Genomic DNA, 57,671 nt, shown 5'->3' with positions numbered 1-57,671 from the left:
CCACTTGTTGCTGTTGTACTGTCACTGCTTGAACTTGTACTTTCATCAGTGGCGGTTGTTAGGTTTTGCTCATCACTGCCACATGCAACAAGAGAAGAAATTGCTGCGCTTAATAACGAAATGTTTAATAGTTTAACTTTATTACATAGAGAGTGATTCATCATACACAGCCAATTAAGTACTAATTGACGCTATTTTTGATCTTAAATGTGCAAGCAATGTGCAAAAATAAATCAACATTGAGTATGTTTGTTAATCAGGTGATTTTACTTAAGCTGCATGTATTATAAAATCAGTGCATTAACAGCCTAAAGTAAAGAATGGTGTAATGGCAAAATCAAAACCTGAGGTGTCGATTCAAAGTTGTGGGATTTATTCTACATGGGATAGCAAAAGTAAAGCATTGCCACAAATTGAGCAATTTACTACCAATGTAATTGCTAAGCTTGATGTTGAATTTGGTTTAATAATTAATATTAAAAAAGCAAAAGGCGAAAAACTTCACTTTTGTATTTATCACCCCGATATACCAGGCAGTAATGGCGAAATAATGCCGCCCTTTGAAGGCGTTGAATACATTAAAGAGAACGACTGGCAGTTTTATTTAGGTGATACGCTGTGGGAGCCTATTGAAAATAAATTAGGTGATTGGCGAATGACACTCACCCTAAATAATAAAATTATTGCCGATAAAACATTTAACGTAGCACTTGAAGAGCAAGGCTCTGTTAATGATTTTTGGCGTAAACGAGGTTACTAAGTCCTAAAATTGCAGAGCTAAAAAAAGCCAATATACATTGGCTTTAAAAATATAACTTAACCTGAACTCTGGTTAAGAGATATACCAACATAATTTATCATGATGATCTTTAAGCTTAATTCTCTAGGCAGCGGTTTTCGGTGAAAACAAGGCGAATTTACGCGTCAATAGCTAGCCTATTGCAAGTAAATTCAACGCTGTTAGCGCTGAAAATAGCTGCTAGAGATAGATTTATTATCCAGAGTTGAGGTTAACTTAGTTACCCCACGGGTTAGTTGCATTTGAGCGTTGTTTTCGCGCCCTGGCGCGTTGTTTAGTGGCCTTTTTTTCCATAATTCGCTTTGCATCACTAAAACTTAATTCGCACGGCTCCCCCGGTTTATGATCCGCAGGAATAACTCTATCTCGTGGCGGTAATTCGTATTGCACATCGTCGGGTTTAGGTAAGTTTTTAAGGCGGTATAGGTAAAAGTTATCTACCTTTTCTTGTGCCCATTGTGTTTTACGTAAAAACTTAACCGCCGATTTTACATCTGGGTTGTTTTTAAAACAGTTTAATTGCAAATAAGCGTGTAGTAGCTCCCACCCATATTGCTCAACCAGTTCTTCAACCACTTGCTCTAATTTTACGCCTTGCAGTGGGTTATTACTGTAAAGATCTTGGTTGCTCATAGGTGTTGCCTCATTAATAAAAATACAAATGCCATTATAAATTTAATAACGAGGCTTTAATAGATAAAATTGCTTAACTTTGGCAATTAACAACTACGCGGCCGCGAATTTTACCTTCCATAAGTTGCTCGGCATTTTCGATTACTTGCTCAAGTGTAATTTCGGTTGAAATTTTATCAAGGTAATCGGCTTTAACTAAGCTTGCTAGTCTGTCCCATGCTTCTACTCTGTCTTTTTTAGGGCGCATAACGCTGTCTATACCAATTAAAGACACACCACGTAAAATAAAGGGTGCTACTGATGCGGGTAAATCCATGCCTTGGGCTAACCCACACGCAGTAACCACACCACCGTATTTAAGCGATGCACAAATATTAGCAAGGGTGTGGCTGCCTACCGAATCTATAGCGCCAGCAAAGCGCTCTCTTTGAAGTGGCTTACCTGGGTTTGAAAGCTCATCGCGGCTAATGATTTGTGACGCACCTAGCTCTTTTAAGTAATCGCTTTGCTCCATTCTTCCTGTGGCAGCGGTTACTTTATAGCCCAGCTGATTTAATAAATAAATGGCAAAGCTGCCAACACCGCCGTTTGCACCGGTCACTAATATTTCGCCATCACTTGGAGTGATGCCTTGTTTTTCGAGGGCTATAACACTCAGCATTGCAGTGTAGCCCGCGGTACCAATTTGCATTGCTTGTTTTGGCGAAAGCGCTGCAGGGAGGGGGATTAACCAATCACTATTAAGCGATGCCTTTTGTGCAAGGCCCCCCCAGTGTTTTTCGCCCACACCAAAGCCATTTAAAATTACATTATCGCCAACAGTAAATTCATCCGTACTCGTTTCACTTACTGTGCCCACTAAATCGATGCCTGGCACCATAGGAAAACTGCGCACAACAGGGCCTTTTCCAGTAATGGCTAGCCCATCTTTGTAATTGAGCGTGCTGTAAAGTACATCAAGTTGCACGTTTTGATCTGGTAGGTCACTTTGCTGCACTTCACTAAGCGCCGCAGCGTAGTTTTCGTCTTTAGTAATTACAATAGCTTTAACTGAGTTACTCATAACATATCCTTTTAGACCGATCGGTTTTTAATGGCTAAATAAAATGCGCATTAGGTAAGTAATGCGCGTAAAAACATTTCTGTATACAACGTAAGGGGTTTACTTGATTGGGTAAGTTTAGCGCGCATAACGGCGCCTTCCCAGCCAATCCAAAAATATTCACTCATAAGCTGCGTATCAACAGTTTTAGCAAGCGTGCCTTGTTGCTGTGCTTCATTTAAACACAGCTCAACTTGCTGCTGCCATGCTACGTAGCTTTGTAGTAGGCGGATTTTAAATTCATCACTTAAATGATTGAGCTCTTGATTTAAATTGCCGACCAAACAACCGCGCTTGTACTGGTATTTTTGCATGCCCATAATAGCACTTTGCGTAAAGTGAATTAAGCGCTCAAGGGGTGGGGTATTGCTATCGGTTAAATATTTTTTGAGCTTAGTGATAAAGTAGTCATCGTAGGCATTTACTAAAGCAATACCAAACGCTTCTTTACTTTTAAAGTAATGATAAAACGAGCCTTTAGGTACGCCGGCTTTTTTTAAAATGGTATCAAGGCCAGTTGCGCTAAAACCAAATTCAGTTAAGGTTTCTAGTCCAACCCTAATAAGGTGCGCTTTGGTATCGGCGTTTTCGCGAGGTATTTTAGGGGGTCTTCCGCGCCGTGCAGGTGCTTGAGCAGTATTCATTTTAAGTAACCCCTAATAGCCTTATTTAATTTAACCCATATTAGACCGATCGACTTTAATTAATCAAGCATAAATACCAATTGTTTAAAAATAAATCGTTAAAGCTGTTTTTTAAACAAAAGGGCAAATTGCAATAAAATCGTCATGATTACATTTTTGTTTGGAACTTAGCCAAAAAAGGTGTGTCGGATAAATAGGTCGTGTTGATTTTTGCTGGTTAAATTTGCAGTGGAGTTTGGAATTTAGACAAGGCGATAATGCACCATAAATACCAACTATATGCTGCCCATTAGGTGCTTTCATTAAGCAGTTATTTAATCGCTTCAATGGAGATATTTAAATCAGCAAAGTAGAACACGCCTTAGCACATAAGTGCATTTAAGCGGTTAGATAGCCGTATTGTAAATTAAAGAAGCAGTAAGAAATGAGTGGTACGACCACTGTGTTTTTATTAATGTTAAATTATTTTTGCATCAGCATGTTAGTTAATGTCAAACAAATTAATTAATTTTGCTATTTGAATTTAACATTTTTATTAACTATTCATTAAATGTAGATTTCACTAATGCTACAAAATTTATAATTAAAAAAGGTGAGGATATTACCGATGAAGAGACAAAAAAGAGATCGTTTAGAAAGAGCTCATTCTCAAGGTTTTAAAGCAGGTTTAGCCGGGCGCTCAAAAGAGCTATGCCCTTATCAGCAAATCGATCCTAAGTCAGAATGGTTAGGCGGTTGGCGTGAAGCAATTGAAAACCGAAACATGTATAAAACCTAATTCATCAGATAAGAATTAACGTAAAAAGGCCTCCAATTGGAGGCTTTTTTGCATACATTCATTACTAATTTAGAATGCGCTTGTGTCTTGAAATAAGCCCACTTTTAAATCTTTTGCTTCGTAAATTACGCGGCCATCTACTTCAACTGTGCCATCAGCCATGCCCATAAATAATTTACGCTTAATTACACGTTTCATATCAAGGCGGTATGTTACTTTTTTAGCTGTAGGTAAAATTTGACCGGTAAATTTAACTTCACCCACGCCTAAAGCACGGCCTAAACCAGGGCCACCAGACCAGCCTAAGAAAAAGCCAACGAGTTGCCACATAGCATCTAGGCCTAAACAACCGGGCATAACTGGGTCGCCTTTAAAATGGCAATCGAAAAACCATAGGCTTGGGTCAATATCAAGCTCAGCTACAATTTGCCCTTTACCGTGCTCGCCGCCATCAGCAGTGATTGAAGTAATACGGTCCATCATTAACATGTTGTCGCTTGGTAAACGGCAGTTACCTTCACCAAACATTTCACCTTGACCACATAGGATCAAATCTTCTTTTGTATAGCTATTTTTAGGTTCCATAACACTTATCTTCGCTTAGAAATTGCCAAGTACTTTAGCGTACACTTGTACGCTAAACAACTCGGAGCAGTTGAAAAAAACACTTTTTTGCGTGATTTATCGCCAATCAGTAGTGGCGATTGCTTTTTGCACTATAAAACCGCGCAATTACAATCAGAAATCATTATAATTACCCCTGACTTATAACCAGTTTAAAGGAAGTTTATGATCCTTTTTGTTAACTCACTAACAGTGATTGATTTTTCTTACTTATGTAACAAACGCGGCGCCGTTGGCGAGAGCTGGATTGTTGACTTAACGTTGCATGGCAAGCTAAATGAAGAGTCTATGGTGTTAGACTTTGGCTTAGTTAAAAAGCAAATTAAAGGCATAATTGACGACTGTTTAGACCACAAACTAGCAATTGCTAGAGGTTTAAATGGCACAGTACAAGAATTTGATTCGCACAAAACGCTCGATTGCACATTTGGTGATAACCACCATTTAGCCATGAGTGCTCCGCATCAAGCTTATTGCATGATAGATGCACCAGAAATTAGCGTTGAAACAGTGACTGAATTTTTAATCGACACTATTTTACCAAAACTGCCAGGAAACATTGAAAAAATTGAGTTGTCGCTTAAACCAGAGCACAGCCAAAGTTTTTATTATCATTACAGCCATGGCCTTAAAAAGCACGATGGTAACTGTCAGCGTATTATTCATGGCCATCGCTCGCAAATTGGTATTAGTTTAGATGGTATGTCTATGCCACGCTTACAAAAGCAATGGGCTGAAAAATGGCAAGATATTTATTTAGCCACACGTGAAGACCAAATCGCTGCAAGCGAATTAAAACACATAAGCGCTAAAAACGATGATGTGTGTTTTGCTTACACTGCTGCACAAGGTTACTTTGAAATGGCGATTAGCGAGTCACGCTGTGACATTTTACCTGTTGATACAACGGTAGAATGTATTGCTCAACACCTTGCTGAGCAAGTTAAGGCCGAATACCCAGACAAAGACGTAAAAATTACCGCATATGAAGGCGTAGGAAAGGGATCGATTAGTTATGCTTAAAACTCTTTTAGCCACAGCGCTTGTAACCACAACTAGCTTTAGTGCATTAGCGCTTGAGCTAAAAGGGCACCTAACGCAGGGCGGCTTAGTGACAGGCAAGCTTGAAAATGTAAAGTCGGTATCGCTAGATGGTAAAACATTAAAGTTATCAGACTCTGGCGATTTTGTGTTTGGCTTTGGTCGCGACGCGAAAGCAAAACACGCCCTTACGTGGGTAGATACTAACGGTAAAACACACACGCAAGATTTAATGATCACTAAACGTGATTATAAAATTGATAAAATTACCGGTGTGGCTAAAAAGTATGTGTCGCCCCCTAAAGAAGTAAGCGCACGTATTAGCCGTGAGGCGCAAGCAATACGTAAAGCACGCGCGGTTAACTCTGATTTACAGTACTTTTTAGAGCCGGTATTAAAGCCTGCACAAGGGCGTATATCGGGTGTTTATGGTAGCCAACGTTATTTTAACGGCGAACCGCGACGCCCACATTTTGGTTTAGATATAGCCAATAAAACCGGCTCGCCTGTATATGCTCCGATTAGTGGCACCGTGGTGTTTGCTGACCCCGATTTATACTACTCGGGCGGTACGCTTATTATTGACCACGGCCATGGCGTTACCTCTACATATATTCATTTAAGCAAATTAGATGTAAAAGTAGGCGATACAATAACCCAAGGCGACAAAGTTGCCGAAATAGGTGCAACAGGGCGTGTAACAGGCCCACACCTTGATTGGCGTTTTAACTGGGAAGGCGAGCGCCTAGACCCAGCATTATTGATGCAAGATAAGCTTGCTAATAAAAAGTAGATACTATGACAGACATTAACCGCGATGCAATTATTGCAAAGCGTATTGAAGACTCAACGACCTCGGTTACTAAAACGGTGTTTCCTGGGCGCACTAATCATCACAACACATTATTTGGTGGCGATGCGTTAGCATGGATGGACGAGGTTGCTTTTATTGCCGCCACTCGCTTTTGCCGAAAGCCGTTAGTGACTATTTCATCTGATAGAGTTGATTTTAAAGAGGCTATTCCAGCGGGTACTTTTGCTGAGCTAATTGCTAAAGTTGTGCATGTGGGCAATACATCACTTAAAGTGGATGTGGATATTTGTTTAGAAACCATGCATAAAGATGATAAGCACTCGGCTATTTCAGGCAGCTTTACCTTTGTAGCCGTAGATGATGACCACAGACCGACACCGGTGGTATGCGATAAAATGATTTACGGTTTTGATAAGTAAATATTAAGGCAAGCGGCCTTTAAATAAGCACCTTTATTAGGTGCTTATTTAATTACATTAAAAGAACACATCATACTAATTAGTTGTAAAAGCTATCTTAGCAACTATAAAAATATATAGATTAGATCAGCAAAGAGGTAGGTATAAAAAAGGCATGGAATTCATGCCTTAAAAATAATGAATTATACACACTATAAGTAAAGAGGTGTTAAAGCACCATAGCCGCAATCCAACCAAATATAAGTAATGGAATATTAAAATGAATAAAGGTGGGGATCACCGAATCTCGTATATGGTCATGTTGACCATCGGCATTTAAACCCGAGGTTGGCCCAAGTGTAGAGTCTGAGGCAGGAGAGCCCGCATCACCTAATGCACCCGCTGTACCCACTAAAGCCGCAGTTGCCATAACCGAGAAACCTAAATCTAAACATAAAGGAACAAATAAGGTAGCTATAATTGGCACTGTAGAAAACGAACTACCAATACCCATTGTTATCAATAATCCCACCAATAAAATAGAGGCCGCAGCGATAGGCTTATTGCCATCAAATAACGCCGCGCCACTGTGAACTAAACTTGCTACATCACCGGTTGCTTTCATTACTGAGGCAAATCCTTGAGCCGAAATCATAATAAAACCAATCATTGCCATCATGGCGACGCCTTTACTAAATACGTCGCCGTTTTCTTCCCACTTAACAACACCAAATACACTAAATATCATTACGCCTACAAGGCCGCCTAATATCATAGAGCCACTTAGGTTTTGAGCAACCAAGGATGAAAGCACAGCAAACAAACCTACTATCATTACTTTTTTAGGTTTCTCAATGTCGGTAGCTTTGCTTTGTGTTGTTAACGGTTGCGCTTTGTAGTCACGGCGCTTTGCGTAACTTATAAACACCGCAATAATTAACCCAACCAGCATACCGCAGGCAGGAATAATCATTGCCATAGGCACTTGGGTGTTAACTATGTCTAGACCGTTATCAACTAAGTTTTTATGCAAAATAGAGTATAAGTAAATGCCACCAAATCCATAAGGCAATACCATGTAAGAGGTAGCTAAACCAAACGTTAATATACAAGCAATAGCGCGGCGGTCTAAACGTAGTTGATTAAACACAACGAGCAAAGGGGGGATTAAAATAGGTATAAAGGCTATGTGCACAGGCACTAAATTTTGAGATGAAATAGCGCAGCCTAATATAATTAATAAAATAAAATAGCTTAAAAAGGTTTCGCTGCCTGCACCTTGTGCATTCACTTTGTTTAATAGCTTTTCGGCGAGGATACGAGTTAATCCCGATTTTGAAATAGCCACTGCAAAGGCACCTAACATTGCGTAACTTAGTGCAATTTCAGCGCCGGCCGACAAGCCAGAATTAAATGCATCAACACTTTCTTTTATCCCTAAACCCGCTGTTAAACCAGCTACAAGTGCACTAATTATCATAGCTACAATGACATTTACACGGGCTAAGGAGAGCCCAAGCATTAAAATAACGCCTATAACAACCGCATTCATAGTTTTCTCTATTTTGAAGATTTAATTAATTTTATCAGATCTTTAGCCTGATTTTTACGTTCTTTAGTAAAAGGTTTTTTAGCGTAGCGCACTTGGTTAAATAAATAGCTAAATTCGCTTAAAGGTTCCGCAGCATTAGGGCTTTGCTCAGCAAAGTGTATTAACTGCTGATTAGGTGAATAGTGACTAGGCGCCGCTATGTGGTTTTTATCTGCCCAGTGCTTAATTACCTCAAATTCTGAAACTAACGGCGGGCATTTACTTTTATTGCGTGGCCAATTTAAATAAATAAAGTAAGCAGCAAAGCTAAAAGCAAGTCCTAAAACAACCGCTAAAGGTACCAACCAAAGATGTTTACTACCAAAAAGTGATTTTAAAAAATTGCTTTGCTTTTCTTCGTCAAAGCCAAGTACCCAGCTGGTCCATTGGTAATCAAGGGTTTCTAGTTTGAGCCTTAACCAATTAACGGCTGCAAAGTTACTTAAACTCACTAAGCCAAAATCGAGATTACTTTTAAATTCATCATTGAGTTCTTCGTTTTGCGAAAGTGAACCATTTAAACGCTCGGGGGCGACCACCGCAGTGGCATCAAAAATCTGCCACTGATTATTAATATACACTTCAACCCAAGCGTGGGCATCGTATTGACGAATCGATAAATAATTATTTGTTTGGTTTTTTTCACCACCTAAATAACCGCTGGCCAAGCGCGCGGGAATACCGGCGCTTCTAAAAATATACGCTGCTGCACTGGCGTAATGGCCGCAAAAGCCGCGCTTTTTATCAAATAAAAATTGATCAATAGTGCTGTCACCGGTCATAGGCTCGGGGGTTAACGTGTAACTAAATTCTTGTTTAGCAAAGTAGCTAAGCAATGCATTATAAAAGTCGCTTTGCGAGGTTGTTGATTGTTTAAGTCTGGCAGCAAGCTTGGCTGCTTGTTGGTTTGTTTGGTTATTTAAACGTGTGTAATAAGCGGTTTGCCAATTTGAAAGTTGCTCAGTACTCAGTGATGCACTTGATACCTGATACTGCAAGCTTTTAGCTTGATATTGTTTTTTTCGTAATAGCCCTAGCGCATTACTTTCAACATTTTTATTGTTACTGATTGCGTAATCAAGCCCATATAACCATTTTTGATTAGCAGGCTCGGCAATAATAGTGTAGGTATTTTGTACTGCAATTTGTTTATTGGGATCAGCACTTTGATTATTATATTTTAATAAATCAGATGTTTTCCACGCTTTACCATCAAAGGTATCGTGTACAAGTGCTCGCCAATAATAAGGTGAGGCGGGCGTGTCGTTATCAAAACGCGCTCTAAAAACCAGTTCATCAGAATTAGACAGCTTTGCAATATCAAACGGGTCTACCTGTTCAGAGAGCCCTGTTTTAGCAAGCTTTGGCCCAGGTAACTGCCAAAAAGCGGGCATTTTAGGTAAAAACAACAGCAAAAATATAGCTAAGGGCAAAGCAATAAATAACAACTTAGCACTTTGCTTAGAGGCTAATTTTAAACTATGAGAAGATTCAATTAAACTCAATACAGCAAAGTTGAGTAAAAATAGGGCGCTCATGGTTAAGGTGGTTATTATGCTTTGGTTAAACAAATACGCCGATGAAATAGAAAAAAACGTGAGTGTGACAATAATATGGTAATGTTTTTTTGTTTTAGCCTGCAGTAATTTAAAAATACTAGAGAGCAATAACATAGCAACAAACAATATGACTGTATCGCCTATACCTATGGTGTAAATCATTAATATTAAAGCTAACCCAGCCAAAATATTTGCAAGCCACGCGTTAGGTTTAGGGTTGTTAGTCAGTGTTAAGTACACGTTCCAAAGGCATAAAAGCGATAAAACCCCAATAAACAGTATGGGCATATGCGATAAATAAAACGCAAATAAGCAGGCGTATATAAAGCTCATTGCTAAATTAATTGCCCGGTAATTTAATAGCTCAGCCATTAGTTTCTCCGCCGTATTCGCTCAGAAGTGCTAAACACTGTGATTTATCGTGCGTGTCGTTAGTTGTTTTGTAACTTGCTGAGGGCAAAATCAGTGTAAACGGTGTGTTGTTTTCGCATGCATTACACACTAAAAAGCAAAGCTGACTCAAGCGTTGCTCGGTGTTACCCGTTAGCAGGTTAAAATCAAAAACAATATCGGACTTTTTATAATCTATAAATTCTTTTACGAGTAACTGCTGTGATTTAGCGTAATGTTTCCATGAAATTCGCTGCAATCCCATTTCTGGAAAATGCGTAATTAGTTCATCAAACTCTTCGCTGCCGGGCTCTTTAATACTGCCTGTTTGCGTTGTGTGTTCAAACGTACTGTTGTAAGTGTCGTTTAATACATGCTCTGGCGCAGGGTAAACGTAAACAGAGTCATTAGGTTGTATATAACTCCACACGCTTACCAGCCCAAATGGGTAATTACTGTGTATTTTAAAACGTTCAAGGGTATATTTACCGCGAGTATTGTAAGGTAGGTTAATAATTAAAGCGCTGTCTTTGGGCGTAACTTGCGCTAAGTGCTTTGCATATTCTGGGTCACTCGAGTAGCTAAGCGATACTGATTGAGTAAGTGTAGGGGCTTTTAAAATAAATTTAACCGAGCCTTTATTTGGTGAGAAGCTGGCAAAACTTTTTATATATTCAACTTTTAGCCCTTTGGCATTTGTATAACCAAGCAGTACGGCAATAATCATCACGACAAACATTAAATAAGCCATCACCAAAATTAAGTTATTTTGATAATTAATGCCCATAACAAAATTTAAAATAGCCACAATAATAAAGTAAAAGCCGAGTTGCGAGGGCACTACATAAATATTGTTATGAGCCAGCGTAATGGATTGCTTTGAATGCTTGTTTTTAAGTAGTTTATTAAGTAAACGCTTTTTTAATACGCCTAATATACCGACCTTTTTGGCTTTTTTTTTAAATAACACGTTAAACTGGCACAGCAACGGTTTTTAAGATTTCATTTACTTGCGCTTCGCCCGACTCGTTATGCAGTCCTAAGCGGTGCTGGCACACATTTGCAAATACAGCTTGTACATCGTCAGGGGTTACAAACTCACGCCCTTCAATAAATGCCCACGACTTAGCCGCTTTGGCAAGCGCCATACTTGCCCGAGGAGACAGCGAGCCTGCAAATGCTGCGCTTTGACGAGTGTGCGTTACTAATTCAATAATATAATCGATTACAGGGCTACTTATCACAATTTGGTTAATCAAGGTTTGAATTTGTTGTAGCTGCTTAGCGTCTATTCTTTGTGGTAATTGGCTGTAGTCTCGCGGTTTAATGTTTAAAATAAGTTGTTTTTCAGCCTCTTTAGGAGGAAAACCTAAACTTATGCGCATTAAAAATCGATCTAACTGCGATTCTGGAAGTGGGTAAGTACCCGACTGATAAAGCGGGTTTTGCGTGGCAATTACAAAAAATGGATTTGGTAACGTGTACTTAGTACCATCTACTGTAACTTGCTGCTCTTCCATCGCCTCAAGCAATGCACTTTGCGTTTTAGGGCCCGCGCGGTTTATTTCATCTGCTAATACAACTTGGCTAAAAATCGGTCCTTTATGAAATGTAAACGTGTGCTCATTAGCGTTAAATACATTGGTTCCTAAAATATCGGCAGGTAAAAGATCGCTTGTAAATTGTATACGCTGATACGACAGCCCAAGCACAGCAGCAAGTGCATGTGAGAGCGTAGTTTTGCCCATACCGGGTAAATCTTCTATCAGTAAATGTCCTTCACTGAATAAGCAGGTGAGTGCTAGTTTTATTTGTTGTTTTTTTCCAAAAATAACACTCGATAAATCGTCGATAATTGCCGTAACAGTGCTTTGCATACTGACCTTATTTTATTCGCTTAGTTCGAGGCGCTTCATAACAGAATTAACTTTTTTAGCGTTAAAAGGTTTTTCTATAAAGCCTTTAGCGCCTAATTCCCATGTATTTTGCACGTTTTCAAGGGTGTTATGACCCGAGCACATAACAACGTGAGCGTGAGGGTAGCTATCATTAATATGTTCTAGAATATCAGAGCTTTCAGAATCAGGTAAGTCCACATCCAAAAATATGACATTGGGTGATTTTTTATCAAGAAGGGGTTTTGCAGAAAGGTAATCGTTGCTTTCTAAAATATCTTCAAAGCCTAGCTCTGTTAATATTTGGTTTAGGTAGTCACGTATTTCCTTAACGTCATCAATAATAAGTATAGGCTCAAGCGGGCGCACAAATTCCATATGTTAATTACTTCTATTTTTTATACATCTAAAGTAATTTAATTTTATGCTAAGCACTGTATAAGCTCAAGAAAGTAAATCAAAAAACAACCAATTAGCGCTTTTACGCGCCTAAACCTGCCGTATTAATTAAACGCCCATACCATTTAATTGGTTAATAAATGTTAAATAACGCTCTTCAAAAGTTCTCTACAGAACATTTTAAATAAGACTTTAGTCATAACTGGCAATTTTATTTTGGAATTCAAAACTATTAAACCTTTGTTTATAAATATAAATTTTTATAAACACGATTTCATGTAAATGTTTTGTAATAAAAGATGTTGACGTTACATTATTCATTTGTGATTATGCTCACTAGCTGAGCCAATGCCCATTAAGAAGTTTAAAAACACATTAAAGTAAAATGCTCATTCGCTTTAGCTGCACACTGAAAATACACAACACACTAAATAGAGAGTTCATTATGTTAAATAATAAGAAAGCTAAATTTGCGCTAACTTTAGTAGCAGCAGCGTTGGCGGCGCCTGTACAAGCAAAAATGTCAGATTACTTTGACCGCCTTGACGTTAACTTTCTAGCAATGCAAAACTTTCAGTCTATTCAAGCTAAAGACGGTGCATTTCGTCCTGGAGATGAAGAGCAATCATCAGGTTTTGGGCGTATTAGAGCTAACTTAATGCTTAAGTTTCATATAAATGAATACATTACTGCCGACATTGATATAGCCGAAGAGCCAAACGATTTTGGCGGCGGCGACCGTGATTTTTCGTTCCATAACGACTTTGCAGGTATTGAATTTGATTTACTTGGCTTATACGGGACACCAAACGAAAACGAAAATTTAACGCTTCGTTTAGGTAATATTGGCGCGTCTCCATTTCAGTTTAAAGGTTTTCAAGACGGCGCTGATAACCAAGGTAATGCCTTAATTGGTAACGGCATTAACGACTACGCAACCGCAGAAAACGGTGCACAATTAAGCTACACAGAAACTTTTGACAGTGGTGTGCTTCGTTCTTATAACGTAGTGGGTCATATTACTACATCAAGCTTTGGCGAAGCATTTCAGGAAGATAGAGGCTTTAACTACCGCTTACAAGGTACATTAGAGTTTGAAGGTGGCTTTAAAGTTGGCTTAAATTACTTACAAGCTAACCAAGGCGACCAACTTCGTTTTGAAAATGGCGTAGCGAGCTTAGATGGACTCACAACAACAAATTACCGTTTTGGTGATGGCGAAAACTATAACTTTTCGGCTTCTCCTTCAAGCGAACGTGATACTCACGTAGGTGTTATGCCAGGGCTTGATCAGTCTATCATTCAATTAAATTTAGCGTATCAGCCATCAGATCAAACCAGCATCATTTTAATGTTGGGTAAATCGTCTGACGATTACACCTTTGCAGACTCTGCAGGTAACGCAGTGGCAGGTATTACCTACTTTGGTACAGATGGTGTGGCAGACGAAAACGGTACTACGTTTGATTCTAACAGTGTAATTAAAGGCGAAAGCTCAGTAGAATATTACGCCGTTGAAGCACAGCAATATATCATTCCTGAAAAACTTTACGTAGCCGCGCGCTATGCAGAGTCAGAAAACACTTCCGATTTAATCAGCCAAAACGATAACACCGTTGAGCGCTTACAAGTAGCCGCAGGTTACTGGTTTACAGATTCTACACTTTTAAAAGTTGAGTATGTAAACCAAGAAGAAGGCGCAAACTCAGGCGGCCAAATTGGTCGTGGTTTTGACGGTTTCACCTCAGAAATCTCAGTTAAATTTTAAATAGCTTACTAACTTACTGTTTGGTTTAAAGGTAATTTCAGCGCTGTAAATACGTTGAAATTGCTCACCGCTTTATTTACTAAGGCGCTTTACAGTTATTTTTTAAGCGTCATTTAACATATTTATGAGGGTTAACCCGATGAAAACTAAATTATTAATGCTCGCGTGTTCAGTTATGGCTATTAACGTAGCCGCTAAAGAAACCATAACCATTGCCACAGTTAATAATGGTGACATGATCACCATGAAAGAGCTTAGCAATCATTTTGAAGAACAAAACCCAGATATTTCATTAAAATGGGTAACACTAGAAGAAAATATTTTACGTCAACGTGTAACAACTGATGTTGCCACAAAAGGCGGCCAATACGATGTAATGACAATTGGCACATATGAAGTGCCAATTTGGGGTAAACAAAACTGGCTAACTGAGCTTGATAACCTAGGTGAAAATTACGACGTTGATGACTTACTACCGGCTATTCGCAGTGGCTTAACGATAGATAACAAATTATACGCGGCCCCATTTTATGGCGAAAGCTCTATGGTTATGTACCGTACCGACCTAATGGAAAAAGCCGGCCTAGAAATGCCAAACGCGCCTACGTGGAGCTTTATTCAAAAAGCTGCAAAAGCGATGACCAATAAAGACGAAGGTGTTTATGGCCTTTGCTTACGTGGTAAAGCAGGTTGGGGCGAAAATGTTGCTTTAATTACTTCAATGGCAAATTCGTTTGGCGCTCGCTGGTTTGATGAAAATTGGAAACCACAATTTAACACCCCTGAGTGGAAAGCCACACTCCAGTACTATGTAGATGTTATGAAAGAGTCTGGACCTGCGGGTTCGTCAGCGAATGGGTTTAACGAAAACCTAGCGTTATTTCAAACGGGTAAATGTGGTATTTGGATTGATGCAACGGTTGCTGGCGCATTTGTAACCAATAAAAAAGATTCTGAAGTCGCTGATAAAGTAGGCTTTGCACTTGCACCAGATAATGGCCTAGGTAAACGTGGTAATTGGCTATGGTCATGGACACTTGCAATTCCTTCTAGTAGTAAAAAATCTGATGCTGCAATGAAATTTATTAGCTGGGCTACATCAAAAGAGTACAGCCAATTAGTTGCCGATAACAAAGGCTGGGCAAAAGTACCGCCGGGTACTCGCGCATCACTTTATGAAAACGAGCAATATATGAATGCAGCACCGTTTGCACAAATAACGCTTGATTCTATTAATTCGGCCGACCCGAAAAACCCTACTGTTAAACCCGTGCCTTATGTTGGCATTCAGTTTGTAGCTATTCCAGAATTTCAAGGAATTGGTACTGCTGTTGGGCAGCAGTTTTCCGCTGCACTTACTGGGCAAATGACTGTTGAGCAAGCACTTAACACATCACAACGCCTAGTTGAGCGCACAATGCGTAAAGCGCGCTACCCAAAATAAATAAGTAGGCGGGTAAGTTTAACGCTTACCTCGTATTTTTCGTCAGCATTAGCATGTTATCTAGTAGCCGTTTGTCGCTGTTGCTAAGGTTAATGCTGACTTTTTGAAGGTCACTGATATGGCAACTACACAGTCTCGTACGCTTGCACGCATAATGCTATTTCCTAGTGTAATTTTATTACTAGGATGGATGATAGTGCCGCTGTGCATGACACTCTATTTCTCGTTTGTAGATTACAACTTACTTATTCCTGGTGAACGCGAATTTGTAGGCTTTTTAAACTACGAGTTTTTTTTAACAGATCCCGCATTTGTTGAATCCTTTTTTAATACCCTTTATTTAGTAACGGGTGTATTAGCTATCACAATTTGTGGTGGTATCGGTTTAGCTGTTCTCCTCGACCAAGCAATATGGGGGCGAAACTATGTTCGTATTATGGTTCTCGCCCCATTTTTTGTTATGCCAACCGTATCGGCTTTGGTGTGGAAAAACATGTTTATGAACCCTGTAAACGGATTATTTGCACACTTTGCAATTTGGCTCGGGTTTGAACCTATCGACTTTTTTGCGCAAATGCCTTTGTTTTCAATCATTATTATTGTTTCTTGGCAGTGGTTACCGTTTGCTGCGTTGATATTACTCACGGCAATTCAATCCCTTGACCGCGAACAACTCGAAGCTGCTGATTTAGATGGTGCAGGGCCTTTTAGTAAGTTTTTTTACATAGTGCTGCCGCATTTATCACGCGCTGTTACCGCTGTTATTTTAATTGAAACTATATTTTTACTGTCTATTTTTGCAGAAATTTTAGTGACCACCAGTGGCGGGCCTGGGTATGCATCAACCAATATTACTTACTTAATTTACACCCAATCGTTATTACAATTTGATGTAGGCGGGGGCTCAGCAGGGGGCATAGTTGCAGTAATTATTGCCAATATTGTAGCCATATTTTTAATGCGCCTTATTGGTAAAAACTTAGAGGGTTAATCATGGCTAGTGCAGCAAATAAAAAATCAAAACTAATTTATACCCTGGCAGCATGGACCATCAGTGGGATGATATTTTTCCCAATTTTATGGACATTAATCACCAGTTTTAAAACCGAAGCAGAAGCAATATCAGCCACACCAGCGTTATTTGCTTTTGATTGGACACTGGAAAACTATCAAGATGTGTTAGCCCGCTCGCCGTATTTTGATCACTTTTGGAACTCGGTGGTTATATCACTAGGCTCAAGTTTATTGGGCTTATTAATAGCCGTACCAGCCGCGTGGTCAATGGCGTTTGTGCAAACGAAAAAAACTAAAAACCTACTTATGTGGATGCTTTCTACAAAAATGCTCCCGCCGGTAGGGGTGTTAATTCCTATTTATTTACTCTTTAGAGACTTTGCTTTATTAGATACAAAACTGGGCTTAGTTATTGTTATGACCTTAATAAACTTACCGATTATGGTATGGATGTTATACACCTACTTTAGAGAAATTCCGGGTGAAATTTTAGAGGCGTCACGAATGGATGGTGCAACTATTGGCGAGGAAATATTTCATGTATTACTGCCAATCGCATTACCCGGCATAGCCTCAACATTACTGTTAAACGTAATTTTGGCATGGAACGAAGCATTTTGGACACTCATTTTAACCGCTGCGAATGCCGCACCACTAACGGCATTTATTGCCAGTTACTCAAGCCCAGAAGGGTTATTTTACGCCAAGTTGTCGGCAGCATCTGCCATGGCCATTGTGCCAATATTAATTCTTGGTTGGTTTAGTCAAAAACAATTAGTGCGCGGCTTAAGCTTTGGCGCAGTAAAGTAGGAGAACACACATGGGCAGCATCACACTAAAAAAAGTAACTAAAAGTTTTGATGAAGTTAACGTAATTAAACCGCTTGATTTAGAGATAAAAGACGGCGAATTTATTGTATTTGTAGGGCCATCGGGCTGTGGTAAATCAACATTACTACGTATGATTGCCGGATTGGAAGACACAACCAGCGGCACAATTGAGATTGATGGCCAAGATGCCACACAGACGCCACCGGCAAAACGTGGTTTAGCTATGGTATTTCAGTCGTACGCTTTGTACCCGCACATGAGTGTACGCAATAACATTGCGTTTCCACTAAAACGTGCAAAAGTAAGCCCTGCTGAAATTGAAAGTAAAATAGCAAATGCCGCTAAAATACTTAATTTAACTGATTACCTAGACCGTAAACCAGGGCAATTATCGGGCGGGCAACGCCAACGTGTAGCAATAGGGCGCGCAATTGTTAGGCAACCGTCGGCTTTTTTGTTTGACGAACCGCTTTCAAATTTAGATGCATCACTTCGTGTAAATATGCGCTTAGAAATTTCTGAGCTACACAAAAGCTTAGCTACAACAATGATTTATGTAACACATGATCAAGTTGAAGCGATGACTATGGCAGACAGAATTGCGGTATTTAATGGGGGGATTATTGAGCAAGTCGGTACGCCACTTGAGCTGTATCAGCACCCAGTAAATAAATTTGTGGCAGGCTTTATTGGTTCACCAAAAATGAACTTTATTGAAGTAGATAACGATAGCCATGCACAAACGCACAGTTTGGGTGTGCGTCCTGAGCACTTTGAAACTTCAACTGAGTCAGGAACTTGGCAAGGTACTGTAGGTGTAATCGAGCATTTAGGTTCTGAAAGCTTTTTACATGTAACTATTAACGATGGCAGCACGGTTACGGTGAAAGCAGATGGCGATTGCCCACTACAATATGGCGATACAATTTATTTAAGTGCACCTGAGCACAAGGTACATAGATTTGATAAAAATGGTTTAACGATTAAAAACCCAACAGTTTAATCCGCCGTTTTAGGCCAATACTTTAGGAATAGCAAATTTACTTAAAGTATTGGTTATTAAATTAATGTGACACTTCGGCATTTTATAAATGAATGATATATTTGCAAATATTATAAAATGATTTATCGCTAAAACTAAGCGGCTTATCAAAATAAGAGGTTTATGTGGCAAAGCTATCAAATACAGAAATACGTAAGCTCGATGATGCAGCTAGAGCAGGGTGGCTCTATTATGTTGCGGGTAAAACACAAGACGAAATTGCCAAAAAACTCAATGTATCTCGTCAATCGGCTCAACGTATGGTGGCATTATCTGTAAGCCAAGGGCTTATTAAAGTAAGGCTCGATCATCCTATTGCTAAATGTATGGATTTAGCAGAAAAAATTAAAAGCCGTTTTGGCTTAGACTCTTGTGAAGTAGTGCCTAGCGATGGCTCAGATCCAAACTCTACAGTGGGTTTAGCGCAAGCCGGTGCTGCTGAAATACAACGCCATTTAAAATCAGAAACACCGAAAATTTTAGCTATGGGTACTGGGCGCGTATTACGTGCATGCGTTGATGAACTGCCAACGCTAGATTGTAGCCAACACAAAGTAGTGGCTATGCTTGGTAACATGGCACTTGATGGGTCGGCTTCACCTTATGATGTCGTTGTTAGAATGGCCGAGCATATAAATGCAAAGCATTACCCAATGCCGCTTCCTGTATTACCAAGAAGTGTTGAAGAGAAACAGCAATTGCATTCACAACATAATATTACCAGTAACTTAAAATTGGCCACTCAAGCCGACGTAACATTTGTGGGTGTAGGTAGCCTAGGCGAAAAATCGCCATTACATATTGATGGCTTTGTTGATGAGCAAGAGCTAAAAGAGCTACAAAATTTAGGGGCTGTGGGCGAAATGATCAGCTGGGTTTACGACAAACGCGGCCAATTAATTGACTGCACTGTAAACCAACGCGTGGCCAGTACGCCATTAAAAATTGAAGGTAATAAACAAATTTACGCTATAGCCGCCGGTGAAGATAAAGTACTTGCGATACTTGGTGCAGTTAGATCAAATATGATCAGCGGTTTAATTACTAACGAATACACAGCAGAACGTATTTTAAGTATGGATTAGCCAAGGTTGTTTTAGGTAGCTTTTAAAGCTTACGGTAATAACTGACTGAATGAGCCTTTATTTCTCAAAAAGGAAAACTAACAGGCTCATTTTAAAATACCAATAAAGCTTTTATAAATGTAGGCTTTTTATAAAACGTTTTGAATAGCGCTGTGATAAAAGAACGTTAATGAAAATAGCAAAGCAAAAACTGCTATGGTTAAAATTTTGAAGTAGCCAATGCTTAAATTTATTTGTAAGTAATATAGTTAGTAAAGTTTTGAGTGTAATGGATAATAAAAACGTAATGACCAGGAATAAACTAAAAGCACATAGCAAAGTAAGGCTTGGAATAGCTTGGTAAAAATAACCTTAATGTCCGATACCGTCTAGTATTGGACATAGCAGGAGTGTAATACGCACTCCTTATTATAATATACATAACCACCTATAATTTATATTATGTTAAATAAGTTGAGTTAATACATAATCAGAGTAACTATAAACCCCTATTTCTGGTGTTTTGTAATAGTCTTTTAAAGTTGGTCTTTCAGTTAACCGTTCAAATTGTTATGTACAGTAACTTTCACAACAACTTACGGACTACATTATTTTACACCGATATTTTCGCAAATATTTATGTAGTCTTTCAATTTTATAAAGCCTAACAATTACAAATTCCATATAGCAGCCTCTATACTCCCGTCATAAAAATTAATTACCTTTTTTAAACAGGCTCAAATTTTGTAATCGTCGTTTCTATCATTTTATTTAAAGCTAACTTATTGCTACAAGAATTTATTACGCCTCATATCAGGTATAATTTATAGCCTTAGATTTTTCTTCAAAACCTAAGGCTTTAATCAAAAATAATATGGCTTAGTTACAACCTAGTTCAGACCTTAAACCATACACTGATGATTCAATTGTTTGTGCACTGTTATACGATAAGTTTGGCATTACATTTATACCAGAGCGCGATTCAACTTCATCAATACTTACTTCGGTATTACAAAAGTTATCACTACGACTCGCTGTTTGCTCCATAATAAATGCCGATGCTTTAATTGTGCTACCAGTTTGCTGCATAACTATTTTAAAATAGCCACTTGGAATCGTATGGGCTTCGTTAGCTTGTGGTAACTCTGCAAAATAATATTCGTATAATGGACCTGTTACTACATATAAATCATTTCCATTTCCTACGTGATTTCGCACTGCAGATTCAAGCCTAACCCATGGGCCTTGATTTAATGCGGATGATTGCGGCGTAATATTAGAAAGTAAGTTTGTTAGTTTCCAATCATCCGTATTGCTAAAAGATGCTAATGGAACTTGATGGCCTCTATCGGTATTTATTGTTGCATATGCATCGGTGTAATCACTAGGCTCTAACGTGTAATGTGAGTATAAATCTGGATCGGCTTTCCAACTTCTGCTTCTCGATGGTCCACTCATAGTGCTAGTTGTAACATGGTAAGCCACCCAATCTGCAAACTTTGTATAACGATTATTTTTTAAAGTATAAATACTTCGCTCAATTGTATTGCCATTATCTAAACCTGTTGGGCAACCTTGTAAACAATTGTCTGCACTTACACTGTGAGCAAAACATAAGCCTGTAAGTACTATTGATGCCTTTATTATTGTCTTCATTATTTTATCCTCAATTAAATGAGGGTAAAAATTAGCAGTACATTATTACAGCAATATGTATCTAACTAATTGTTTATAAATACAATAATATCGTCTTAGGCTTTTGGTATTACTAATAAAAGTCGCGAGTATACAGTTACCCTCGCCTTATATTCAACGTAGTAACGTCACTTGTAGACCTAGCGAATAAAGGGGTTTTTATATACCTACATGCATTATGTTAAATTAGCTTATTTATAGTTTCCCATGCGTAATCACCCTAATATAAAGCGTATGCGCACAATTTTAATGTATGAATATTGAGCTATTAATAGCGATTTATACTTAAATGGTTTAATACTAAAAAATAGATGAAAACAAAAAGCCGTTTGAGTAACTAATTATGCAAAAATTAATACAGCTCAAACGGCATGGTTTTATGTACATGTTGTCAAAGTGGCTAACTAGGCCTTTAAAATTAAGGTATTTTAAAACTTTTTATCTGCCAAAAATTCACCCATTAACGAAGTTACTCGTTTTGGTTTTTCATCTATAACCCAGTGCCCTGCTTTTTCTATCCACGTTAGTGTTGCATTTGGTAAGGTTTGAGCTAACTGAGGTGCATATTTAGGTTTTTGAAAGTTATCTTCATCACCCCATAAAATGAGGGTTTCATGCTTTAAGCCTTTAAGCTCACCGGCAATTGCTTGTGTGTACTCTTTATTAAGTCGGCGCATATTATTGAATAACGCTGCTTTACCTTGCTCATTACTCCATTGCTTTAAATACTGTTTTTTCAGCTCATCGGTCATTATGCTTTTATCGTATACACCTTTTGGCATAAAATCATTTAGCGTATCAACAAACTCATCAACCGATGTTTCTTGCTCTACACCAGGCTCAAGCAAAGGTTCAAACTCGGGTATTGGCCAAGAATCAAAGCAAACACTATCAATTAATATTAAGCTGTTTACTTTTTCTGGGTAATTTACCGCCATGAGTTGTGCTATTCCGCCACCTATATCATGAGAGGCAATGTTTGCTTTAGCAATACCTAGCTCATCCATAAATTGACTGATTATTTTGCACTGGGCATTAATTGATACATCGGTATTTTCTGGCATATCAGATTCGCCGTAATTGAGTAAATCAGGTGCAATAACACGATGTTGCTCACTCAGTGTTGGCATAACATTTCGCCATAGCGATTTGTTAGTCGGAATACCATGTAATAATAGTAGCGGTGTGCCCTCGCCCATTTCTTGATACGCAATTTTGTGGCCTTCAACGGTAATGGTTTGTGTTTTACTCATACTTACTATCCTCATCAATATTTTAAATTTAGTCTAAACCTGTGTATGTATAGTGATGAGCAATTATCATCCCAGCTTGTTTTTAAAATATTTTTTTTGATGTTTTAATAATTACAAAAACCTGAGAGCGTTTTAAAATGCGGTCTGCGGCTATTAATAGTAAGTAGGATTTATTTTGAGTTAAGCGAAAAGAGTAAAAAATAAAGAGTTATAAAATAATCTTCATTTTTAAAATTATGAAATAAAGTAGCAGCTACATGAAATAATTACTGCCAGTTTGGGCCTATTAAAAATAATAGGCCCTGCGTATTTTAAGTTTTATATTGTTTAATTTGGCCTAGCTTAGCAAATGCTTAATTTTATTAATTAATACTTGCTGCTTTACTGGTTTTTCAAGCATGTCGTCAAACCCAAGCTCAACATACTTAGCATTACTATTTGTTTCAGAATCTGAAGTGTGGGCAATAATTTTGGTTTGCTTGTCTGCGTTATGTTTTTTTATTTTAAGCATCGCGTCTGTGCCCGAGAGTTCTGGCATAACAATATCCATTAAAATAATATCGTAATTATTTTGCGACACCATCAACATAGCTTCTATTGCATTGCTTGCATAATCTATTGCTACGTTTTCATCTTTCAGCATGGCTTTAATAACCATTTCTACGAGCGGTTCATCATCAACTAATAGCAACGATTTGGTGTTGTTAAATTCTGTATGCGTTGTAGTTTCAGTAATAGACTCTTGCTTGTTTGCACTTACGGGTAACAATTCTACCGTGTTAACTAATAACGATAAATTAATAGATGTTGTTTTACCGCGTTCGTGCACAGTAATATTTTTACCGCCGAGCATTTTAAAAATTGACATAAAAAACCGCAGCTCTAATGTAGCATCAAAATTAATATCACTTTCAAAAGACCGTTGTTTGCATACCATTTGTAACTGACTATAAAAGCTGCCCTGATTTGCTAAGTTATTTATAGAAAAACCAAGCGACAAATAATGTTTACCTTGCTCGTTAATCAGCTCAGAATTTAACGACAATTTGCCTTGACGTGTGCTTTCTATAAGCTCACTAGCCAGCTGAATAATTAATTGCATAATCAGTTTTTCATCACTGCTTATGCCTTTATCTATGGGCATATTGTTATTAATGATTATATTTTTATCATCAGAGTCTTTATTAAGAATATCGGCCGTATTTTTAAGTAAGTCAGCTAAATTAATAGCGCTCATTTTAAGCTTTAATTTACCGGTATCGGTTTTATTTATATTAACCAACTGCTGCACAACACAACTTAACTGTGTGCATGCATTTTCTAACTCATTGTTAAAATTGCCTTTACTGTTTTTATAATTAAGCTCTACTATAGATTGCAGTGAACTAAGTGGTGCTTTTAATTGCATTGCTAAGCGTGCTACAAATTTATCTTTTAGCTGGTTAGCTTGCTTAGACTTTTCTACTACTTGGGCAAGTAATAACTCTTTTTGATGCGCTTGTGTTTCATCTCTAAAGTAACAAACAAAGCCACCAAAGTCGGTATACCTTTGCACAACGGTGATCCAGCGGCCATCACTAAATCCTATATCTATTAATTGGCTATGTTCATTAGCTAATTTATTATGCTCTTGATAATGCGTAATAATATTATTTTGTTGAGATATACTCATTATTTGGCTGTAACTTAATTGCTTATTGTTTTGAATAACATGAGAAAACAATTCGTTAAATGCCTGATTAGTTATTACCGGAAATTCGTTACTATTAAAAATGGCAAAGCCATGCGGCAGCGCATCAAGCGAGCTTGAAAACAGCGATTCTCTATTAAGTATAAGGGTATTTTTTTGTTTAATTTCGTCATGTAATCGCCTTGGTAAACGTAAAAAGTAATAAACAAATGCAAATATAGCTAAGCTAATTAATGCCAGTTTAAATAAGTCGAACCTAGATACATTAGCAGGCGTTATCGGTTTGATGGGTTGCACATGCAAGCGCCACGTAGCAGGAAAACGACTACTTGCTGCGCTTATGCTGTTAGGGATAGCTTTAACATTTAGCTCCCCCCTACTTCCTAATATAAACTGAGGGGTTGATATAAATAAATTATAATTTTGCGTATTTAGCTTACCTATTATGGCATTTAAAAACTTACTTAAATCAAAGGCTGTGAGTGTATAAATAGCGCTATTACCCATGTTTATTTCTGAAATTAAAAACGCTGTATCGGCAACAGTAAATACCTCTACTGATTGTTTATTTGCGCGCATTGAAAATGCGTTTAGCCAATTAGTAAAGCCATAAGCTGCTAAATCAAAGTTGTTTTTAGACCATATGGCAAGTTGTTTATAGTCATTATCAAATACAACAAAACCTTTATACGTCAAACTGCTTGATACCTGTGTTTTTACTAAATCACTTAATTGTTGCTGAGTATAACTTTGTTGGCTTTTTAAAAAGCCTGCGACAATTTTATCTTTTTGAGTAATGTAAAGTGCTTGGTTGTCAAAGCGCTCTAATGCATCAAACAGCGTTTGCCTTAACTGTTGAGTTTGTATGGCATAGGCACTTTTTTTGTCTTTTTTATCTAACGTATATATAAGCAAAGCCGAGAACGAGCAAATAACCAGCGCAATTAAAAAGGCCACCGGTGCTAAGCTAAATAAGTGAACAAATCGATTTAGTGATTTTGTCTCGCTCGGTTTAATTGTCTTAGTTGGGGAAAAATGTTTGTTAAGCTGGGTTTGCAGTAATTGCGCAAAAGATACAAATTGCTCTTTTTGAGAGCCAATAAGTGTTTTAGGTGAAATATCGGCAATGATCAGTACGCCAATTAAGCTGTTATCTAAATTATAAATGGGATATTGAGAGTAAAAGCGTACCTGTTGGCAGCGCCCTTTTGTTAGTGGGTCAAATAAGGTGTCTTCAATTATGTAGAGTTTTTCTTGTGTGCACGTTTGTGCCAAGCTATTTAATTCACTGTCGGCTTTGTATGGGTCATCGCAGCTAATAATTTGTTGCGTATACAAGGCATTATAATCAACGAATTTAACAATAGAAACATCGTAAAACTGCTTCATTAGGGTCAGCGTTTCGGTTATTTCTTGTTTTATTTCATCTATTTGTGTGTTGTTAAACTCATTTATATTATTTGCATATGAACTGTTCATGGGCGCACTCCTTCACCTTTCGGCGGTGTAGAAATCCAACGCGTGCTGTTAGCACTTGTATGTGATGGAAGTTTTACTCTAAATGGCGGAAGTAAGTTATTTAAAGCAGGTTCGCCTTGTGCATTTAACACCGGCTCTGCCGAGGTTAAATTGAGCGAAGCCTCGCAGTAAGTTACGCCAGGCTCTATGCCAATAAGGGCCAGCGTTTGAATAATTATGTCGTTATTTATTAAATCGATACCTAGCAGCTCAAAAGTTGTTTCTAAAATAGTAAATACCAGTGTTTCTACTATATTTTCATCTTCTTCTAGTTGCGTACCTTGTGGGCAGCAAATACTGCCTAGCTCTACATCTACACTGCTTGCTACACCTATGAGCGACAGTGCATCAAGCGCGGTTCCTAATAACACTTCAACTTGTGGCAAATATAAATCAAGAATATCGCCTTGCGGCTCATACCCTGTTTGGCAACTATTGCACGACTGCGATAATTGCTGACTGTCTATGCCTAATAACGGATTACCAAGTGCAGTTACACCAACCAAACAACTACTATCGGCTTGTTGTTTGGCAATTGCAAAGCTTTCGCACGGGTTACCAGTAACTACCTTTTGAGACATATAGCGCGATACAATTTCGTCACCTGTTGCGGGGCACGCTAATGCTGTACTTTTTAGTAATTTCCCCATTACGGAGTTACTTAATTGCCCAATGGCATAATTAGGGCCTTGCTGTAGCGCATTGATATAACTTACATTGCCACTATTAGCGGTGTTACTAACTCCTAAACTATCTGAAAACTCATCACTTAAACTTTTTATACACGGGTTGCCTTGGCAATTAGGCGCATCGTAATAAATGGCTTCTCGTGAGGTGAACCTGTCATCGCGTATCCCAATTAAAGCGCGATATGTTGCATTTGCTTGGCGGTCTGTGTAAAAAATTAAAGGCGCTTGGTGCTCATCAAACCCAATGGCGATACCTAAGGGGGTGTTATTAGCATCAACAACTGTTATTTGGTTATCTACCTTTGTGTGATAGCGCTTAATAAGTGCATCGCGCACTAAAATAACACCACCAATTGAGCCAATAATTAAAATGGTAATAATTAAAATCAGCTCAATAGTGAGTATGTAGCCCTGTTGGTATTGTTTATTCATAGAGCGCTCCTATAGCACTTCAACCAGCATTTTTAGTACATTCATTACCTGCAGCGCCGCAGGAAAAAACACCAGTACTAAAAACATAGGAAAACAAATTAAGATGATGGGAAAGGTGGTATGCAGTGCTTTTTTATTTACTTTTTTAGCTAATAAAATATTTTTTTTAAGCGCAAAGCTTTCTAATTGTGACTCAACCGCTTGTATTAACGGAGTGCCAAGTTTAGAGCCTATAAGCATTAAATTAGCTAATTTTTTTAAACCCGAGACCCCTGTTCTGTCATATAACGAATTAAAGGCTGTTTCGCGGTCTTTACCGGCACTGAGCTCAAACAAAAATAGTTTAAGCTCTTTATATAAAGGGTGTTTTTTACTTAGCCCATGATCAACTGCTAGAGCAAATGCGCGCTCTAGCGAAAAGCCTGCGCGCATATACACTAACAGCACACTTAAAAAAAACTCTAAGCTATTGTTTATTCGTACTTTACGCTGGCCTTTTTTAAATAAAAACCACATATCAGGCGCAAAAAAGCTAATAAAACAGATAATGGCTACAAGCGGTGTACTTAATACATAACCAGTGATCTCTATGGCAGTATAAGTACAAAATGTGGCGGCCATTTTAAAGCAGTACATGCTCAATAAAATTTTATTTAACTGATACCCTGCTTGTCTAAATTGGCTTTTTGAAATAACAATTAATGGATACCAATTTATATTGGTTTTAATAGGTTGCTGAACCTCAGCCTTTAATGACTGCTTTTGAATATGGATAAATGCACCCATACTCACCAATAAGCCAATAAATAAAAATAGGTCTATCATAGCGTTACCCTCAAGCTTAGGCGAAGCCATAAAAAGCCAAATAACTGGCAAAGCACAGCAACGGTAATAAACGCCATGCCATTGGGGTTATTTAACAGCGGATCGAACCAGGTTGGATCGGTGTAATTAAATAAAGGCACTAAAGCGTAGGGTAAAACGCCACTAAACAGCGCAGCGTATTTAGTACCAGAAAGCTTAGCTTTGAGCTGCTGGCGATCTAGTGTTCTTAATGACATCATTTTGCATACACTTTTAAGCATGTCAGTTAAATCGCACTGGCTTTGTGTATGAGTAATTATGCTATGTGCAAATAACCGCACGGTTTCGCAGTTGTAGCGTTTAATCAAAGGGGCAAACGAGCCTTGTATATCACTGCCCATATTTAAGCGCTGCAGTAATAAATGACTTTGCGGTTTAATGTATTTATCGGCGTGTTCGTCGGCAAATTGCATAGCCTGAACAAGTGAAAGGCCAGTAGTTAAACACGATTGTACGGTTTCTATGTACTCTAAAAATAAGTGCTCAAACTTGGCTAATTTATAGTGTGCTAAATCAATAATCACTATAAAGCAGGTTATAAATACAACCAAAGAAACAATTAATGCACTTGTAGTTGCTTGAGGATAAAAGTACTGTGCAACATACCAAGTACTGGTGGCAAGCGAGCAAGCAGCGCTTATAAATAAAGCATTACTGATGTTAATCCCAAGTACCCGCAGTGATACTGTGATAATGTCTTTTTCTTCGAGTACATCGACCTCGTGCTTAGTATTTGCAGCGTGTGTTTTTACTTTAAGGGTTATAAAAACACTCAGTGCTAAGGTAAATGACATAACACTTGCTATGGCCAGTAAGTAATCAAGTTTATTCATAATTACGCTCCCTGGCCGGTTGCAGTAATGCACTTATTTCGTTTGCATTGGCACCTTGGCTTTGCATAAAGCTCACCACGCTTGAGGTACTAATTGCCTTATCATTTACTTGTTCGGTATCACTTACGCTATACAGCGCAGAGTATTGCGCACGTGCGTCTACACGCTTTATTTCGCCAATACTTTTTAGGGTTCTTACACCGTTTGTATTTCTAGAAACGTGCACAATTAACTGAATGCTTGATGCGATTAATGCGCTGGTGTGGGTGTCGCTTAGCTGCGCGTTATGTAATTGCACTAGTGTTGATAATCGGGTTACCGCATCGCTTGCACTATTAGCATGTACGGTGGTCATTGAGCCTTGGTGGCCGCAGTTCATGGCTTGCAGCATGTCTATTACTTCACCTGCGCGTACTTCGCCTACAAGTATTCTATCGGCGCGCATTCTTAGTGCCGCTTTTACTAAATCACGCAGGGTAACGGCGCCTTTGCCATCGCTGTTGGTGTCATGCGCCTCTAATTGCACCACATGATTATGGTGCAAATTTAGCTCTGCACTTTCTTCTATAGTTACTACCCGCTCGTTAGTATTTATTGAATTAGCCAGTACATTTAATAAGGTGGTTTTGCCTGCGCCGGCATTTCCACACACTAAAATATTAACCCCTAAGGCCACCGCGGTTTTTAAAAAAGTGAGGCAGTTTTTGCTTAAAAACTTATTGTCGATTAAAAAATAATCGTTAATTTTTTTGTGGTTAAATTTTCTAATCGAAACAATAGCAGCAGTGGTGCATGCCGGTGGCACTACAATATGTACCCTGCTGCCATCTTTTAGTTTGCCATCTACAATGGGATTCAGAGCGTTAACTTGTCGAGCGCAACTATCAAGTAATCTATCAACAAAACGACGTAAGTGACGTTCATCGTCAAACTTACTGGCTGTACATAGCAATTTACCTTGCTTATCTATCCAAATATTTTGCGTATCGTTAATTAAAATATCGCTTACTTGGTCATCCAGCATAAATTGCGCTATTGGTCCTAAACCTTGTATTTCGTCGTAAACGGCTTGTACTACTTGAGCTTGTTGATGGCTGTTAAATGATGATTGTGCAAATTCGTCAATATCACTGCAAAGGGCGGATATTTTTTCAAGCAGCGCATCATTCAGTAAAGCACTTGGGTCTTGCTCGTATTCTTCAATTACTGCATCGTGGAGAATTTTTTTAAGTGATTCAAAGGTATTTAAATTGGTTTGTATAGACTCTGGTTTACTTGATAAATTAAACATAGCGCCTCACTTAGCTACATATACAGCTTGGTTTTTAACGCCTTTAACCACTTGAATTGTTCGGCTAGTTTGTAATTGGGAGAAATTTTGTAAGCGACCTTGTTCAATGTCATAAGCGCTGTGCACAATTATCGATACCTTATCTTGGGTATCAATTGCGGCTAACGAATACACATCTTTAGGGAGTACACCCAACACTAATGACACACCCGCGCTGGTTGCCGGCTCTTTTTTTGCTAGGCTGTCCATCACGCCATTTTTTTGCGCTTTACTGCCAGGACCCTTTGAAATACCAATAAGCTGCACATCGCGCGCAACGGTTCTTACAAGTCGGTTTGTTTTAGCAACAATATCTAAGCGGTCGCCTTTGTGCACCCTCGATAATGGAATATCTAAAGTGGTTAATTTTAATGTATAAAGCACTCTGCCTGCGGGGATCGCCTCTGATAAATTTTGGCTTTTAACCTGCATAAAATCTGTTTCAAATAATGGTTGTTCACCCATTTTATTAGTGGCTAATTGCTTACCAATAAAGGCGCGGGGATTTTGTATACTTAGCGCCATATTTGCATAGTTACTAGGGTTTACATCTTTTTGGGCAATGTCGTGCACACTCACTACTTGCCCCGCCGACATATTTTTATTTACCACCCAGGCAGTAACTAAGTCTTGTTCGTTTACTTGTCTGATGCCAAGCGCTGAGGCCAACATGCCAGAGGTGATAAGTAAGGTGAGTGCAGCGGTAGTCGCCCCTTTATTATTTTTACTTTTCATAATTTCCTCCTGACAAATTTCACTGCCACACGGTTGTGGCAGTGTGATTTAGGTAGTTATAATTTTAATTACCTTGTGAACCACCTGCTGCTGTACGTGTTGCAGCGTCGCCACTTGGCGTTGCATTAATAAGTGCAGCACTTTCACTAAAGTCAGAGGCAACAAAAGTAAACGAGCTACCATCGCCTGCGTAAACATCTACTGCATCAACATAGCCAGAGCCTGAAATTTCTGCAGTGCCTTCGGCGTTGATCATGCCATCAAATACATAGCTTTGATCTAACGAGCCAATTGCTTCTGCTACATCTTCAAGCTCGCTGGTTACAGAGTCTCGTAAGGTTGATAAACCAATTACCAGTGCTGCCACCATAGAAGTTGAAAGAATAATTAGCTCAGAAGTAAGTACAAAGCCTTGTTGTTTTTTACCGTTTAAGTTGCTTTTCATAGTTTTCATAATGATCACCTTAAATGTGTTAGAGCTTATGCCCACTTTACATATAGCGAGGACCGTGCCATTAATTAAATCATTAAAAATCAACAGCTTATTTTTATCATTTAAAATGTGCTTTGCTTATCCTTGTTATGATTCGCATTTTGCAAATCATTATTAAAGTGCGTTACAAGGCAAGCAGAGATTAATTAAAAGGCAGCTGTTAACTCATTTATGGCAAGCTTTTAAAAGTAAGAGTGGCGAGCAATTAGATGGGCGTTATTCACAAAGCGAGATAGGCTTAAACAACGACGAGTAAGGCTATTTTAATTGTTTAGGTAGGCACGTTGCTTTTACTTTTTATGAGCGGGTTTAACTAAGGAGTGCGCAGTTTTATAAAATAAAAAGGCCTTGCGGCCTTAACTTTTACAATTACCAAGTACCGAAAGTTTCGCGTAGCGCGCTGTGGCTTGGTTGTGCTGCGCATCAAAACCTATTGCCTCATTATAATAATGACACGCCAATGCGTTATCAGGTGTCGCCTCAGCTATTAGCCCTTTGTGATAGTAATAATGGCTTTTATGCGTGCCAAATTTATAGGCAAGCTCTAAATAATTAGCTGCGATAACATAATGCCCTTGCGCATAATAAATAGACGCCATTTGTAAATACGGTGAAGCCTCAGTACCAAATTCATCAATAGCGTATTGGGCAATTTGTTTTGCTTTGGCTAAATTGCCTTGCTCAATAGCTAAGTTAATGCCTAAAGACAGCGCGTTTAAAGGCGGATTAGGTAAATTAAGAAGCTTGTTTATTACCGATTGCGCCTGATTAGCACGTCCGCTTTTATACAGCGCATAAGCTGATACAGATAAAATAACCTTATTGTTTGGGTGCTCAAGCATTAACTGATTAAGCTCATGCACTAAGGCTAAACAATTAACCGCGCTTACCCCTTCACAAGTTAAAGCACTGCTGTTTAGTGCATACTTAGTAACAATTTCACTTAGCGCAGTATGTGGGTTTACACTGGGCGCATAATCTATATGTGCGCAGCCCGATATACTCAGTAAAATAACGATATATATTATTTTCATAACCCTTGCTCCTGTATAAAACTGGCCATTTGGCTATCTAAATCAACTGTTTGCCATACGCGTAAATTATTAACCGGCTCGCGGACTAAATTAGGGGTAACCACAATAATCAACTCGCGGTTGTTTTCGCTTTTACTGGTTGTTTCGCTTAATTTACCAAACAGGCTCTCGCCGTTTGCATCAGGTACAAAGTCGTGACTGGCGTTGTTATCTGTACTAATTAAGCCACCAATAATTAAAGGTTGTCCGTCTTGTAAACGGGAAGATGTTTGCATACTGCGCGTATTAAATGCACTGCTGTTTAAACTGCTGCCGGTGCTTTGTGCTATTTCTGCTGTGAGTGTGGTGTCTGGCAATGAAATAACCGGGTTTAAATCAAGGGTTATGCGGTCTTTGTCATCCACTAACGCACGAACATTAAGCTCAACGCCGAACGATTTAAACTCAGTACCACTAAACACTGAACCGCTGTTACCTTGTTGCCCGCTGGTAACGCCTGATGGGCTGTAGCTTGTAGGTACAGGCACTTCGCCGCCTACTTTAAATACCGCGCTTTCGCCTGCAAGTACGGTAAGTGTAGGTCGCGAAAGCGTTCTTGAAATTCCCTCTTGCTCTAGTAAAGAAAACAACATATCAATGGCAAATTGCGAGGTTGATAACTGCAAGTTATTTGTTAATTGTCCGCCAATTAATTGCAGTGCGTTTTCTATTGATGCTGAGCCAGACTCACGGGCATTCATGCCTTCTAGGCCAAATAAACCTTGCTCGTTGTTATACCCATTCGAAAGCACACTAATATCTGGACGCCATTGCTTTAAGCGGCGCTGATTAACTTCATAAAGCTGCACCGATACCCTCACTTGAGGTAAGTCTTCTACTTCAATGCTTGAGAGCACTTTACCTTTAGCCACCGAAAGCAAAGTTGCCCGCGCTACGTTTGAATTTACATTACTTAAAGTCATGCCAGAATCGCCATTTAATAACCCGCCTGACTCATTTGCGAGTACTTCAATAGCGCTTGTTTCGTTTTGCGTTGCACTACTGATAAGCCCGTTTGGATCTAGTGCCGATGTGGGTGCTTGGCTTGCTTGCTCTGGTTCAAATAATTTATTGATGGTATTTAACAAACGCACCAGTTCGATTTGATTTTTAACTGTGCCGCTGAGCATAAACACATCGTTATCATCGTTTGATAACTCATCCACCGAAATACGTTTTACAGTTACTTTGTCAGCCCCCATCGATTTTAACACCTGCGCTATGCGCGCTTCCTTAGGCTTTGGCGCTTGCGTAACTTTAATAAGGTTAATAATCGCTACTTTACTTGAGCTTTGTGCTAAGCCATTGTTTAAATTACCCATGCCCTGTAAACGCTGCGCTAAAGAGTTAAACATTCCTTGGTTAGGCGCAGAGGTAATAACAGGTTGCGCCGATTGCGAGCTACTTGCATATAAATAATTTTTTGCCGCTTCGTGGGCTGCATGGCGATAATTAAGCGTAGGTACTTCGCCGCGTAGAACTACCGCGTGTCTATCAGGTGCGATGGTGAGCGCTAAGTTAGGATGAATATCGTTAAGGGCATTTTCAAGTACACTGTAGTCTTCGGTCACGCCCAGTAAAAATGTTTCTGATGTGTTGTCGTCATACCACACCATCATAGAGGTGCGGCCCAACTTTTTAGCTAAAATTAACAGCTCGCGTCCGTTTACTACGTTTACATCGAGTGTGGTTTCGTGGCCTAGCGCAACACGTGCTATATCGCGGTTAAATACAAAGCGAGTATGGGTCCACTTAACTAAGTGGGATACTTTTTTTACTCTGTCGCCATTGGCGTTTTCTATGTAATTTAAATTGCTTTGCTTGGCGTATACACAGCACGGTAAAAAAAGTATTACAAAAATAATGGCTTTAAACATATGCGCGTCCTCAAGTATGCGTTGGTTTAACAGAGCAAGTTTAAGACCAGCAAATATTTAGCTTTAAATTCAATAAATTAAAATAATTGGAGATATAAGCACAGACGGCTTTAGTATTTTGATTTGCAAAATGCAAATGAAGTTAGGAGAGAAGGCACAAAGCAGTGCTTTGTGCCAAAAGTATTAATGCAGTGCGGCAGTAAAAGGAATGCTTTTACAAATTTCGGCTTCAGCGACTAGTAGCTCTTCTAAACGAACATCAACTTCTTCTTTATCAAAGTACTCGTACGCTAGCTCTACAAATAAGTTTTTATGTTTTTCTTCTGATTTAGCAATCGCCACATAAAAGTCTTTTTCTTTACCCTCTGGTAATGCTTGGGCAACCAATGAAAAACGCTCGTGGCCGCGGGCTTCAATAACGCCGCCAACCAGTAATCTATCCATTAAAAATCCATCACGGCCATGTCTAAATAAAGCGCGTATTTGTTTTATGTATGGATCTTTTTTGTCATCACCTAAATTAGTATCGCGTTCAATAAGCAGTTTAAGCACTTGTTTAAAGTGGATTAACTCCTCAAGCGCTAAATCGGTCATAGCTTTTACCAGTTTACGCTTGTCTGGGTAATGAGACAGCATAGAAATAGCCATGCCCGATGCCTTTTTCTCAGCAGCAGCGTGGTCTTGTAAAAACGTATTAAAGTCGGCTAAAACCGCTTCGGTCCATTCAAAGGGGGTGTTGTATTTTAATTCAAACATTTTTTGTACTACTTAAAAAATAATGCGGGGATTTTAGCGTATTTAATAGTAAAAATCTTGCAGCGAAGAGCAAAATTAACGCATATAAGGTAAATGCTTATCTATGCGCCCTTTTGCTGTTGAGTCAATTTTTAACGGGTGTTTAATATCGTTCCATGCGGTCACTTTGCCGCCTATGTTCATTTTTTCAAAGTCTGTAAGCTCGCTTTTAACGCCCAAAAACGCAGTAAGCTCGGTAAAACTTTGTGGCTTTGCTATATCAATTTCTAAGTAGTCGTTACTGCGGTGCTTAAAATACTCACGCGCGTTGGCTAAATGTGTGTTGTAGCACTTTGCTAAATAATCATCTTGGTTAATATTATCAATCGATAAGTCAGTAAAGGTCGTTAAGTAACACCGTTTTATATGAATATTAAAACCACCGTCTGGGCGCGTTAAATTAGTATGCATTCGCAGAAGCAATTGCCTAATTGAGGCAATCCAGGGTGTTTTTTCGCGAGCTAAATATATAAATTTAGCGCCGGGGTAATGGCTATCTAATGCTGGGTAGTCATTAAATGCGGGGGTATCGGCTATGGCTGTAGCGTTTTCAAAACAATACGAGGTGTACGCAGTGTGCGCCGTGGCAATGCCAAACTCTAAAAAAGCGTGGCATACACTGGTGGTGCCAGTACGCGGAAGCCCTATTATAAATATTTTACTCATAACAGCTATTACTAACTATTGCGTGTTACAAGCAACAAAAAGGCACTAATAACCATCACTAAAAAGGTGGCAATGGTACCAATTTGGCGATACTTAAGGTTGTTTTCAACAATGCCTAAATTGTGAAAAACGCGCCCTATTAATAATGCGCCACCTAAAATATTACAATAATGGCTGGCAAGGCCTTGGTATTCGGCTAAAAAAAGCAAAATAATCGCAAAGGGTACGTATTCCATAAAATTAGCATGGGCACGCACTGCACGTTGTAATTTAGGGTTGCCGTTATCGCCAAGCGACACTTGCTCACTGCGGCGCACTTTGATCACATTAAAGCTTAAGTAAATATAATAAAACGCTAAAAGCGCAGCATACGTAGAAACTATCACGGTGTTGTCCTATTTTATTTTTGGCAATAATAACATAGTTTTGCACAATCATAAGTTTACTTAGTAACTATGCTACAGTGTGTATTAGTTGAATTTTATAACGCAATGAAAGGAATTTATGTTTGTCCCTCGCAAAGTAGCCGACCGTTATCGTGAAATGATCAACAGCATTGGCTTTTACCCTTCTGTACTTTCGGTTGGTTTTTTACTTTTTGCTGTAATTACCATGTCGCTTGAATACATAGCACCTGTAGAGCAGCTCAAGGCGTTTATATCTGTTGTGCTGGTAGATAGCGCCGAAAATGCCCGCACCATTTTAAGCACGCTAGCAGGCAGTATTATATCGCTTACGGTGTTTAGTTTTTCTATGGTGATGGTGGTTTTAAATTCGGCCAGCGCCAGTTTATCTCCGCGGGTTGTACCTGGGCTTATTACCCGTAAGTCGCATCAAATGGTATTGGGCTTTTATTTAGGCAGCATAATTTACTCAATTATTATGCTCATTAATATTAATAAGCTTGAAGGTGGCGATACCGCTATCCCATCGCTTGGGGTGCTGCTGTCATTGGTGTTTGGTTTAGTATCGCTTGGCTTGTTTGTATTTTTTATTCATTCAATATCTAAAGCCATTCAAGTAGATAATGTACTTAACGGTTTATTTAGCCAAACTAAACGCGAAATTAAAGCCATTGTAGATAGGCAATCAGAAAAACCATTCACTGACTTTCCTGATTTTACACAGTGGCACTCAGTTAATAGCACTACCGAGGGTTATTACAAAGGGGTGCATACAGATAAGTTATGCGCCATATTAGCCGAGGAAAATATTCGGGTGTATATCTCGGTAAACCAAGGTTACTTTACCGTTAAAGGCTATCCGTTTTTAAAATGCGATAAAGACATTTCTAACAACGAAGAACTTATTGCTAAAATTTTAGACTGCTTTATTTTTTATATAGAAGAGTACATTAGCGATCATTACCGTTATGGATTAACGCAAATTTCAGAAATTGCCGTTAAAGCAATGAGCCCAGGTATTAATGACCCTGGTACAGCGGTTAAATCGATAGATATGCTGAGTATTTTATTAATTGAGCGCCTGTCGCTTAACGATACAAATTATTCGTTTAAACACAGCGACAACGCCCCGTTACTCTTTATACACGAAACCAGTTTTGATGAGTTACTGCACGATAACTTTACGCCACTGCGAAATTACGCAAAAGGCGATGCGTATGTAATGACAAACGTTTTAGAGGCATTTAAAAATATATTGTTTGTGGCGCATGGCAATGATGCAGCCCGAAACAGCCTATTTAATTACTTAAATGCCATTGTAGATGACATAAACGAGCATGTAAGTAACGAATACGACAGACAAGAAATTACCAACATGCTTAACGCGATTGCCCGCATTAGCAAGCCACAAGGGGATAAACTAGTGGCTCGTTTTACCTGCCAACATACTAGTCAATAAAGTAAACCGCATAGCTAGACGCTGTTACTTTAATTTCTCCAGCATGATACGCATCAGGAACAAAATTACCGGGTGCGCTATCTGCCACCATCATGGTTTTTTCTGAGCGTGCATAAGGCTGCGCAGGTACGTTCATTGGGCTTAGCGATGCCGTATATAACCCTTTAAGCTCAACGCCGTAATCGGCACTTAATTCTTTGGCGGCTTTACGGGCATCTTGAATGGCCAGTTTTTGCGCCTGTTTGTGTAGCTCTTCATAGTTGCTCGCTAAAAATTGCGTTTGGTTTATTTGGTTAATGCCGTTATTTACTAGGTTTTGTAACAGCTGAGGGTATTTTTCGATTTGCGAGAGTTTAACGCTTAACGTGCGCGACACTCTAAAGCCTTTAAATTCTTGCTCGCCAGAGCTTCTGTTATATTGGCTTTCTCGATTTATAGAAATATGCCCTGCATTAATATTACCGTCTTTAATGCCAAGCTCTTTTACTAATTTGATCGCTTTAGCCATGGTTTTATCGGCTTTGTTTTTAGCATCAATTAGGTCTTTATCTATTTCTACAATGCCTACGCTTAATTGTACGTAGTCAGGCATAGTGGTTACGGTTGCTTCACCTTTAACATAAATATGAGGGGCGTTAGGTGTTGAGTTTGCATGCGCATCAACACTTAAGGTAGTTAAGGCAATTGCGCTACTTAATAAAAGAATGTGTGTTTTCATTGCATTATCCATTGTATTTTTGTTGTCACCATTAAAGAGCCTACGTGGTTAACAATAAATGAACAAGCACAAAAAAACAGGCAATTGCCTGCTTTTTGTAACTGGCTGTAACGCAACGTACAGCCTTATTTACTTTACGTTACTCAGCGTAATTAAATGCTGCAACGTTTGTAGTTACGGTATTTAGGTAACCAGTAATTTCTATCAATAGCAGCCCACAGTGCATCGTCGCTAATCTCAAGAGCTACGCCCTCTTCAATTGCTTTTTTAGCCACTGCAAATGCAATACGCTTACTTAACGTTTCAATTTCAGTCAGTGCAGGTAATAAGCTGCCTTTACCGGTGTTTGCACGGGGGGATGACTCAGCAAGCATTTCGCTCGACATACTCAGCATTGCATCGGTAATGCGTGTTGCTTTTGCTGCAATCACACCTAGGCCAATACCTGGGAAAATATAACTGTTGTTACACTGTGGAATTGGGAACACTTCACCATTAAATTCTACTGGCTCAAACGGGCTACCCGTTGCTACAAGTGCTTTACCTTCAGTCCATTTAATAACATCTGCTGGGTGTGCTTCAACCTGCTTAGATGGATTACTTAATGGGAAAATAATCGGTTGCTCACAGCCTGAGTGCATAGCGCGGATAACTTGCTCGGTAAATAAACCCGGTTGACCCGATACACCAATTAAAATATCAGGTGCTGCACAGTGCATTACATCTAATAATGAAGCGTATTCGCCGCTGTAAGTCCACTCGCTTAATGCAGCTTGTGGTTGCGCTAGTGCTTGTTGGAAATCGCGTAAGCCTTCCATGCCTTCAGTGAGTAGGCCAAAACGGTCAACCATAAATACTTGGCTGCGCGCTTGTGCTTCGCTAATGCCTTCAAACACCATTTGGCTAATAATTTGCTCTGCAATACCACAACCGGCTGAGCCTGCGCCAACAAATACCACTTTTTGCTCGCTAAGGGTTGAGCCTTTAACACGACACGCAGCTAATAAAGAGCCTACAGTTACCGCTGCAGTACCTTGAATGTCATCATTAAAGCTACAAATTTCGTTACGGTAGCGTTTAAGTAAAGGCATAGCGTTTGGCTGTGCAAAATCTTCAAACTGCAGTAATACATTTGGCCAGCGACGTTTAACCGCTTTAATGAACAAGTCTAAAAACTCATCGTATTCATCTTGCGCAATACGCTTATGACGCGCGCCCATGTACATAGGGTCATTAAGCAGTTTTTCGTTGTTAGTACCCACATCAAGCATTACAGGTAATGTGTACGCTGGGCTAATACCACCACACGCTGTGTAAAGTGATAATTTACCAATAGGAATACCCATGCCACCAATACCCTGATCGCCTAGGCCTAAAATACGTTCGCCATCGGTAACCACAATTACTTTTACTTTGCCTTTGGTGGCGTTACGTAGAATGTCGTCAATTTGATAGCGATCTTCGTACGAAATAAATAAGCCACGTGCACTGCGGTAAATATCTGAGAATTTTTCACAGGCATCACCAACCGTTGGCGTGTAAATAATTGGCATCATTTCTTCAAGATGATCACGCACTAAACGGTAGTAAAGTGTTTCGTTGTTATCTTGAATGGCACGCAAGTAAATATGCTTGTTTAAGTTATCGTTAAAGCTTGAATACTGCTGATAACAACGCTCAACCTGCTCTTCAATTGTTTCAAAACGTGGAGGAAGCAAACCCGCAAGGTTAAAGTTTTCGCGTTCTTTTTTACTAAACGCGCTGCCTTTGTTTAAAAGCGGAGTTTCAATTAGGCCAGGGCCAGAGTAAGGAATATAAAGGTAGTTAGGATCAGTATTAGTTGTCATATTTCCAGGCTTTAACGGAGTCTTAAGTTATGATCTGCCATTATCATTGTAAAAGGTTAAATTGCAATGACAATTAAGCTTGTCAGACCATTGAGAGAAAACACATGCAGGCTTCACTGCCTGCATGGCTATTATACATAAATTAAAATTTGATAGTGGCGTTTTTGTCAGTTAAATCCGACAAAGCAACCCCTTCACGGCGCGGATCAGCACCGCCATACAATTTATTGTTTTTAACCTCTACGGCATGTAAGCCAGAGTTTAAATCAAGTACGCGTACCGCATGGCCGCGTTTAGTTAATTGTGGGGCTATGGCTTCAAGCACAGTGCCTTTTTCAAGGCTCGTGTAATCGTTACGATTGGTGGTTCTTGGCAGGTTAATCGCCTCTTGCGCCGATAAATTCCAATCCAGTACACCAATAACCACTTGCGCTACGTAATCAATGATACGGCTGCCACCTGGCGAGCCAACCACTAAGCGTAAGCTGCCGTCGTTGTTAAACACCATTACTGGCGACATAGAGCTGCGTGGGCGTTTACCCGCCTCAACGCGGTTAGCTACTAATTTGCCGTCAATACGTGGCGAAAGCGCAAAATCGGTTAATTGGTTATTTAAAATAAAGCCATTAACCATCACAGTGGAGCCAAACGCCATTTCAATTGAACTGGTCATTGATACGGCATTACCAAAGCTATCTACAATGGATACGTGCGATGTTGATGGCAACTCAAAAGAATCATCTTTTGCGTAACTTAAGTAGCCTACCGGATTACCTGCAACTGCTTTTGTGTCTTGCTCAGTAATAAGCTTGGCGCGCGATGCAATGTACTTTTTATTTAACAGCTCTTTGGTAGGCACTTGTGTAAAATCAGGGTCACCCATGTACATATTGCGATCGGCAAATGCTATGCGTGAGGCTTGGCTAAAGTAATGAATTGCCTCTTCGCTATTAGGTTTAAGCGCGCTCATGTCTTTGTGTTCTAGCAAGCCCAAAATTTGTAATACCGCTACACCACCACTGCTCGGTGGGGCCATAGAGCACACATTATAAGCACGGTATTTAATACATACGGCGTCGCGTTGCTTGCTTTTGTAATTAGCAAGGTCTGATTCGCTTAATGTACCCGGTGCAATTTTTGAATTTTGCACTGCGTTTACCATTTGCTTAGCGTTATCGCCTTTATAAAATGCATCAATGCCTTGTTTAGCAATGTCTTTGTATAAATTTGCTAAGGGCTGATTTTTTTTAATAGTACCAGCTTTAATTAATTCGCCATTAGGGTAAAAATACTCGTTAATCACCGGCATACTCATTACACCTGGATTTAATTGGCGTGCCAATAAACCGTGTAAACGTGGCGACACCTCAAAGCCCTGCTCGGCAAGTTTAATAGCGGGTTTAAATAACTCGCTCCACGCAAGTTTACCGTATTGTTGATGCGCACTTGCAAAGGCATGCAAAATACCTGGCACACCCACAGAGCGACCGCCAACAACTGCTTCAATCCACTTAACGGCTTTACCGTGTTTATCTAAAAACAGGTTTTCGTCAGCATTTTGTGGCGCGGTTTCACGGCCATCAAAGCTTGTAAGTAGGTTATCGGCTTTGTTGTAGTACATCATAAATGTACCACCACCAATGCCCGATGATTGTGGCTCAACTAAGGTAAGCACTAATTGCGTTGCAATTGCCGCGTCTACCGCGCTTCCGCCTTTAGCTAAAATCTGTTGTCCAGCTTGTGAGGCATACGGGTTGGCCGCGGCCACCATGTATTGATCACCAGTTACTAATTGTTTTTGTACAATTGAGGTGGTGGCTTCTGGCTCGCGAATTTCTAATTTTGCAGGTTCTTTTGCTATTGTTGGCAGCGTTACTGCAAACAAACCAATAGTAAATAATGACTTAAGTTTAAAATGCATAAAAATACTAAAAACACTTAATTACGTAGTTGTATTTGGCATCTTAAAGTTAAACGGGCACAATATGCAAAAATTTTGACTAAAAAAACATAATAAAATGCTTAATTTACCGCTACAACCTCGTTATTTACTTCCGCCATTATTTTTGATGCTTTTTAGCATTGTTTTTGCTGCATTTGATTTAAATAATTTACTTGAATTTAACCGAGCGCTCATTGAAAACGGCGAAGTTTGGCGAGTGTTTACCAGTCAATTTGTACATGCTAACTGGGCGCATTTAGGATTAAATGCATTAGGCATATTTTTAATTTGGTTGCTGCATGGCGAATACACGTCGCCTGCGCGTTATGCCTTTAATGTGTGTTTTTTAGCACTGTGGTGTGGGCTCGGCGTATTATGGTTTTGCCCTGCTATATCTATATACACGGGGTTAAGCGCCCTATTGCATGGTGTCATTATTTGGGGAGCGGTGAAAGACATTACCCTGTCGCTTAAATCGGGTTATTTATTATTTATAGGTGTGTGGATAAAAATAATAATGGAGCAAGTAAACGGCCCAAATGCCAGTATTGGCCAATTAATTGATTCAACCGTTGCCATTGATGCGCACTTAATTGGCGCGGTGGGCGGCACATTGCTTGGCATACCTTTAGCAATTAAATACTTAAAAAAATAGCGATTAAGTTTTTCAATATCAATAAAAACGCCGAGTTAGTTAACGCGGCGTTTTTGTTTTTATACTCTAATTTAAAAATTTAAGATTAAAGTGTTTCTTTAAATAATTTATGAATACGGCGGTATTCATCTAACCAGCTTGATGGCTGTACAAAGCCATGCGGCTCTACCGGGAAGATGGCCGTTTCAAAGTTTTGCTTTTCAAGTTCAATTAATCGCTGTACTAAACGTACTGAGTCTTGAAAAAACACGTTATCGTCAACCATAGGTGCGTTAATTAATAAGCGCTTGTTTAAGCCCTCTGCGTAATAAATTGGTGAGCTGCGCTCATACGCAATGGGGTCTACATCTGGGTGATTTAAAATATTAGCCGTGTAAGCAGTGTTGTAATGCGCCCAATCAGTTACTGGACGAAGTGCTGCCCCAGATTGAAATAGCTCAGGGGCAGTAAATAGCGCCATAAAGGTCATAAACCCGCCGTATGAGCCACCGTATGTGCCTACTGCGTTGGTGTCAACATTTGCGTTTTGCGCCATCCATTTAACGCCATCTGCTAAATCTTGCGTTTCAGGTGTACCCATTTGGCGATAAATCGCAGTACGCCAATCGCGACCATAACCTTTAGAAGCGCGGTAATCCATATCCATCACTATGTAACCTTCATCGGCAAGTAATGAATGAAACATAAACTCACGAAAATACACAGACCAACCCATGTGTGAGTTTTGTAAGTACCCTGCTCCGTGGTTAAAAATAACCGCTTTACGGGTTTTGCCTGTTTCACCTTCTACATAGTCACTTGGGTAATACACCTTGGCATAAATAGGTTGCTCTGTGTGGCTAGATGGCACGGCAACAATTTTAGGTGCGGTGAGCTTTTTAGCTAAAAATTCATCCGACACCGTATGGGTGAGCTGTGTAGCCGTGGTGTTTGCTTTAGCATCGGCAACAAAAAGCTCTGTTGGCATTGTTATTTTAGAGTGCTTAAGCAGTAATTTACTTTCGTCTGGGCTTAACGTGTAGTCGGTCATACCGTTAAGGTCAGTCACTTGCTCGTTTTTACCTGTTTGTGGATTAACACGGTAAATTTCGTAAAGGCCTGGGTGCTCTACGTTTGCCTTGTAATAAATAGCACTATTATCATGAGTTAACGTAATGTCCGATACTTCAAACTGGCCACTAGTTAAAGCGGTTGCTTTGCCGTTAAGCGGTTTTTTGTAAAGCTGACTATAGCCCGACTCTTCTGATAAGTAATACAGGGTGTTTGAATTATGTAACCAGCCAAAATTGTTAAACGCGTAAGCTATCCAAGCATCATCATGCAGGCGGTGCTGCGACACAAGCTCGTTTTTATCAAAGTCGATTGTGGCTATCCAGCGGTCTTTGTTATCCCACGCCTCTAGCATAATGGCAACTTGCGTGCCGTCATCGTTCCACACTATGGGAGCTTGGTTTAAACCCCAATTAGTAATTAAGTTAATACCGCGTGGCGCTTTTTTAGATTTATACGTTTTACCATCACGCGCGTAGTTTTCTTTTTTAACATCGGCTAAAACATCTTCATCAAAGCCCGGTAGGGTATCAAAGCTCAGTGGCGTTTGTGTTTTATCTACAAGGTTAATGTGTATCACCGATGATGTTTGCTCTTTTGCATCAGCCACACGACGGCGCACTTTTTTAGGCTCAATAGTGGCATCATCGGTGATGTAATTAGGCATAATATCGCCTTTATCACGCCAAGATTGCTGCTTTTGCAGCACAACAATTAAAGCATCACCGTTTGGCGATAATTGCGCTTCTTTAATTACATTGCCATCACCTAAATAAAAAGCGGTGTTAGCAATGGAGCTATTTTGCGTGTTTATTTGCTCATTGCGTATTTGTGTATCCTGTTTGTTTTTATGCTGCAGCGCCACAAACTCAATCAGTTTATGCTGCTCTTTTGCTATGTAACTAGTTGGCTCTTGTAAGCCTTTTGGCTCATCGGCCAATTTTAAGTTAGCAAGCTCTGTACTTAGCCCTGTTTTTAAATCAACTTTAAAAAACACATTACCTTGGCGGTAAACTAAATCGCCATTGTTTAAAAACTGTGGTTTAGACTCATTAGCTGAGGTAGCAGTTATTTGTTTAAGTTCACCCGTTGTTAGGTTTTTAACAAATACATTGCCTTTAAACGTATAAGCTTGAAGTGTTCTATCTGATGAATAAACCGCTTTAGAAGCACCTACAGTATGCAGTTTATCAAGTGAAACTTGCATCGCTTTTTTGCTGTTAATTGGCTGGCTATAAATATCGTTTAGGTTACTGCCTTGCTGCTTTTGAGCAAAAATAATGGTGGCTGAATCACTTGCCCAGTACGCATTTTTAGGCTGGTTGCCTATCCAATCAGGATTTGCCATGGCTTGTTCTAGCGTAATATTTTGCGAGCCAGCATCAGCAGGTGTGTTTACAACCGCAGCAACAGGAGTTGCTGGTAAAGCGCTTTGCTGTGATGAAGAGGTATTAGCGGTAGCACTACAACCTGCAAGCATAATGCTAGAGGTTACAGCAAGCGCTACTAATGTTTTTGATGACGATAGGTTAAAAATCATAGTGCTTCTATACGGTTATTATAATTGAGCCGTATTTAAGCAGAAGCACTTGAGTTATTGCAATTTTTTAAGATAAATAACGCATTTTCACGGTAAAGCTGAGTTTACTCTATTAGCAAATCGAGCCACACCAATCGGTGATCGCTCGATGCGTTTCTATCTTTTATTAATCTATATTGCTCGCTGTTTTTAGTGGGCCAAAACACCCCGCCATCTTGTATTTTAAACCCATAGGTAGAGGGTAATACATAATCTACACGCGCTTGCCAGTTAGCGGTAAAGTGCTTTGCATATGGCTGCGGGTATTGCTCTTTAGCACCGGCGCTTTGCGGTATAAATTGCGAATTTATAAGTGGGTTACTTAAAATTTGATTAGTGGTTTCAACCCGTGCTTTATCCCCTTCAGGCGCGGCGTTTAAGTCACCTAAAATAACAAACCGCGAGTTTGCTTTTAATCCGCCTTTTTGGCCGTTATCGTCGTAAATATAGGCTTTATTAGCAACATAATCGGCAATTAACCTAACTTCATCATGATTACGTTTGCCGTTTCTGTCTTCGTCGCCATCAAACACCGGCGGTGTTGGGTGCGAGGCAAGCACATGCACCGTTTTATTGTTTACTATTACGGGTACATCCCAAAACGATTTAGAGCTAAGCCTAAGCGCTTGCCATTCTTGCGTGTTATACCAATTCTCTTTTGTTTTAGGGTCTATTGGCATTTGCGCATTAGGCATATCTTTATATTTAAACGTTTGAAGCGTGCGCAGTTTCTCAAGGTTAATGGGGTATTTAGATAAAATAGCCATAGCGTAATGGCCTTCAAAAAAACCAAAACCTTGCGCATCGCCCATTACAGCGGTTTTTTTACCGTTGTTATCAAGGTCAAACTCAGTAGCAAGGCCTGTATTTACAGGGGCAATAAAACTGTATGGGTAATCAATGGGGTCTTGTTTATTTTGGCTTACATTTAAAAACTGGCGTTTAAAATAATCTATACCTTGCGCTTTTGGTACGTAGTCAAACTCGTTTAATAAAATAATGTCAGGGCGAACACGCTGAATTATTTCGGCTATATTTTTTATTTGCTGGTGGTTTGATTTTAGTGCATTAACTAGCGCATCGGGGTTAACTTGCTCGCCTTTTGGCGTGTGATTAGTCGCATCCATACTCACATTAAAGGTGGCAATACGAAGGCTTTGGCTGGCTGTAGCATTTAAACTAAATGAAGCGGCAATGGCTAATGCGCCATAAAGTATGTTTAGTTTCATTTTTTTACTTCAAAAAATTAAAAAATAGACTTTACCAGTATTACACAATTAATACCTATTTTTATGACAAAAAAATACCGGCTTAAGCCGGTATTTAATTAGTTAATTGCAGCCTTTACTCACTTAGCATAAGTGCAGTTGCAGCTTTTAAAATGCCGGGGTACGCTTGCTCAGGTAGGTAATCGGTTAGTTGCCCAAGCTTATCGGCAAGGTTATTAATGTTATCTGCAGATACATTAATATGCCCCATTTTACGCCCAGGTTTTGCCGTTTTTCCGTACCAGTGGCTGGTTACATCACTGACTGTTAAAACCTCGGTAGGAATACATCCTTGGCCCAGCACGTTAATCATAGCGGTAATATGCTTAAGCTCTGGATTACCTAGCGGTAAACCCGCTACAGCTCGCATGTGGTTTTCGAACTGCGAACACTGGCAACCTTGCTGTGTCCAGTGCCCTGAGTTATGAACTCGCGGCGCAATTTCGTTAACCAGTAAAGTACCGTTTACATCAAAAAACTCAATGGCAAGTACGCCAACATAATTAAGCTCGTTGGCAATTTTTGTAAATGCACTATGGGCCTGCTGTTCAACCAGCGTGTTATTTTTACCTGCAATCGACAAAGTAAGCACGCCGTTGGTGTGCTCGTTTTCAGTAATTGGGTAAATAGCCACATTACCTTGCTTATCGCGTGCACCAATAATAGAGACTTCACGGTCAAACGGGATCATTTTTTCAGCAATAATACTGTGTGGCGCATCCTGTGTGCCAGAGGCAATAAAATCAGCCATTTCCGACCAAATTTGCTCTATTTGGTCATCTGATTTTAAACGCCACTGCCCTTTACCATCGTACCCTGCTTGGCACGTTTTAATAACCAGCGGTTTGCCTAGGGTTTTAACCGCTAATTCTAAATGCGCTTTTTCTGTGATCAGTTGATACGGTGCACATGCTACGTTTGTTTTATCTAGTAGCGCTTTTTCTAATGCGCGGTCGCCACCGGTTTTAATGGCAGCTTTACCTGGGTAAAATTTATTACTGTTGCAGCACATTGTAAGTACATCATCGGGGATATGCTCAAACTCTGCGGTAATTGCATCAGCGTCACTAATTGCCTGCTCAAGTGTGGTTGTGTAAATTTCACCGGTTAGCGGATGCATAATTTTTTGGCTGCCTACATCGTACGCAACCACATTTAAATTAAGGGGGGCGCCTGCTAGGCTCATCATTCGCGCAAGTTGGCCGGCACCTAAAATTAAAATTTTCATTTTTACTCTGCAGGATTAGGGTTAGCTAAAATAGTCTCGGTTTGTTCTTTACGAAATGCTTCAATTTTTGCAAAAATTTCTGGGTTTTGGCACCCTAAAATTTGTGCAGCAAGTAAACCTGCGTTAGCAGCGCCTGGCTCACCAATAGCAAGTGTACCCACGGCTACGCCTTTTGGCATTTGGCAAATAGATAACAATGAATCTACACCGTTTAAGGCTTTAGATTTAACTGGAACACCAAGCACAGGAAGCGATGTAAATGCCGCTGCCATACCTGGTAAATGCGCAGCACCACCGGCACCAGCAATAATCACTTTTATGCCACGATCTGCGGCTGAATTTGCATAATCTGCAAGAAGTTGAGGAGTGCGGTGCGCAGAGACCACTTTTGTTTCGTACTCAATACCAAATTTTTCGAGCATGAGCGCTGCGTGTTCCATGGTTGGCCAATCTGATTTAGAACCCATAATAATGCCAACAGTCATAAATACTCCTCAGTAATGTATTTTAAAAATAGCGGACTTATGTCCGGTTTTAGGCGGGTATTATACCCAAACCAAGTTTAATTGCGACTCACAAAAACAAAAAAAGCCACGTTTAAACATGGCTTTTAAAGGGTTGCAGTTACAAAGTGCTTATACTTCTTTGCTTGCTAAGTATTCGCTGTAGTTGCCTCTAAAGTCAATCACCTGGCCGTCTTTTATCTCCCAAATACGGGTGGCAACCGATGATACAAACTGGCGATCGTGCGATACAAACAGTAATGTGCCTTCGTACGCTTCTAATGCAAGGTTTAACGCCTCGATAGACTCCATATCCATGTGGTTTGTTGGCTCATCCATTAACAGTATATTTGGTTTATGCATCATAATTTTACCAAATAACATACGGCCTTGTTCACCACCTGAAATAACCTTTACAGACTTTTTAATATCGTTTTGCGAAAACAACATGCGTCCTAAAAAGCCACGAACCACTTGCTCGTCGTCGCCTTCTTGTTGCCATTGCTCCATCCACTCAAACAAGTTCATGTCTTTTTCAAACTCGTCAGCATGATCTTGCGCGTAGTAACCAATATTGGCATTTTCAGACCACTTAAACTCGCCCGACTTAGGTGCTAAGCGCCCAGCAAGAGTATTAAGTAATGTTGTTTTACCTACACCGTTTTCACCGATAATAGCAATGCGCTCGCCTACTTCTACTAAGCCTTCTAAATTTGAAAATAGCGTATTGTCTTCAAAACCTTGGCTTAGGTTAGTCATTTCTAGTGCGTTACGGAATAGCTGTTTTTCTTGCTCAAAGCGAATAAACGGCGATTGGCGAGAAGAGGCTTTTACTTCTTCTAGCTGAATTTTATCAATACGTTTTGCGCGTGACGTTGCTTGTTTAGCCTTTGACGCGTTTGCAGAAAAGCGCGATACAAACTGTTGTAGTTCAGCAATTTGGCTTTTCTTTTTCGCGTTTTCACTTAATAGGCGCTCACGTGCTTGTGTTGCTGCAAACATGTACTCATCGTAGTTACCTGGGTAAATACGAAGCTCGCCGTAATCAATATCAGCCATGTGCGTACATACTGAGTTTAAAAAGTGACGGTCATGCGAGATGATGATCATGGTGCAGTCGCGTTGATTAAGCACATCTTCTAACCATTTAATGGTGTAAATGTCCAAGTTATTGGTTGGCTCATCAAGTAGCATAATATCAGGGTCAGAAAAAAGTACTTGCGCAAGTAACACACGTAGTTTAAAACCGGGTGCTATTTCAGACATAGGGCCGTAATGCTGCTCTGTCGAAATACCTACCCCTAATAAAAGCTCACCGGCTTTAGACTCAGCTGAATAGCCGTCCATTTCGGCAAATTCAGTTTCTAGATCGGCTACTTTCATGCCGTCTTCTTCACTCATCTCTGGTAATGAGTAAATGCGATCGCGCTCTTGTTTAATATCCCATAATTCTTTATGGCCCATGATCACAGTATCAATTACAGAGTATTCTTCGTAAGCAAACTGGTCTTGGTTTAGTTTAGCCACACGTTCATTTGGATCTGTACTTACGTTACCTGCAGAGGGCTCTAGTTCGCCACTTAAGATTTTCATAAATGTAGATTTACCACAGCCGTTTGCACCAATTAAACCGTAACGGTTTCCTTCGCCAAACTTTGCAGATATGTTTTCAAATAACGGTTTAGCACCAAATTGCATGGTGATGTTAGCTGTACTAATAATAGCGCTACCCTCCAAGGGGACATGATGTATTTAAATTGCGCGCAGTTTAAACTAAATACAGCTTTTTTTCTATGAAAGTTTAAGGTTGAAAGCGCATGAACTATGCCCTATTCCACTCATTAAAGGCGTAAATTAATGGCTAACAAACAGTGCCTAAAAACGTGATTAAGCCAGTGAATGCTTATTCAACTAAAAAAATGCGCTTAGCTAAAATAATAGCGCGATATGTGCACCATTTCAGGGGTTAAATTTTAATTAATAAACCCGTTTAACTTAATAAGTCGATTGTTTATCGCAAAGCATTTTAAAAAACAGATAACTGGGTATATATTTATGATATAAAATGCTTTTTAGAGTTTTTGCACTAGCGTTTTATTTTTATCCAACATGAAAAAAACTCATTTTAAAACCCACTTACTTGCGCTATTTTTAGCACTATTTACGTAGTTTTTAATCAAAAAAAACATATCCCTTAACAGATAAAAAACACCATTAACCTCCAGTGAATATTTATTCATTTTTGGCGCTAATTTCATTGATTATTTTTCACTTTTGAGCCCATTAGGGCTTTGCTAGTCTTCATGCCTTCTAAATTTAATGTCACTTTTTAAAGTTAATACACACAAGGCATCACAAATGATTAAAAACTTTGTAACCCTACTATTAGGAACAAGCATAGTAGTTGCGCCAGCTGCTTCAGCAGTAGAGCTCTATAAGGATGAAAAGAACACTATTAAAGTAGGTGGTTACCTTGATGTGCGCGTTATTAATACGCAAAACCAAACCGAAGTGGTAAATGGTACATCGCGTATAAACTTTGGCTTTACTCGCCAACTTAAAAAAGACTGGTCGGCACTGGCGCTAGTTGAATGGGGTGTAAACCCTGTTGGTAGTAGCGACATTATTTACAATAACCGCTTTGAATCTATTCAAGATGAGTTTTTATATAACCGTTTAGGTTATGCTGGCCTTTCGCACGAAAAGTACGGGCAAATTACCATTGGTAAACAATGGGGTGCATGGTACGACGTAGTTTATGGCACCAATAACAGCTTTGTATGGGATGGTAATGCTGCGGGTGTTTACACATACAATAAAGACGACGGTGCAGTAAATGGTACTGGCCGTGGTGATAAACTAATTCAATACCGTAATAGCTACAACGACTTTAGCTTTGCAGTTCAAGCGCAACTTAAAAACAGCGAATTTTATACCTGTGATGTTGATGACATTTCTGAAGAAGCGTGTGAAGCCCTATGGAATACTGGCGACAGTGCAGCTCAAGAAGTAGAATTTAACTACACCTTTGGTGGGTCTGTAACTTATAACGCAACCGACATGCTAACGTTAACAGCAGGCGTAAACCGTGGTGAATTTGATGTAACGTATGGCGATGGCACAACACAAACTGTTGAAGACTTAATTTTTGGTGCGGGTGTAATGTGGGGCAGCATTGAAAAACCAGGTTTATACGTTGCCGCTAACATAAATAAAAGTGAAAACCACGATACCGATAACCTAGGGCGCTTAATTAAAGACTCTATTGGTGTAGAAACCTTTATGTCGTACCGTTTTGATAACGATGTGCGCCCTTTTGTGGCTTATAACATTTTAGATGCCGGTGACGATTACGTTATTCAACCTAACTTTAATACCGATCCTAATGATGTATTCAAACGTCAGTTTGCTGTGATTGGTGTTCATTACTTAATTGACGAAAACACCATTGCCTACGCTGAAGCCCGTAAAGACTTTAGCGACTTTGAAAGTGATGACAAAGACCAGCAATCACAAATGGAAGCGTCAGAAGACGACGGGATTGCATTTGGTTTTAGATACAAGTTTTAATTTCCCACCATAACAACACACAAAGCCCAGCTATATGCTGGGCTTTTTATTTTAAACGTTAAATGATGAAAAAAATTAAATGTTTGAAGTCGTTAACAATCGCTATTATTTGCTATAACACTTTATAAAAGCTGTGTGCGCTGCGTATTAATAACGCCTGTAAACATGCTTACAAATTCACCCGTAACTTAATGGAGAGAAAATGAGTTCACTCAAAACCGCCGGTAATTTTACTCTACTGTGTATTGCCAGCTTAACCATAATGGTTGGCACCTTGTTAGCGCCGGGTTTAGTTACCATTGCTGATGGCCTAGGCATACAAAGCAACAGCGTATTATTAATTACTTTACCTTCTTTAGGTGCGGTGGTGTTTGCCCCCCTAGCCGGAAGATTAATAGACAAGTACGGCGCATACCCTTTACTTATAATAGGTTTATTTTTATACGGATTAGTGGGTGCATGTGCTTACTTTTTACATGGCCCAACCTTAGTATTTATTAATCGTTTTGCATTAGGTGGTATTACAGCAATAGTGATGGCAAGTTGCACCGTATTAATTTCAACGTGGTACAGCGGCGAAGCCCGACTGAATATGATTGCCAAACAAGGTATGGCGATTGAGCTAGGTGGCGTTATATTTTTATTTTTAGGCGGTGTTTTAGCGTCTATGTATTGGGGATTACCCCTTGCTTTGTATTTAATTGCTTGGGTATTTTTAGCTATGTTGCTCATGTTTGTCCCCCGTAAGCAGCAATTAAACGCCCATAATACAGAGCAAACTCAACAAATAAAAAAGAGCCATTCAAACGCATTAACGCTTAAAGGGGTGTATATAGTATCAACCCTAGCTATGACCATATTTTTTACCTCTACCGTGCTTTTACCTATTACCTTGCACGCACTAAATTTTAACGAGTCTGAAATAGGCCAACTATTGGCTTTTATATCGTTAATTGCGGTATTTACAGCGGGATTTATGCCTAAAGCAACTAAACGCCTTAGTGAGAAAAATGTATTAGCAATCGCATTTTTTGCCTTTGGTTTATCATACCTTTGCTTTATACAATCAAGTACATTGATATTAGTATTAGGCGCGCTATTAATTGGTATTGGCTTTGGTTTTAGCATTCCTCTTTTAAACCACATGACCGTAGAGCTAAGCCCAGAAAATGTTCGCGGACGTAACTTATCGTATTTTACAATGGCGGTGTTCTCCGGTCAGTTTTTTACCTCTTTTATGGAGTACATACCTGGGGGTGAACATAACGTATTTATAATATGCAGTATTTTAAGCGCCGTTGTAGCTATCGCCCTTCTTGTTAAACCTAAAGCGCACTAAGTAGCAATCAATAACCGGTAAAATTATTAAATTATGTAGCCAGTTACCCCCTATTTATTGGTTACTTTTATTCCTCTTTACTCTTTAGCTAAGTTTACCACTTAACGATAATTTAGTATGATGTGTTCTTTTGCTCTAACGCCACCAGCAATGGTTGTTGCTTTAGTTAATTGCGGTGTAAAGTCAGTTTTTTTTGCCTTAGCAAACAAGTATTAATTAAAGCGATTATAAGCAAAAAGGAGTGTGCTGTATATAAATACAGTACACTCCTTTTTTATAACAAACCTATAAGGTTGGTCAGCGCCCTAGTGTAACCCACTGCTTAACTTCAAGTGCAGTCATTATCAACTCTACAGAAAAAGCGGCCAGTATCATCCCCATCACACGCGTTAAAATAGACGCACCGCCAATACCAATTAGCGTTATAATTTTGCCCGACAGCAACAACAAAATTAGGGTTACACCCAACACTGCCAGTGTAATTAACGCAGTGCCTATTTGGGTTGTAATTGGATGAATGTGATTATCGGTAAGTAATATAACGGCTAAAATAGCCCCTGGTGTGGCGGTAGCAGGTATAGCAAGCGGAAACACTGCAATATCGTGCCCAGGGTCTTGTTTTGCTTTGTTAGAATCATTACCAAATATCATTTGTAGGCCAAACAAAAATAAAATTATCCCACCCCCTAACTGAAACGATACCAGCCGTATACCCATCGCATTTAAAATAAGCTGCCCTATTAAAATAGAGCCAAGTAACACAGCGCCTGCATATAGCACAGTTTTAAACGCAGTTCTACGACGTTGTTGATCAGTTAAATGAGAAGTGAGCGCAGCAAAAAGCGCCATAGTCCCTATTGGGTCAATAGTGGCCCAAATAACGAGGGCATCTTGAGATAGTTTTTCTAGCATATAAAATCCTTGTTAAGCGAACACGTTTTAAAAACTCGGGTAACAAATTCATTTGCTTACGCTTAACTATAAGCCAAATTGGCTATTTTTTATATTGCATTTGTTCCTCTTATGATGAAATTTCCTAACGTGTATAATGTAAATGCAGTACTAAACGTGTTTATACCAAATAGAATGCTCACCCAAGCTAAAGCCTAATTTAACTAATAAGTTATGCGAACGCGCATTATGTGCACTTACCTGCGCCGCTAAGTAATTAAGCGGTATAGCCTGTTTAAGTGTTTTAACAAAGCCGGTTATTACCTCAAACATAATGCCCTTATCCCAATACATAGGATCAAGCTCAAATCCAATAAACGCCCTACTTTTACAAGGCGATAAATTATAAAGCCCGCAGGTGCCCATAAGTTTGCCATTTATATTATGTTCAATAGCCACTCTTATCACTTCGCCTTCGTAATAGGCGGTAATATCGTCTTGTATTAATTGCTTAATTTGGCATTTACTTAAGGGGGTTTTATAGTCGTTAAATTCGCTCACTTGCGGGTGATTCAAAATAGAAAATAACTGCGGGGCATGCTTATGGGTAATTAAACGCAATGTAACGCGTTCAAGCTGAGTTGTTTTAAACATTTTATACAGGAGTTAAAATAGCGCTTTATGGTTAAGCATTATTAACTTACCATAGCGTATTCACAAGCATTATCTTTATAGCCAATATTGAGAGCAATAATGAGCGACAATTTTAAAGTAATTCAACCTACCACAACCGTATACTGCCCTAAACGTGGTGAGGGCTGGACCCTAACAGGCATTACTAATATAAACGAGTTTACCTCGGTAATGTTTGACGGCACACGTTATACACTCCCCGCACGCGAAATAGTAGAAGAGCTGTTACCCAACCAACTAGCCCGAGAGCAAAATAGCTAGCACCCGTGTATAAACGGTAGTGGCTGCCACTGTGCAGCCACCTATATAAAGAGCAACGAAGGATTAAAATGTATCGTCTTCACTGTATACATTTACTTTTAACTCGTCTTCATCTTCAAAAACTACAAACGAAATAGGCTTACAACATACTTGGCAGTCTTCTATGTATTGCTCACCAATATCTGCCGCGTCTAATAATACTTCTATGCTTTCGCCGCAATACGGGCAACTTATCGATTTTTCGGTTAACTGGTTCATTTAACACCTGCTACTTTTATCTCAATGCTTTCACTTTAATAAACACACTCTAATAATACAACATTGTGCTACAGAGGTTAGCTAATGTACGTATGGCCTTAATTAAAAACCATTACGTATATTACTTTTTCCGCTATTGACGTTAGCCTACTAAAAACAATGAAATAGTAATAACACTTAGCAGGTCTAGCTATAAAGAATATGTATTTAAACTCATACTAGAGGTAGATTATTATATGAAAAAATCACTTACGCTTGCATTAACATCTGCCGCAATTTTGTTTAGCACCTTTTCACATGCAGCCAAAACCGAAAAAGCAGTTTTAGCCGGTGGATGTTTTTGGTGTATGGAAAGCGACTTTGAAAAGCTCAAAGGCGTAAAAGATGTTATATCGGGTTTTACCGGCGGTAAAATTAAAAACCCGACCTACAATGGTAACCATCAAGGCCATTATGAAGCAGTACAAATTACTTACGACCCTGATGTAGTAAGCTACAAAGGCATACTTGATCATTTTTGGGTAAATATTGATCCCTTTGATGCCAAAGGCCAATTTTGCGATAAAGGCCCAAGTTATTTAAGCGCCATATTTGTAGCTAACGAGCAAGAGCGCAAAATAGCAGAGCAAACCAAACAAGCCGTAATAGCAGAATTCCCAAATCAAACAGTAGTCACGCCAATACTTAATGCCAGCACTTTTTACCCAATTAAAGGTAAAGAAAGCTACCATCAGGATTATTATAAAAATAACCCCATACGCTACAATACCTACCGCTGGCGCTGCGGACGCGATAACCGCCTAGAAGAAATTTGGGGCGATAGAGTCACACATTAAAAGTCTATAGTTAAACGCTTGATGGGTTTACACAAACCCATCTTTTAATAAGTAATTTTAACCTATTTTTTCAAATTATCATGCTCTGAAAGTCTATATTGTTTAGGTATAAAAACCATTACAGTAACTGCTAGCGCTAAAAGAAATACAAATCTTAATACTGAAGATGGAATAATAGTTTCTAAAATATTCACTAAAATTATCAGAGGAATTACAGCAATAATACCAATCAGCTTATGCCTTTGGGTAAACTCATGGAGAGCCCCGCATTGAGTACACCTATACTTTGTAGACATACGAGCAACAACAAACCAAGCTAATGATATATTCTTTTGGCAATTCAAACATTTAGGTAACATGTTATTTCCATACTTTTACTACAAGGCTTAATTTTATCGCACCAAAATATAGGTTCCTATTGGCGTGACTAAATGCAGGTTATTATTATCAACAAAAATAATCTCCCATTTAATAGTTTGAGAACCTGATGTTACAAATAAACTGTTCTCCTCTCTATGGTAGGGATAGTTTCTATTGCCAAAGGTCTTCATTACCTCGAGTATTGAATTTTCATCAATATCAAGGTAGTTACCAGCTGGAATTGTTATAGCTTTATCATCTGATTCAACAATTTCTACTAATTTCCATTTATACTCTATTGATATATTTTTAGCGCTCAAAGGCGAGGATATAACAAGACTGAAAAAAATATATTTAATTAATAATATTTTCTTAAACATACTAACTATAGACTGAAGTTGTTATTTTGGGAGGAGAGCTTGCTAATAATCGACCTAGGCCATCAGGCAACTGATTAAGCTCGTATTTCTGAGTGTTTTTATTTAATTTAACTTGCTGTCCTAGATGATTTTTAGACACTCCAGTGATGGTTTGAGTTAAAGTCCTTCCAGAAAAAGGATGGGGTGACCATGAAAAATCATACTCAAATATAACCTCATAGCTCCAATCCCTTTCCATTTTAGGGTATTCAATTGAAGCCTGCGTTTCACCTAAAACAATGCCTGATAATACTGAAACTGAAAATGAAGCCGAAGCCGTAGCTATAAATCCAGTTGCTAGACCTAATAAAGCAGAAGCAACATATCCTCCGTGTCGAATGGTTTTTTCCCATTCAGAATTCCATTTATTAGCTGATAAGTCACTAGGAAATAGAAGCGTGTGTGAGGATTTACTTCTTACTCTTTCCTTGATCATACAATTTGGAGCTTTCCCTCTCCCCATCCAATTACCTCCATCAGTCCAATTAAGTCTATTTGAGCACTTAATCTCTAGCTCTTTTCTCTCTTTAAGTGACAAATTTTCTGTTCTCATTATTATCGAAGACATATAAGTTCCCTTTACTTTGCTTAATAAATTTACTCCTACATTAGGAAGTT

General features: G+C 39.2%; 54 protein-coding genes (1 of these 54 cut by a window edge). 17 read left to right on the top strand and 37 right to left on the bottom strand.

All coding sequences use genetic code 11. The features are described 5' to 3' along the window. A protein-coding gene (locus CWC04_RS14015) for a YHYH protein (protein WP_138685724.1) crosses the window boundary here: on the bottom strand, positions 1-164 show its 5' end (the start). Its footprint begins 832 nt before the window's first position; the window shows 164 of its 996 coding nt (coding positions 1-164); the start codon lies at positions 162-164; its stop codon lies beyond the left edge, outside the window. 164 nt (positions 165-328) lie between these two features. Here CWC04_RS14015 and CWC04_RS14010 point away from each other — a divergent pair, with 164 nt between their 5' ends. Next, on the top strand, positions 329-760 hold the full coding sequence (locus CWC04_RS14010) for a DUF3859 domain-containing protein (RefSeq protein ID WP_138685723.1): 432 nt from the start codon (positions 329-331) through the stop codon (positions 758-760). Between the two features lie 255 nt (positions 761-1,015). On the opposite strand, the gene CWC04_RS14005 is transcribed toward CWC04_RS14010, so the two are convergent. The 3 genes from CWC04_RS14005 to acuR form a co-directional block, all read right to left on the bottom strand. Continuing rightward, positions 1,016-1,432: a VF530 family protein gene (locus CWC04_RS14005; protein WP_004586518.1), complete on the bottom strand. Its 417-nt coding sequence runs from the start codon at positions 1,430-1,432 to the stop codon at positions 1,016-1,018. Positions 1,433-1,505: 73 nt separating this feature from the next. Beyond that, entirely contained in the window at positions 1,506-2,495 is a 990-nt protein-coding gene (gene acuI / locus CWC04_RS14000; RefSeq protein WP_138685722.1) for an acrylyl-CoA reductase (NADPH), read from the bottom strand. A gap of 50 nt (positions 2,496-2,545) precedes the next feature. Further along, positions 2,546-3,178: an acrylate utilization transcriptional regulator AcuR gene (acuR, locus tag CWC04_RS13995; protein WP_138685721.1), complete on the bottom strand. Its 633-nt coding sequence runs from the start codon at positions 3,176-3,178 to the stop codon at positions 2,546-2,548. A gap of 607 nt (positions 3,179-3,785) precedes the next feature. Between acuR and rmf the strand changes: the two genes are divergently transcribed. After that, positions 3,786-3,956, top strand: a complete 171-nt coding sequence (gene rmf, locus CWC04_RS13990) for a ribosome modulation factor (RefSeq protein ID WP_004586522.1) — start codon at positions 3,786-3,788, stop codon at positions 3,954-3,956. 69 nt (positions 3,957-4,025) lie between these two features. On the opposite strand, the gene fabA is transcribed toward rmf, so the two are convergent. Further along, a complete protein-coding gene (gene fabA / locus CWC04_RS13985; protein WP_004586523.1) occupies positions 4,026-4,541 on the bottom strand; it encodes a bifunctional 3-hydroxydecanoyl-ACP dehydratase/trans-2-decenoyl-ACP isomerase in 516 nt (171 codons plus the stop codon). A gap of 204 nt (positions 4,542-4,745) precedes the next feature. Here fabA and CWC04_RS13980 point away from each other — a divergent pair, with 204 nt between their 5' ends. From CWC04_RS13980 to CWC04_RS13970, 3 genes are read left to right on the top strand one after another with little or no spacing between them, the layout of a single operon-like run. Continuing rightward, entirely contained in the window at positions 4,746-5,603 is an 858-nt protein-coding gene (locus tag CWC04_RS13980; protein ID WP_138685720.1) for a 6-carboxytetrahydropterin synthase, read from the top strand. Next, the gene (locus CWC04_RS13975; protein WP_138685719.1) at positions 5,596-6,414 is read left to right on the top strand and encodes a M23 family metallopeptidase; all 819 of its coding nucleotides are present in this window, start codon (positions 5,596-5,598) and stop codon (positions 6,412-6,414) included. The genes CWC04_RS13980 and CWC04_RS13975 overlap by 8 nt, the downstream gene beginning before the upstream one ends. Positions 6,415-6,419: 5 nt before the next feature. After that, complete coding sequence (locus tag CWC04_RS13970) at positions 6,420-6,854, top strand: acyl-CoA thioesterase (protein ID WP_024033640.1); 435 nt, start codon at positions 6,420-6,422, stop codon at positions 6,852-6,854. A gap of 208 nt (positions 6,855-7,062) precedes the next feature. Here the strand turns inward: CWC04_RS13970 and CWC04_RS13965 are convergent, their stop codons facing one another. From CWC04_RS13965 to CWC04_RS13945, 5 genes are read right to left on the bottom strand one after another with little or no spacing between them, the layout of a single operon-like run. Next, a complete protein-coding gene (locus CWC04_RS13965; protein ID WP_138685718.1) occupies positions 7,063-8,385 on the bottom strand; it encodes a Na+/H+ antiporter family protein in 1,323 nt (440 codons plus the stop codon). 8 nt (positions 8,386-8,393) lie between these two features. After that, on the bottom strand, positions 8,394-10,355 hold the full coding sequence (locus CWC04_RS13960) for a transglutaminase TgpA family protein (protein ID WP_138685717.1): 1,962 nt from the start codon (positions 10,353-10,355) through the stop codon (positions 8,394-8,396). After that, a complete protein-coding gene (locus CWC04_RS13955; protein ID WP_138685716.1) occupies positions 10,348-11,361 on the bottom strand; it encodes a DUF58 domain-containing protein in 1,014 nt (337 codons plus the stop codon). Before CWC04_RS13955 ends, CWC04_RS13960 begins: the two co-directional genes overlap by 8 nt. Further along, complete coding sequence (locus tag CWC04_RS13950; protein WP_138685715.1) at positions 11,345-12,250, bottom strand: AAA family ATPase; 906 nt, start codon at positions 12,248-12,250, stop codon at positions 11,345-11,347. The genes CWC04_RS13955 and CWC04_RS13950 overlap by 17 nt, the downstream gene beginning before the upstream one ends. A gap of 12 nt (positions 12,251-12,262) precedes the next feature. Further along, positions 12,263-12,646, bottom strand: a complete 384-nt coding sequence (locus CWC04_RS13945; protein WP_029772290.1) for a response regulator — start codon at positions 12,644-12,646, stop codon at positions 12,263-12,265. A gap of 466 nt (positions 12,647-13,112) precedes the next feature. Between CWC04_RS13945 and CWC04_RS13940 the strand changes: the two genes are divergently transcribed. From CWC04_RS13940 to CWC04_RS13915, 6 genes are all read left to right on the top strand, one after another. Further along, positions 13,113-14,435 carry a hypothetical protein gene (locus CWC04_RS13940; RefSeq protein ID WP_138685714.1) on the top strand — a complete coding sequence of 441 codons (1,323 nt, stop codon included), beginning with the start codon at positions 13,113-13,115 and terminating at the stop codon, positions 14,433-14,435. 139 nt (positions 14,436-14,574) lie between these two features. Further along, on the top strand, positions 14,575-15,879 hold the full coding sequence (locus CWC04_RS13935) for an ABC transporter substrate-binding protein (protein WP_029772292.1): 1,305 nt from the start codon (positions 14,575-14,577) through the stop codon (positions 15,877-15,879). Between the two features lie 118 nt (positions 15,880-15,997). After that, the gene (locus CWC04_RS13930; protein WP_024033631.1) at positions 15,998-16,870 is read left to right on the top strand and encodes a carbohydrate ABC transporter permease; all 873 of its coding nucleotides are present in this window, start codon (positions 15,998-16,000) and stop codon (positions 16,868-16,870) included. A gap of 2 nt (positions 16,871-16,872) precedes the next feature. Continuing rightward, the gene (locus CWC04_RS13925) at positions 16,873-17,703 is read left to right on the top strand and encodes a carbohydrate ABC transporter permease (protein WP_004586533.1); all 831 of its coding nucleotides are present in this window, start codon (positions 16,873-16,875) and stop codon (positions 17,701-17,703) included. A 10-nt stretch (positions 17,704-17,713) separates the two neighbouring features. Next, a complete protein-coding gene (locus CWC04_RS13920; protein ID WP_138685713.1) occupies positions 17,714-18,727 on the top strand; it encodes an ABC transporter ATP-binding protein in 1,014 nt (337 codons plus the stop codon). 164 nt (positions 18,728-18,891) lie between these two features. Next, a complete protein-coding gene (locus tag CWC04_RS13915) occupies positions 18,892-19,851 on the top strand; it encodes a sugar-binding transcriptional regulator (protein ID WP_004586535.1) in 960 nt (319 codons plus the stop codon). 858 nt (positions 19,852-20,709) lie between these two features. On the opposite strand, the gene CWC04_RS13910 is transcribed toward CWC04_RS13915, so the two are convergent. The 14 genes from CWC04_RS13910 to CWC04_RS13845 form a co-directional block, all read right to left on the bottom strand. Next, on the bottom strand, positions 20,710-21,486 hold the full coding sequence (locus tag CWC04_RS13910) for a DNA/RNA non-specific endonuclease (protein ID WP_138685712.1): 777 nt from the start codon (positions 21,484-21,486) through the stop codon (positions 20,710-20,712). Positions 21,487-21,953: 467 nt separating this feature from the next. Beyond that, entirely contained in the window at positions 21,954-22,778 is an 825-nt protein-coding gene (locus tag CWC04_RS13905) for an alpha/beta fold hydrolase (RefSeq protein WP_138685711.1), read from the bottom strand. A 337-nt stretch (positions 22,779-23,115) separates the two neighbouring features. Beyond that, the gene (locus tag CWC04_RS19690) at positions 23,116-25,947 is read right to left on the bottom strand and encodes a response regulator (protein WP_171038583.1); all 2,832 of its coding nucleotides are present in this window, start codon (positions 25,945-25,947) and stop codon (positions 23,116-23,118) included. Next, the gene (locus CWC04_RS13895) at positions 25,944-27,107 is read right to left on the bottom strand and encodes a hypothetical protein (RefSeq protein WP_126007049.1); all 1,164 of its coding nucleotides are present in this window, start codon (positions 27,105-27,107) and stop codon (positions 25,944-25,946) included. The genes CWC04_RS19690 and CWC04_RS13895 overlap by 4 nt, the downstream gene beginning before the upstream one ends. 9 nt (positions 27,108-27,116) lie before the next feature. Beyond that, on the bottom strand, positions 27,117-27,932 hold the full coding sequence (locus CWC04_RS13890) for a type II secretion system F family protein (protein WP_138685710.1): 816 nt from the start codon (positions 27,930-27,932) through the stop codon (positions 27,117-27,119). Continuing rightward, positions 27,929-28,804, bottom strand: a complete 876-nt coding sequence (locus tag CWC04_RS13885) for a type II secretion system F family protein (protein ID WP_138685709.1) — start codon at positions 28,802-28,804, stop codon at positions 27,929-27,931. Before CWC04_RS13885 ends, CWC04_RS13890 begins: the two co-directional genes overlap by 4 nt. Next, positions 28,797-30,095 (bottom strand): TadA family conjugal transfer-associated ATPase, encoded by a 1,299-nt coding sequence (locus CWC04_RS13880; RefSeq protein ID WP_138685708.1) that lies wholly within the window; start codon positions 30,093-30,095, stop codon positions 28,797-28,799. The genes CWC04_RS13885 and CWC04_RS13880 overlap by 8 nt, the downstream gene beginning before the upstream one ends. 6 nt (positions 30,096-30,101) lie before the next feature. Further along, a complete protein-coding gene (locus CWC04_RS13875; protein ID WP_138685707.1) occupies positions 30,102-30,869 on the bottom strand; it encodes a hypothetical protein in 768 nt (255 codons plus the stop codon). Positions 30,870-30,933: 64 nt separating this feature from the next. After that, entirely contained in the window at positions 30,934-31,323 is a 390-nt protein-coding gene (locus tag CWC04_RS13870) for a hypothetical protein (protein ID WP_024033620.1), read from the bottom strand. Between the two features lie 395 nt (positions 31,324-31,718). Beyond that, positions 31,719-32,396: a tetratricopeptide repeat protein gene (locus tag CWC04_RS13865; RefSeq protein WP_138685706.1), complete on the bottom strand. Its 678-nt coding sequence runs from the start codon at positions 32,394-32,396 to the stop codon at positions 31,719-31,721. Further along, positions 32,393-34,312, bottom strand: coding sequence for a secretin GspD/PilQ domain-containing protein (locus CWC04_RS13860; protein ID WP_138685705.1), 1,920 nt, complete (start codon positions 34,310-34,312; stop codon positions 32,393-32,395). The genes CWC04_RS13865 and CWC04_RS13860 overlap by 4 nt, the downstream gene beginning before the upstream one ends. A 183-nt stretch (positions 34,313-34,495) precedes the next feature. After that, entirely contained in the window at positions 34,496-35,068 is a 573-nt protein-coding gene (locus CWC04_RS13855) for a MiaE family protein (protein ID WP_055014789.1), read from the bottom strand. A 75-nt stretch (positions 35,069-35,143) separates the two neighbouring features. Further along, on the bottom strand, positions 35,144-35,773 hold the full coding sequence (locus CWC04_RS13850) for a sulfotransferase (protein WP_138685704.1): 630 nt from the start codon (positions 35,771-35,773) through the stop codon (positions 35,144-35,146). Between the two features lie 11 nt (positions 35,774-35,784). Next, entirely contained in the window at positions 35,785-36,159 is a 375-nt protein-coding gene (locus CWC04_RS13845) for an MAPEG family protein (RefSeq protein WP_054982679.1), read from the bottom strand. A gap of 118 nt (positions 36,160-36,277) precedes the next feature. On the opposite strand from CWC04_RS13845, the gene CWC04_RS13840 reads away from it, so the two are divergent. Then, the gene (locus CWC04_RS13840; protein WP_004586600.1) at positions 36,278-37,636 is read left to right on the top strand and encodes a DUF2254 domain-containing protein; all 1,359 of its coding nucleotides are present in this window, start codon (positions 36,278-36,280) and stop codon (positions 37,634-37,636) included. Here the strand turns inward: CWC04_RS13840 and CWC04_RS13835 are convergent. The 3 genes from CWC04_RS13835 to ggt form a co-directional block, all read right to left on the bottom strand. Next, positions 37,626-38,354, bottom strand: a complete 729-nt coding sequence (locus CWC04_RS13835; RefSeq protein WP_138685703.1) for an SIMPL domain-containing protein — start codon at positions 38,352-38,354, stop codon at positions 37,626-37,628. The two genes, CWC04_RS13840 and CWC04_RS13835, sit on opposite strands and share 11 nt — an antisense overlap. Positions 38,355-38,506: 152 nt before the next feature. Next, entirely contained in the window at positions 38,507-40,201 is a 1,695-nt protein-coding gene (locus CWC04_RS13830) for an NAD-dependent malic enzyme (RefSeq protein WP_004586602.1), read from the bottom strand. 142 nt (positions 40,202-40,343) lie between these two features. Then, on the bottom strand, positions 40,344-42,122 hold the full coding sequence (gene ggt / locus CWC04_RS13825; protein WP_138685702.1) for a gamma-glutamyltransferase: 1,779 nt from the start codon (positions 42,120-42,122) through the stop codon (positions 40,344-40,346). A gap of 97 nt (positions 42,123-42,219) precedes the next feature. Here ggt and rrtA point away from each other — a divergent pair, with 97 nt between their 5' ends. Further along, entirely contained in the window at positions 42,220-42,798 is a 579-nt protein-coding gene (gene rrtA / locus CWC04_RS13820) for a rhombosortase (protein WP_138685701.1), read from the top strand. A gap of 85 nt (positions 42,799-42,883) precedes the next feature. On the opposite strand, the gene CWC04_RS13815 is transcribed toward rrtA, so the two are convergent. The 5 genes from CWC04_RS13815 to CWC04_RS13795 form a co-directional block, all read right to left on the bottom strand. Beyond that, positions 42,884-45,388, bottom strand: a complete 2,505-nt coding sequence (locus CWC04_RS13815) for a S9 family peptidase (protein WP_138685700.1) — start codon at positions 45,386-45,388, stop codon at positions 42,884-42,886. A 104-nt stretch (positions 45,389-45,492) separates the two neighbouring features. Next, the gene (locus tag CWC04_RS13810) at positions 45,493-46,656 is read right to left on the bottom strand and encodes an endonuclease/exonuclease/phosphatase family protein (protein WP_138685699.1); all 1,164 of its coding nucleotides are present in this window, start codon (positions 46,654-46,656) and stop codon (positions 45,493-45,495) included. 115 nt (positions 46,657-46,771) lie between these two features. Continuing rightward, positions 46,772-47,923: a 5-(carboxyamino)imidazole ribonucleotide synthase gene (locus CWC04_RS13805; protein ID WP_138685698.1), complete on the bottom strand. Its 1,152-nt coding sequence runs from the start codon at positions 47,921-47,923 to the stop codon at positions 46,772-46,774. Positions 47,924-47,925: 2 nt separating this feature from the next. Beyond that, entirely contained in the window at positions 47,926-48,408 is a 483-nt protein-coding gene (purE, locus tag CWC04_RS13800) for a 5-(carboxyamino)imidazole ribonucleotide mutase (RefSeq protein WP_024033606.1), read from the bottom strand. A 150-nt stretch (positions 48,409-48,558) separates the two neighbouring features. Beyond that, the gene (locus CWC04_RS13795) at positions 48,559-50,148 is read right to left on the bottom strand and encodes an ABC-F family ATPase (protein WP_083901794.1); all 1,590 of its coding nucleotides are present in this window, start codon (positions 50,146-50,148) and stop codon (positions 48,559-48,561) included. Positions 50,149-50,784: 636 nt separating this feature from the next. Here CWC04_RS13795 and CWC04_RS13790 point away from each other — a divergent pair. Continuing rightward, on the top strand, positions 50,785-51,996 hold the full coding sequence (locus CWC04_RS13790; RefSeq protein WP_138685697.1) for a porin: 1,212 nt from the start codon (positions 50,785-50,787) through the stop codon (positions 51,994-51,996). 202 nt (positions 51,997-52,198) lie between these two features. Next, entirely contained in the window at positions 52,199-53,335 is a 1,137-nt protein-coding gene (locus tag CWC04_RS13785; RefSeq protein WP_138685696.1) for an MFS transporter, read from the top strand. A gap of 297 nt (positions 53,336-53,632) precedes the next feature. Here CWC04_RS13785 and CWC04_RS13780 read toward each other — a convergent pair whose 3' ends face one another. Both CWC04_RS13780 and CWC04_RS13775 read right to left on the bottom strand, forming a co-directional pair. Further along, positions 53,633-54,247 (bottom strand): MarC family protein, encoded by a 615-nt coding sequence (locus tag CWC04_RS13780; RefSeq protein WP_138685695.1) that lies wholly within the window; start codon positions 54,245-54,247, stop codon positions 53,633-53,635. A gap of 150 nt (positions 54,248-54,397) precedes the next feature. Next, complete coding sequence (locus CWC04_RS13775; RefSeq protein ID WP_055253606.1) at positions 54,398-54,880, bottom strand: GNAT family N-acetyltransferase; 483 nt, start codon at positions 54,878-54,880, stop codon at positions 54,398-54,400. A gap of 99 nt (positions 54,881-54,979) precedes the next feature. On the opposite strand from CWC04_RS13775, the gene CWC04_RS13770 reads away from it, so the two are divergent. Beyond that, entirely contained in the window at positions 54,980-55,180 is a 201-nt protein-coding gene (locus CWC04_RS13770) for a hypothetical protein (protein ID WP_138685694.1), read from the top strand. A gap of 63 nt (positions 55,181-55,243) precedes the next feature. On the opposite strand, the gene CWC04_RS13765 is transcribed toward CWC04_RS13770, so the two are convergent. Continuing rightward, on the bottom strand, positions 55,244-55,438 hold the full coding sequence (locus CWC04_RS13765) for a CPXCG motif-containing cysteine-rich protein (RefSeq protein WP_004586615.1): 195 nt from the start codon (positions 55,436-55,438) through the stop codon (positions 55,244-55,246). 236 nt (positions 55,439-55,674) lie between these two features. Here CWC04_RS13765 and msrA point away from each other — a divergent pair, with 236 nt between their 5' ends. Then, the gene (gene msrA / locus CWC04_RS13760) at positions 55,675-56,274 is read left to right on the top strand and encodes a peptide-methionine (S)-S-oxide reductase MsrA (protein ID WP_054982523.1); all 600 of its coding nucleotides are present in this window, start codon (positions 55,675-55,677) and stop codon (positions 56,272-56,274) included. Positions 56,275-56,666: 392 nt separating this feature from the next. Here the strand turns inward: msrA and CWC04_RS13755 are convergent, their stop codons facing one another. Both CWC04_RS13755 and CWC04_RS13750 read right to left on the bottom strand, forming a co-directional pair. Next, on the bottom strand, positions 56,667-57,014 hold the full coding sequence (locus CWC04_RS13755) for a hypothetical protein (protein WP_138685693.1): 348 nt from the start codon (positions 57,012-57,014) through the stop codon (positions 56,667-56,669). A 1-nt stretch (position 57,015) separates the two neighbouring features. Then, complete coding sequence (locus CWC04_RS13750; RefSeq protein WP_096739636.1) at positions 57,016-57,621, bottom strand: hypothetical protein; 606 nt, start codon at positions 57,619-57,621, stop codon at positions 57,016-57,018. Between the last annotated feature and the right edge of the window lie 50 nt (positions 57,622-57,671).

The sequence above is a fragment of the Pseudoalteromonas sp. S2893 genome (genome assembly GCF_005887105.1).
In the GTDB taxonomy this organism is placed as follows: domain Bacteria; phylum Pseudomonadota; class Gammaproteobacteria; order Enterobacterales; family Alteromonadaceae; genus Pseudoalteromonas; species Pseudoalteromonas atlantica.
Note: the sequence above shows the minus strand (reverse complement) of the source record. Positions and strands in the feature narration are given on the sequence as shown.

What these genes read in the sequence shown, in the direction of transcription:
- CWC04_RS14010 (WP_138685723.1), top strand. Translation starts at nt 329, where the DNA reads ATGGCAAAATCAAAACCTGAGGTGTCGATTCAAAGTTGTGGGATTTAT.
- CWC04_RS14005 (WP_004586518.1), bottom strand. Translation starts at nt 1,432, where the DNA reads ATGAGCAACCAAGATCTTTACAGTAATAACCCACTGCAAGGCGTAAAA.
- acuI (WP_138685722.1), bottom strand. Translation starts at nt 2,495, where the DNA reads ATGAGTAACTCAGTTAAAGCTATTGTAATTACTAAAGACGAAAACTAC.
- acuR (WP_138685721.1), bottom strand. Translation starts at nt 3,178, where the DNA reads ATGAATACTGCTCAAGCACCTGCACGGCGCGGAAGACCCCCTAAAATA.
- rmf (WP_004586522.1), top strand. Translation starts at nt 3,786, where the DNA reads ATGAAGAGACAAAAAAGAGATCGTTTAGAAAGAGCTCATTCTCAAGGT.
- fabA (WP_004586523.1), bottom strand. Translation starts at nt 4,541, where the DNA reads ATGGAACCTAAAAATAGCTATACAAAAGAAGATTTGATCCTATGTGGT.
- CWC04_RS13980 (WP_138685720.1), top strand. Translation starts at nt 4,746, where the DNA reads ATGATCCTTTTTGTTAACTCACTAACAGTGATTGATTTTTCTTACTTA.
- CWC04_RS13975 (WP_138685719.1), top strand. Translation starts at nt 5,596, where the DNA reads ATGCTTAAAACTCTTTTAGCCACAGCGCTTGTAACCACAACTAGCTTT.
- CWC04_RS13970 (WP_024033640.1), top strand. Translation starts at nt 6,420, where the DNA reads ATGACAGACATTAACCGCGATGCAATTATTGCAAAGCGTATTGAAGAC.
- CWC04_RS13965 (WP_138685718.1), bottom strand. Translation starts at nt 8,385, where the DNA reads ATGAATGCGGTTGTTATAGGCGTTATTTTAATGCTTGGGCTCTCCTTA.
- CWC04_RS13960 (WP_138685717.1), bottom strand. Translation starts at nt 10,355, where the DNA reads ATGGCTGAGCTATTAAATTACCGGGCAATTAATTTAGCAATGAGCTTT.
- CWC04_RS13950 (WP_138685715.1), bottom strand. Translation starts at nt 12,250, where the DNA reads ATGCAAAGCACTGTTACGGCAATTATCGACGATTTATCGAGTGTTATT.
- CWC04_RS13945 (WP_029772290.1), bottom strand. Translation starts at nt 12,646, where the DNA reads ATGGAATTTGTGCGCCCGCTTGAGCCTATACTTATTATTGATGACGTT.
- CWC04_RS13940 (WP_138685714.1), top strand. Translation starts at nt 13,113, where the DNA reads ATGTTAAATAATAAGAAAGCTAAATTTGCGCTAACTTTAGTAGCAGCA.
- CWC04_RS13935 (WP_029772292.1), top strand. Translation starts at nt 14,575, where the DNA reads ATGAAAACTAAATTATTAATGCTCGCGTGTTCAGTTATGGCTATTAAC.
- CWC04_RS13930 (WP_024033631.1), top strand. Translation starts at nt 15,998, where the DNA reads ATGGCAACTACACAGTCTCGTACGCTTGCACGCATAATGCTATTTCCT.
- CWC04_RS13925 (WP_004586533.1), top strand. Translation starts at nt 16,873, where the DNA reads ATGGCTAGTGCAGCAAATAAAAAATCAAAACTAATTTATACCCTGGCA.
- CWC04_RS13920 (WP_138685713.1), top strand. Translation starts at nt 17,714, where the DNA reads ATGGGCAGCATCACACTAAAAAAAGTAACTAAAAGTTTTGATGAAGTT.
- CWC04_RS13910 (WP_138685712.1), bottom strand. Translation starts at nt 21,486, where the DNA reads ATGAAGACAATAATAAAGGCATCAATAGTACTTACAGGCTTATGTTTT.
- CWC04_RS13905 (WP_138685711.1), bottom strand. Translation starts at nt 22,778, where the DNA reads ATGAGTAAAACACAAACCATTACCGTTGAAGGCCACAAAATTGCGTAT.
- CWC04_RS19690 (WP_171038583.1), bottom strand. Translation starts at nt 25,947, where the DNA reads ATGAACAGTTCATATGCAAATAATATAAATGAGTTTAACAACACACAA.
- CWC04_RS13895 (WP_126007049.1), bottom strand. Translation starts at nt 27,107, where the DNA reads ATGAATAAACAATACCAACAGGGCTACATACTCACTATTGAGCTGATT.
- CWC04_RS13890 (WP_138685710.1), bottom strand. Translation starts at nt 27,932, where the DNA reads ATGATAGACCTATTTTTATTTATTGGCTTATTGGTGAGTATGGGTGCA.
- CWC04_RS13885 (WP_138685709.1), bottom strand. Translation starts at nt 28,804, where the DNA reads ATGAATAAACTTGATTACTTACTGGCCATAGCAAGTGTTATGTCATTT.
- CWC04_RS13880 (WP_138685708.1), bottom strand. Translation starts at nt 30,095, where the DNA reads ATGTTTAATTTATCAAGTAAACCAGAGTCTATACAAACCAATTTAAAT.
- CWC04_RS13875 (WP_138685707.1), bottom strand. Translation starts at nt 30,869, where the DNA reads ATGAAAAGTAAAAATAATAAAGGGGCGACTACCGCTGCACTCACCTTA.
- CWC04_RS13870 (WP_024033620.1), bottom strand. Translation starts at nt 31,323, where the DNA reads ATGAAAACTATGAAAAGCAACTTAAACGGTAAAAAACAACAAGGCTTT.
- CWC04_RS13865 (WP_138685706.1), bottom strand. Translation starts at nt 32,396, where the DNA reads ATGAAAATAATATATATCGTTATTTTACTGAGTATATCGGGCTGCGCA.
- CWC04_RS13860 (WP_138685705.1), bottom strand. Translation starts at nt 34,312, where the DNA reads ATGTTTAAAGCCATTATTTTTGTAATACTTTTTTTACCGTGCTGTGTA.
- CWC04_RS13855 (WP_055014789.1), bottom strand. Translation starts at nt 35,068, where the DNA reads ATGTTTGAATTAAAATACAACACCCCCTTTGAATGGACCGAAGCGGTT.
- CWC04_RS13850 (WP_138685704.1), bottom strand. Translation starts at nt 35,773, where the DNA reads ATGAGTAAAATATTTATAATAGGGCTTCCGCGTACTGGCACCACCAGT.
- CWC04_RS13840 (WP_004586600.1), top strand. Translation starts at nt 36,278, where the DNA reads ATGTTTGTCCCTCGCAAAGTAGCCGACCGTTATCGTGAAATGATCAAC.
- CWC04_RS13835 (WP_138685703.1), bottom strand. Translation starts at nt 38,354, where the DNA reads ATGAAAACACACATTCTTTTATTAAGTAGCGCAATTGCCTTAACTACC.
- CWC04_RS13830 (WP_004586602.1), bottom strand. Translation starts at nt 40,201, where the DNA reads ATGACAACTAATACTGATCCTAACTACCTTTATATTCCTTACTCTGGC.
- ggt (WP_138685702.1), bottom strand. Translation starts at nt 42,122, where the DNA reads ATGCATTTTAAACTTAAGTCATTATTTACTATTGGTTTGTTTGCAGTA.
- rrtA (WP_138685701.1), top strand. Translation starts at nt 42,220, where the DNA reads ATGCTTAATTTACCGCTACAACCTCGTTATTTACTTCCGCCATTATTT.
- CWC04_RS13815 (WP_138685700.1), bottom strand. Translation starts at nt 45,388, where the DNA reads ATGATTTTTAACCTATCGTCATCAAAAACATTAGTAGCGCTTGCTGTA.
- CWC04_RS13810 (WP_138685699.1), bottom strand. Translation starts at nt 46,656, where the DNA reads ATGAAACTAAACATACTTTATGGCGCATTAGCCATTGCCGCTTCATTT.
- CWC04_RS13805 (WP_138685698.1), bottom strand. Translation starts at nt 47,923, where the DNA reads ATGAAAATTTTAATTTTAGGTGCCGGCCAACTTGCGCGAATGATGAGC.
- purE (WP_024033606.1), bottom strand. Translation starts at nt 48,408, where the DNA reads ATGACTGTTGGCATTATTATGGGTTCTAAATCAGATTGGCCAACCATG.
- CWC04_RS13790 (WP_138685697.1), top strand. Translation starts at nt 50,785, where the DNA reads ATGATTAAAAACTTTGTAACCCTACTATTAGGAACAAGCATAGTAGTT.
- CWC04_RS13785 (WP_138685696.1), top strand. Translation starts at nt 52,199, where the DNA reads ATGAGTTCACTCAAAACCGCCGGTAATTTTACTCTACTGTGTATTGCC.
- CWC04_RS13780 (WP_138685695.1), bottom strand. Translation starts at nt 54,247, where the DNA reads ATGCTAGAAAAACTATCTCAAGATGCCCTCGTTATTTGGGCCACTATT.
- CWC04_RS13775 (WP_055253606.1), bottom strand. Translation starts at nt 54,880, where the DNA reads ATGTTTAAAACAACTCAGCTTGAACGCGTTACATTGCGTTTAATTACC.
- CWC04_RS13770 (WP_138685694.1), top strand. Translation starts at nt 54,980, where the DNA reads ATGAGCGACAATTTTAAAGTAATTCAACCTACCACAACCGTATACTGC.
- CWC04_RS13765 (WP_004586615.1), bottom strand. Translation starts at nt 55,438, where the DNA reads ATGAACCAGTTAACCGAAAAATCGATAAGTTGCCCGTATTGCGGCGAA.
- msrA (WP_054982523.1), top strand. Translation starts at nt 55,675, where the DNA reads ATGAAAAAATCACTTACGCTTGCATTAACATCTGCCGCAATTTTGTTT.
- CWC04_RS13755 (WP_138685693.1), bottom strand. Translation starts at nt 57,014, where the DNA reads ATGTTTAAGAAAATATTATTAATTAAATATATTTTTTTCAGTCTTGTT.
- CWC04_RS13750 (WP_096739636.1), bottom strand. Translation starts at nt 57,621, where the DNA reads ATGTCTTCGATAATAATGAGAACAGAAAATTTGTCACTTAAAGAGAGA.